45 protein-coding genes and 2 pseudogenes (2 of these 47 only partly in view) are annotated in these 57,671 nt (G+C 68.4%); 17 read left to right on the top strand and 30 right to left on the bottom strand.

Annotated features, from left to right (window positions below; translation table 11 throughout):
• From U5798_RS01830 to U5798_RS01795, 8 genes are all read right to left on the bottom strand, one after another.
• Positions 1-721, bottom strand: the 5' portion of a protein-coding gene (locus tag U5798_RS01830; RefSeq protein ID WP_322080989.1) for a cyclopropane-fatty-acyl-phospholipid synthase family protein. Its footprint begins 497 nt before the window's first position; 721 of the gene's 1,218 nt are visible here — the first part of the coding sequence; its start codon is at positions 719-721; its stop codon lies beyond the left edge, outside the window.
• The gene (locus U5798_RS01825) at positions 718-1,572 is read right to left on the bottom strand and encodes a DUF1365 domain-containing protein (RefSeq protein ID WP_322080988.1); all 855 of its coding nucleotides are present in this window, start codon (positions 1,570-1,572) and stop codon (positions 718-720) included. Before U5798_RS01825 ends, U5798_RS01830 begins: the two co-directional genes overlap by 4 nt.
• Entirely contained in the window at positions 1,569-2,876 is a 1,308-nt protein-coding gene (locus tag U5798_RS01820; protein ID WP_322080987.1) for an NAD(P)/FAD-dependent oxidoreductase, read from the bottom strand. The genes U5798_RS01825 and U5798_RS01820 overlap by 4 nt, the downstream gene beginning before the upstream one ends.
• A gap of 92 nt (positions 2,877-2,968) precedes the next feature.
• On the bottom strand, positions 2,969-3,580 hold the full coding sequence (locus U5798_RS01815; RefSeq protein ID WP_322080986.1) for a lipocalin family protein: 612 nt from the start codon (positions 3,578-3,580) through the stop codon (positions 2,969-2,971).
• Between the two features lie 8 nt (positions 3,581-3,588).
• Entirely contained in the window at positions 3,589-4,689 is a 1,101-nt protein-coding gene (locus U5798_RS01810) for a cyclopropane-fatty-acyl-phospholipid synthase family protein (RefSeq protein ID WP_322080985.1), read from the bottom strand.
• On the bottom strand, positions 4,686-5,519 hold the full coding sequence (locus U5798_RS01805; RefSeq protein WP_322080984.1) for a DUF1295 domain-containing protein: 834 nt from the start codon (positions 5,517-5,519) through the stop codon (positions 4,686-4,688). The genes U5798_RS01810 and U5798_RS01805 overlap by 4 nt, the downstream gene beginning before the upstream one ends.
• A gap of 152 nt (positions 5,520-5,671) precedes the next feature.
• Positions 5,672-6,406: an anti-sigma factor domain-containing protein gene (locus tag U5798_RS01800; RefSeq protein ID WP_322080983.1), complete on the bottom strand. Its 735-nt coding sequence runs from the start codon at positions 6,404-6,406 to the stop codon at positions 5,672-5,674.
• Entirely contained in the window at positions 6,403-7,014 is a 612-nt protein-coding gene (locus tag U5798_RS01795; RefSeq protein WP_322081200.1) for a sigma-70 family RNA polymerase sigma factor, read from the bottom strand. Before U5798_RS01795 ends, U5798_RS01800 begins: the two co-directional genes overlap by 4 nt.
• A 235-nt stretch (positions 7,015-7,249) precedes the next feature.
• Between U5798_RS01795 and U5798_RS01790 the strand changes: the two genes are divergently transcribed.
• The gene (locus tag U5798_RS01790) at positions 7,250-7,819 is read left to right on the top strand and encodes a lipocalin family protein (protein WP_322080982.1); all 570 of its coding nucleotides are present in this window, start codon (positions 7,250-7,252) and stop codon (positions 7,817-7,819) included.
• A 225-nt stretch (positions 7,820-8,044) separates the two neighbouring features.
• Here the strand turns inward: U5798_RS01790 and U5798_RS01785 are convergent, their stop codons facing one another.
• Positions 8,045-8,704 carry a carbonic anhydrase gene (locus tag U5798_RS01785; protein ID WP_322080981.1) on the bottom strand — a complete coding sequence of 220 codons (660 nt, stop codon included), beginning with the start codon at positions 8,702-8,704 and terminating at the stop codon, positions 8,045-8,047.
• A 230-nt stretch (positions 8,705-8,934) separates the two neighbouring features.
• Here U5798_RS01785 and U5798_RS01780 point away from each other — a divergent pair, with 230 nt between their 5' ends.
• Positions 8,935-9,690, top strand: a complete 756-nt coding sequence (locus U5798_RS01780) for a TetR/AcrR family transcriptional regulator (RefSeq protein WP_322080980.1) — start codon at positions 8,935-8,937, stop codon at positions 9,688-9,690.
• A 95-nt stretch (positions 9,691-9,785) separates the two neighbouring features.
• On the opposite strand, the gene U5798_RS01775 is transcribed toward U5798_RS01780, so the two are convergent.
• The 7 genes from U5798_RS01775 to U5798_RS01745 form a co-directional block, all read right to left on the bottom strand.
• The gene (locus U5798_RS01775) at positions 9,786-10,316 is read right to left on the bottom strand and encodes a helix-turn-helix domain-containing protein (RefSeq protein ID WP_322080979.1); all 531 of its coding nucleotides are present in this window, start codon (positions 10,314-10,316) and stop codon (positions 9,786-9,788) included.
• A gap of 197 nt (positions 10,317-10,513) precedes the next feature.
• Positions 10,514-11,212 carry a PqiC family protein gene (locus U5798_RS01770; protein WP_322080978.1) on the bottom strand — a complete coding sequence of 233 codons (699 nt, stop codon included), beginning with the start codon at positions 11,210-11,212 and terminating at the stop codon, positions 10,514-10,516.
• A complete protein-coding gene (locus tag U5798_RS01765; RefSeq protein WP_322080977.1) occupies positions 11,209-12,804 on the bottom strand; it encodes an intermembrane transport protein PqiB in 1,596 nt (531 codons plus the stop codon). The genes U5798_RS01770 and U5798_RS01765 overlap by 4 nt, the downstream gene beginning before the upstream one ends.
• Before the next feature lie 39 nt (positions 12,805-12,843).
• Positions 12,844-14,175 (bottom strand): PqiA/YebS family transporter subunit, encoded by a 1,332-nt coding sequence (locus tag U5798_RS01760; protein ID WP_322080976.1) that lies wholly within the window; start codon positions 14,173-14,175, stop codon positions 12,844-12,846.
• A 122-nt stretch (positions 14,176-14,297) separates the two neighbouring features.
• Positions 14,298-15,764 carry an efflux transporter outer membrane subunit gene (locus U5798_RS01755; RefSeq protein WP_322080975.1) on the bottom strand — a complete coding sequence of 489 codons (1,467 nt, stop codon included), beginning with the start codon at positions 15,762-15,764 and terminating at the stop codon, positions 14,298-14,300.
• Positions 15,761-18,919 carry an efflux RND transporter permease subunit gene (locus tag U5798_RS01750; RefSeq protein ID WP_322080974.1) on the bottom strand — a complete coding sequence of 1,053 codons (3,159 nt, stop codon included), beginning with the start codon at positions 18,917-18,919 and terminating at the stop codon, positions 15,761-15,763. Before U5798_RS01750 ends, U5798_RS01755 begins: the two co-directional genes overlap by 4 nt.
• On the bottom strand, positions 18,916-19,926 hold the full coding sequence (locus U5798_RS01745; protein ID WP_322080973.1) for an efflux RND transporter periplasmic adaptor subunit: 1,011 nt from the start codon (positions 19,924-19,926) through the stop codon (positions 18,916-18,918). Before U5798_RS01745 ends, U5798_RS01750 begins: the two co-directional genes overlap by 4 nt.
• 498 nt (positions 19,927-20,424) lie before the next feature.
• Between U5798_RS01745 and U5798_RS01740 the strand changes: the two genes are divergently transcribed.
• Positions 20,425-21,144 carry a TetR/AcrR family transcriptional regulator gene (locus tag U5798_RS01740; RefSeq protein ID WP_322080972.1) on the top strand — a complete coding sequence of 240 codons (720 nt, stop codon included), beginning with the start codon at positions 20,425-20,427 and terminating at the stop codon, positions 21,142-21,144.
• Between the two features lie 184 nt (positions 21,145-21,328).
• Here the strand turns inward: U5798_RS01740 and U5798_RS01735 are convergent, their stop codons facing one another.
• The 4 genes and pseudogenes from U5798_RS01735 to U5798_RS01720 form a co-directional block, all read right to left on the bottom strand.
• Positions 21,329-23,395 carry a hypothetical protein gene (locus U5798_RS01735; protein ID WP_322080971.1) on the bottom strand — a complete coding sequence of 689 codons (2,067 nt, stop codon included), beginning with the start codon at positions 23,393-23,395 and terminating at the stop codon, positions 21,329-21,331.
• A 372-nt stretch (positions 23,396-23,767) separates the two neighbouring features.
• Positions 23,768-24,910 carry an FAD binding domain-containing protein gene (locus tag U5798_RS01730; RefSeq protein ID WP_322080970.1) on the bottom strand — a complete coding sequence of 381 codons (1,143 nt, stop codon included), beginning with the start codon at positions 24,908-24,910 and terminating at the stop codon, positions 23,768-23,770.
• A gap of 60 nt (positions 24,911-24,970) precedes the next feature.
• A pseudogene (locus U5798_RS01725) lies at positions 24,971-25,081 on the bottom strand (alpha/beta hydrolase); the annotation flags it as partial.
• A gap of 111 nt (positions 25,082-25,192) precedes the next feature.
• Positions 25,193-25,912 carry a TetR/AcrR family transcriptional regulator gene (locus U5798_RS01720; protein WP_322080969.1) on the bottom strand — a complete coding sequence of 240 codons (720 nt, stop codon included), beginning with the start codon at positions 25,910-25,912 and terminating at the stop codon, positions 25,193-25,195.
• Between the two features lie 353 nt (positions 25,913-26,265).
• Here U5798_RS01720 and U5798_RS01715 point away from each other — a divergent pair, with 353 nt between their 5' ends.
• The 4 genes and pseudogenes from U5798_RS01715 to U5798_RS01700 form a co-directional block, all read left to right on the top strand.
• On the top strand, positions 26,266-27,000 hold the full coding sequence (locus U5798_RS01715) for a YoaK family protein (RefSeq protein ID WP_322080968.1): 735 nt from the start codon (positions 26,266-26,268) through the stop codon (positions 26,998-27,000).
• Between the two features lie 50 nt (positions 27,001-27,050).
• Positions 27,051-27,992 (top strand): glyoxalase, encoded by a 942-nt coding sequence (locus U5798_RS01710; RefSeq protein ID WP_322080967.1) that lies wholly within the window; start codon positions 27,051-27,053, stop codon positions 27,990-27,992.
• Positions 27,993-28,006: 14 nt separating this feature from the next.
• Positions 28,007-29,449 carry an alginate export family protein gene (locus tag U5798_RS01705; RefSeq protein WP_322080966.1) on the top strand — a complete coding sequence of 481 codons (1,443 nt, stop codon included), beginning with the start codon at positions 28,007-28,009 and terminating at the stop codon, positions 29,447-29,449.
• A pseudogene (locus tag U5798_RS01700) lies at positions 29,449-29,607 on the top strand (MBL fold metallo-hydrolase); the annotation flags it as partial. The gene U5798_RS01705 and the pseudogene U5798_RS01700, both read left to right, overlap by 1 nt.
• A gap of 40 nt (positions 29,608-29,647) precedes the next feature.
• Here U5798_RS01700 and U5798_RS01695 read toward each other — a convergent pair.
• Positions 29,648-30,556, bottom strand: coding sequence for a helix-turn-helix domain-containing protein (locus tag U5798_RS01695; protein ID WP_124448234.1), 909 nt, complete (start codon positions 30,554-30,556; stop codon positions 29,648-29,650).
• A 398-nt stretch (positions 30,557-30,954) separates the two neighbouring features.
• Here U5798_RS01695 and U5798_RS01690 point away from each other — a divergent pair, with 398 nt between their 5' ends.
• The 3 genes from U5798_RS01690 (at position 30,955) to U5798_RS01680 (ending at position 36,658) form a co-directional block, all read left to right on the top strand.
• Positions 30,955-33,846 carry an ATP-binding protein gene (locus tag U5798_RS01690; RefSeq protein WP_322080965.1) on the top strand — a complete coding sequence of 964 codons (2,892 nt, stop codon included), beginning with the start codon at positions 30,955-30,957 and terminating at the stop codon, positions 33,844-33,846.
• Positions 33,847-34,010: 164 nt separating this feature from the next.
• Entirely contained in the window at positions 34,011-35,891 is a 1,881-nt protein-coding gene (locus U5798_RS01685) for an amidohydrolase (protein WP_322080964.1), read from the top strand.
• Between the two features lie 95 nt (positions 35,892-35,986).
• The gene (locus U5798_RS01680) at positions 35,987-36,658 is read left to right on the top strand and encodes a phosphohydrolase (RefSeq protein ID WP_322080963.1); all 672 of its coding nucleotides are present in this window, start codon (positions 35,987-35,989) and stop codon (positions 36,656-36,658) included.
• Positions 36,659-36,842: 184 nt separating this feature from the next.
• Here the strand turns inward: U5798_RS01680 and U5798_RS01675 are convergent, their stop codons facing one another.
• From U5798_RS01675 to U5798_RS01655, 5 genes are all read right to left on the bottom strand, one after another.
• The gene (locus tag U5798_RS01675; protein WP_124448224.1) at positions 36,843-37,760 is read right to left on the bottom strand and encodes a LysR family transcriptional regulator; all 918 of its coding nucleotides are present in this window, start codon (positions 37,758-37,760) and stop codon (positions 36,843-36,845) included.
• A 76-nt stretch (positions 37,761-37,836) separates the two neighbouring features.
• Entirely contained in the window at positions 37,837-40,098 is a 2,262-nt protein-coding gene (locus U5798_RS01670) for a xanthine dehydrogenase family protein molybdopterin-binding subunit (protein ID WP_322080962.1), read from the bottom strand.
• On the bottom strand, positions 40,098-40,598 hold the full coding sequence (locus tag U5798_RS01665) for a (2Fe-2S)-binding protein (RefSeq protein WP_124448220.1): 501 nt from the start codon (positions 40,596-40,598) through the stop codon (positions 40,098-40,100). The genes U5798_RS01670 and U5798_RS01665 overlap by 1 nt, the downstream gene beginning before the upstream one ends.
• On the bottom strand, positions 40,595-41,875 hold the full coding sequence (locus U5798_RS01660; protein ID WP_322080961.1) for a cytochrome c: 1,281 nt from the start codon (positions 41,873-41,875) through the stop codon (positions 40,595-40,597). The genes U5798_RS01665 and U5798_RS01660 overlap by 4 nt, the downstream gene beginning before the upstream one ends.
• Before the next feature lie 168 nt (positions 41,876-42,043).
• Positions 42,044-47,128, bottom strand: a complete 5,085-nt coding sequence (locus U5798_RS01655; RefSeq protein ID WP_322080960.1) for an AAA family ATPase — start codon at positions 47,126-47,128, stop codon at positions 42,044-42,046.
• Between the two features lie 380 nt (positions 47,129-47,508).
• Between U5798_RS01655 and U5798_RS01650 the strand changes: the two genes are divergently transcribed.
• The 3 genes from U5798_RS01650 to U5798_RS01640 all read left to right on the top strand — a co-directional run bounded on the left by U5798_RS01650 (position 47,509) and on the right by U5798_RS01640 (position 50,193).
• Positions 47,509-48,969: a winged helix-turn-helix domain-containing protein gene (locus tag U5798_RS01650; protein ID WP_322080959.1), complete on the top strand. Its 1,461-nt coding sequence runs from the start codon at positions 47,509-47,511 to the stop codon at positions 48,967-48,969.
• Between the two features lie 103 nt (positions 48,970-49,072).
• Positions 49,073-49,444 carry a response regulator transcription factor gene (locus U5798_RS01645; RefSeq protein WP_322080958.1) on the top strand — a complete coding sequence of 124 codons (372 nt, stop codon included), beginning with the start codon at positions 49,073-49,075 and terminating at the stop codon, positions 49,442-49,444.
• A gap of 107 nt (positions 49,445-49,551) precedes the next feature.
• The gene (locus U5798_RS01640) at positions 49,552-50,193 is read left to right on the top strand and encodes a response regulator transcription factor (RefSeq protein WP_221623671.1); all 642 of its coding nucleotides are present in this window, start codon (positions 49,552-49,554) and stop codon (positions 50,191-50,193) included.
• A gap of 170 nt (positions 50,194-50,363) precedes the next feature.
• Here the strand turns inward: U5798_RS01640 and U5798_RS01635 are convergent, their stop codons facing one another.
• Together U5798_RS01635 and U5798_RS01630 are read right to left on the bottom strand one after the other, a co-directional pair.
• Positions 50,364-51,788: an efflux transporter outer membrane subunit gene (locus U5798_RS01635; protein WP_322080957.1), complete on the bottom strand. Its 1,425-nt coding sequence runs from the start codon at positions 51,786-51,788 to the stop codon at positions 50,364-50,366.
• Positions 51,785-52,813 carry an HlyD family secretion protein gene (locus tag U5798_RS01630; protein WP_124448207.1) on the bottom strand — a complete coding sequence of 343 codons (1,029 nt, stop codon included), beginning with the start codon at positions 52,811-52,813 and terminating at the stop codon, positions 51,785-51,787. The genes U5798_RS01635 and U5798_RS01630 overlap by 4 nt, the downstream gene beginning before the upstream one ends.
• 83 nt (positions 52,814-52,896) lie before the next feature.
• Here U5798_RS01630 and U5798_RS01625 point away from each other — a divergent pair, with 83 nt between their 5' ends.
• Complete coding sequence (locus tag U5798_RS01625) at positions 52,897-54,477, top strand: MFS transporter (protein WP_322080956.1); 1,581 nt, start codon at positions 52,897-52,899, stop codon at positions 54,475-54,477.
• Positions 54,478-54,622: 145 nt separating this feature from the next.
• Here U5798_RS01625 and U5798_RS01620 read toward each other — a convergent pair whose 3' ends face one another.
• Positions 54,623-55,444, bottom strand: coding sequence for an alpha/beta fold hydrolase (locus U5798_RS01620; RefSeq protein WP_124448203.1), 822 nt, complete (start codon positions 55,442-55,444; stop codon positions 54,623-54,625).
• 555 nt (positions 55,445-55,999) lie between these two features.
• Between U5798_RS01620 and U5798_RS01615 the strand changes: the two genes are divergently transcribed.
• Together U5798_RS01615 and U5798_RS01610 are read left to right on the top strand one after the other, a co-directional pair.
• Positions 56,000-56,425, top strand: a complete 426-nt coding sequence (locus U5798_RS01615) for a DUF3331 domain-containing protein (protein ID WP_124448830.1) — start codon at positions 56,000-56,002, stop codon at positions 56,423-56,425.
• 61 nt (positions 56,426-56,486) lie between these two features.
• Positions 56,487-56,648, top strand: a complete 162-nt coding sequence (locus U5798_RS01610) for a hypothetical protein (protein WP_322081214.1) — start codon at positions 56,487-56,489, stop codon at positions 56,646-56,648.
• A 24-nt stretch (positions 56,649-56,672) separates the two neighbouring features.
• Here U5798_RS01610 and U5798_RS01605 read toward each other — a convergent pair whose 3' ends face one another.
• Entirely contained in the window at positions 56,673-57,314 is a 642-nt protein-coding gene (locus U5798_RS01605) for an HD domain-containing protein (RefSeq protein WP_124448201.1), read from the bottom strand.
• A 265-nt stretch (positions 57,315-57,579) separates the two neighbouring features.
• On the opposite strand from U5798_RS01605, the gene U5798_RS01600 reads away from it, so the two are divergent.
• A protein-coding gene (locus U5798_RS01600; RefSeq protein WP_322080955.1) for a hypothetical protein crosses the window boundary here: on the top strand, positions 57,580-57,671 show its 5' portion. 43 nt of this gene lie beyond the right edge of the window; 92 of the gene's 135 nt are visible here — the first part of the coding sequence; the start codon lies at positions 57,580-57,582; the stop codon falls past the right edge of the window.

Raw genomic sequence — 57,671 nt, 5'->3', positions numbered from 1 at the left:
TCACGCGATCGGACAGCCCCGCGTGCGCGATGCGCTCGACCGCCAGCGCGTACTGCGCCTGCGAGATCGTCAGCGCATGCACGCGGATGCCCTGGCGTGCAGCATGCATCGCGAAGCCGCCCCATCCGCAGCCGATCTCGAGCACGTGCATGCCGGCGCGCAATCCGAGCGACTCGACGATCCGCTGGTACTTCGCCGCCTGCGCATCGGCGAGCGAACGTGTGTCGTCGTCGTCGAAGCAGGCGCTGGAATACGTCCACGTGTCGTCGAGCCACAGCCCGTAGAAGCGGTTGCCGAGATCGTAATGCGCGTGGATGTTGCGGCGGCTGCCGGCGCGCGTATTCATTCGCAGCCGGTGGCGCAGCGCGTACCAGAGACGGGCGAGCCGGCCGCCCGTCACCGTCTGCGCGATCGCCGGCTCGTTGCGGATCGCCAGACGCAGCAGCGCGACGAGGTCGGGGGTGTCGACCTGGCACGCGCGATACGCTTCCGCAAACCCGATGTCGCCTGCGCGCAGGATCGCGCGGCACGCGCGCCAGTCGCGGATCTGCAGCGTCGCGGCCGGCTGGCGATGCGGATCGCCGAATACGTGTTGCGCGCCATCGGGCGTCACGAGTGTCAGGTGCCCGTGACGCAGCCGCCGCAGCAACGCGACGAACAGCCGGGGCGCGAGCGACATCGCCGGTTGCGATGCGCCCGAGAGCAGACGCGGCAGGGTCATGGGCGGACCTCGTGATCGGACATCGCCGGACGACATGGCGATGCGGCCTGCGCCGGCGGGGGCAAGGTCGCATCGGCGGCGCGTGCCCGGGAGGGCGGCATCCTGCCGTGGAACGGCACGCGCTTGAGCCAGAGCCGCAGCGCCTGCCAATGGATGCGAACGACGACGTCGAGCGCGCCCAGCGGCTGCCGGGCGAGCGCGCGCCACGCGCCCGCCGCGGTCAGCGGCTGGGCCCGCATGCCGAGCGCGGTCCGCAGCAGCAGGCCGTCGTCGTCGCAGTAGTCGATCGCGACGAACAGGCGGTCGCCGCTCTGCTGCACGCGAAACATGTAATGTCCGACGACGTCGCAGAACGGCGATACGTGGAACGTCTTGCGGCACACGAGCACGGTGCCGCCGCCGATCGGCGCGTGGCGCGGCGCGCTCAGCAGATAGCCGTGGTGTGCGCCGAACGTGTTGCGCACGTCGGCGTACAGCGCACGCAGCCGGCACGCGCGGTCGTAGCAGTACCAGAAGCTCACGGGATTGAACGCGTGGCCGAACAGGCGCGGAATGGTCTGCAGCCAGATCGGGCCGTCGGCGGGAATGCCGGCTTCGGCGAGGCGGCCACGCATCCACGGCGCGAGCGGCTGGCCGTCGCGCGGGCCGTAGTCGCGCGAAACGAGCGCGAGCGGCCGCCAGCGATCGACGCCGAACCAGGCGCTGTCGATCTCGCCGAGCCGCTCGACGTCGCAACAGACCTGGAAGAGCGGATAGCTGAATGTGTGGTGCATGGGCCGCAGCCGTTCGTGCATCACGTGCCCGACGAGAAGCTGCGCGGCACCGCCGTCGTTCGCGAAAGGCGCGTTCATGGCTTGGCCCACGCCGGCTTCACGCCGAAGTCGACGGCTACGCGCAGTGCGGATTTCACGCCGTCCTCATGAAAGCCATAACCCGTCCACGCGCCCGCGAACCACGTGCGGCGCCGCCCCTGCAGCATCGGCAGGCGTTGCTGCGCATCGACGGCGGCGAGATCGAGCAGCGGATGCTCGTAGTCGTAGCGGCCGAGCTGCGTGCCGGGCGCAGGCGCGTCGACCGGATTCAGTGTGACGACGACCGGCGTGCGGAAAGGCAGCGGCTGCAGCTGGTTGATCAGATAACTGACGCATACGGGCGATGCGCAGCCGGCAGCAGGCGCCGCGCCGCTGCTCAGATAGTTCCACGCGGACCACACGCGTCGGCGGCGCGGCAGCAATGCCGTATCGGTATGCAGCACCGCGACATTGCGCTGATAGCGGACGGCGCCCAGCACGCCGCGCTCGGCGTCGCTGGCGTCCGCGAGCAGCCGCAGGCTCGTCGGCGCATGACACGCGAGCACGACGGCGTCGAACCGCTCATGGCCGGTCGCGTCGGTCGCTACCGTGACGTCGTGTTCGTCACGACGAATGGCACGCACCGGCGTGTTCACGCGCACGTCGTCGAGCGTCGCGGCGATGCGCTCGACGTACTGTCGCGCACCGCCTGCCACCGTGCGCCATGGCGGACGGTCGTTGACCTGCAACAGCGCGTGGTTCAGGCAGAAGCGCAGGAACGTCACGGCCGGAAACCGCAGGATGTCGCCGGCCGCGCTCGACCAGATCGCGGCTGCCATCGGCAGCAGGTAGTGCTCCTGGAACGATGTGCCGTAGCCGCCCGACGCAAGCAGCTCGCCGACCGACAGACGCTGGCGGTGCGCCGTTTCGAGGTGATGCTGCGCGCAGGCGTTGAAGCGCAGGATGTCGCGCAGCATGCCGAGAAACGTCGGCGAAAACAGGTTGCGGCGTTGCGCGAACACCGTATTGAGATTGCGGCCGGCCCATTCGAGCCGGCCGCCGTCGACCGACACCGAGAACGACATGTCGCTCGGATGTGCGGCCACGCCGAGTTCGTCGAACAGCGCGATCAGGTTCGGATAGGTCCGGTCGTTGAAGACGAGGAACCCGGTATCGACCGGATGGCTCGCGCCGTCGAGTTCGACGTCGACGGTGTGCGTGTGACCGCCGAGGTAGTCGGCGGCTTCGAACAGCGTCACGCGGTGCCGGCGCGCCAGCAGGTAGGCGCTTGCAAGGCCGGCGATGCCAGCGCCGACGACGGCGATCCGCTGGCCGGGCAGCGACACTGAAAGTTCCGGGTGCATCGCGAAGGGTCTCCGTCAGGCGGGTGAGCGGTTTCGGGAATGGTCCTCATGAGATACGGAGCAAAGCGGGCGGCGGATGCACCGGACGCCCGTCAGTCGCGCTCGCCCGGCGATGCGAAGCCCGGTTGACCGATCTGCCCGGGTGTTTGCGGCACGCGCCTGAAGCGCGACGTGTCGTAGCCCATCGCGTCGAGCCGCGCGAGCAGCGAGCGGTACGTCGCGTCGTCCATCATCGGCTCGCGGGAGAAGATCCAGCCGAGCGTCTTGCCCGGGTAGCCGAGGATCGTGTAGCGGTAGCCGGGATCGACGTAGAGCGTGAGCTGCGTGACATACACCGGCCAGAACAGCCGCACGCGCCATTCACCGCCGCCGCTGCCGGGCTTTGCCGTGTCGACGAAGTGATAGCGCTTCTCGGGCCGGTCGAACGCGCCCTTGCGGCCGACGAACACGTCGTCGATCCGGCCGTCCTCGCGCAGTGTCCACTCGGCGCGGCTACCTACGTAGTCCCGTTCCGCGAAATACGGGATGTTGGCGATCACATACCAGCGGCCCATGTAGCGGGGCAGGTCGACGGGCACGCTCGACAGCGGCACGGCGGCGCGCGGATTCGGGTTCGGCGCATTGCCCGAGCAGCCCGCGGCGGCGGCGAGCGCAAGGCCCGACGCGAGCGTGACGGCGAGTCGGCGCATGGCCTGGAGCGGCATGACGGGCGTCACGTGCGCACTGGCCGCTTGTCGAACAGGTAGTGTGCGACGCCCCATTCCTGCCCGCCGGCATAGCCGAACAGTTCGGCGACCGCCATGTAGAACATGCGCCAGCGCTGGAACCAGAGACGGGCGTCGGGGCCGTAGACGGTTTCGGCAATCGGCATGATCCGGCTGCGCGCCGCGTCGAGCGAAGCGAGCCAGTGGTTGGCCGTGCAGGCGTAGTGGGTGCCGTCGAGCCACCATTGGCGGTCGATGCGGAGGTCGTCCTGGAACCGCAGCAGCAGATCGGCCGACGGCATCGTGCCGCCGGTGAAGAAATGGCGCGACATCCAGTCGGTGTCGTCGCGTACGGAGAACTGATAGGCGATCAGCTTGTGCGCGAAGATGTGCACGAACAGCTTGCCGTCGTCGCGCATCCAGCGCGCGATTTTCGCGAGCAATTGCCCGTAGTTCTTCATGTGCTCGAACATCTCGATCGACAGCACGCGGTCGAATTCCGCTGCGCCGGGCGCGAAATCGAAGTCGACCACGTTGGCCGTGACGATTCGAAGATTGGTCAGCCCGCGCCGCGCCGCGCTTTGTTCGATGAAATCTCGCTGGCCGCGAGCATTCGACAGGCCGACGATCTGCGCGTGCGGATAGCGCTCGGCGAGCCACAGCGACAGCGAGCCCCAGCCGCAGCCGAGATCCAGGATGCGCTGGCCGTCCGCGAGGCCGGCCCGCTCCGCGTACAGCGACAGCATCGCGTCCTCGGCTTGCGCGAGCGTTTCGTCGCCGCGCGGGTAATGGGCGCACGAGTATTTCATTCGAGGCCCGAGATGGGCTTCGAAGAAGGCGCCTGGAACTTCGTAATGCTGAGTATTTGCCGCCTGTGTCTCGATCGCGATCGGGCTCGCGCCCAGTTCGTGTACCAGCCTCTCGAAGGCGGCCGCGCGCCGCTCGCCGTCGAGCAGGTGTTCGTCGCGCAGGCGCTGCCGCAGCAATGCGCGCATCCCGGCGCGGATCAGCGCGTCGGGCAGCCAGCCGCGTTCGCAGCAGCGGATCAGCCACGTGTCGCCTGGAGCCGGTAGCCGGGCGGGGGACGGTTGCGAGGCGGTGGCGGTCATGATCGCGTACTCCTGTCTTCTGGATGATCGGGGTGGGCAAGGGGCGCGCGTGCGGCGTGCCTGGGCGGCCATGGAACGAGGGCGCTGGTCGTCCGCATGTAGTCCCGGTAAGCCGGCCGCGTCCGCACGAGATGCGCTTCGAGCAGCGGCAGGCCGGATACCTTGAGCAGCAGCCACGCCATCAGGAACGGCGGCATCAGCGTGAGCCAGCCCCACGGCATGCCGATCGCCAGCGCCGCGTACGCGCACCAGTGCACGCATTCGAAGAAGTAGTTGGGATGCCGCGAATAGCGCCACCAGCCCACGCTGCAGACGTGGCCGCGGTGTGCCGGGGCGGCGACGAAACGCTTGAGCTGCCGGTCGGCGGCAGCCTCTCCGGCCACGGCGGCGAGCCAGATCGCGATGGCGGCGGCGGCCGTGAACCGGGACGGTGCTGCCGGACTGTAGGCCGGAACGAAGAACGCGACCGACAGCAGCATCGAGATCAGCGCTTGCAGCTGAAACAGCCAGAACATGTTGCGCGGTGCAGCATTGCCCCATTGCTGGCGGAATTGCCTGTAGCGTGCATCTTCCGGCTGCCCGTGATTGCGGCGCCACAGGTGCCGCGCGAGCCGCAGGCCCCAGAGGCCGCCGCCGAGCGCGACGAGCACGCGGTTCAAACCGGCTCCCGTGCCGAATCCGGCAGCGAGCACGGCCACGCCGCCGAGCGTCGCGGCCCAGACCGGGTCGATCATCCCGGCATTGTGCGAGCGCAGTTGCACCACCCATGCCGTCGTGAACACGACGATCAGTCCGACGAAGGCAAGAAGGGCGACGGCGGCGGCAGGCATGCGAGCGGCTCCGAGGACACGATATGCGTCATATACGGAGCCGAAGACCGAACGGATGCATCGGGATGCAATGCGGCCGGTCGCGGGAGAAAGGGACGCGCACCGCGCTCGCCGGCGCCGGGCGGCAGCCCCGCCCGGCGGCGCGGTGCCTGTTATGCCGCGTGCATCGCGCCGGTGGCGATTACCGGGCCGGTCGGTTGGCCGCTCGGCGAGCCGCCGTGCGGCTCGATCGACACGGCGAGCACCGCCCGTGCGCTGAGCTGCGCGACGATCGCGGGCGGCAGCGTCATCGTCGCCGACGTGTCGGGCGTGAACACGCCGAGCGAGATCGGTTTCGCATTCGGCGGAATCAGCCAGAGCTCGGTCGAGCGATTCGCGGCGATCGTCGGTTTGTCCGCCGGCACCACGACCATCCGCGCCCGGCGCAGGTCGACCGTGGCAGTCCAGTGTGCGACGCCGTCCGATCGTGCGATCGTGGCCACCATGTAGCTGCCCTCGACGGCGGCCACGCGTGGCGGCGCTTCGCTGACCCGGATCAGGTTGATCGCGAGCAGTCCCAGCGCGGCAGCACTCGTGCCGATGCCGACCCAGCGCCACAGCGACACGCTGTTCCACCATCCGCCCGATGGCGCGGCGCCGCGTGCGTGCGGCGAAGCGAAGAAGCCGAGGTCACGCTGGATTCTCGTCCAGACGCGGCCGGGCGGCGCGACGAGTGCGACGTCTTCCGCGAGGGGCGCGAAGCGGCGCTGCCAGCGTTCCAGCGTGGCTTGCAATTGCGGATCGCGCGAGGCGGACTGCTCGAGCGCGCGCCGCTCATCGGCGTCGAGCACGCCGAGCGCGTATTCCGCGCAGCGCAATTCGGGATCGTGATCGGCGGGGGTATTCATTGTTCCAGACACACCTTCAGCTGCATCAGGCTGCGCCGGATCCAGCTTTTCATGGTTCCGAGCGGCACACGCAGTCGCGCGGCCAGTTCGCTGTAGGTCGCGCCGCTGAAAAAGGCCTCGCGCACGGCCCGGCCCTGTGGCGGATCGAGCCGCTCGAGGCAGCGTTCGAGGCGTTGCCGCTCCTGGCTGGCCTCCGCCAGTGCGGCGGGCGTCGGATCCTCGTCGGGAAGCTCCAGTGCCTGTTCGTCGTCGAGTTGCGCGTCGCGATGCTGCCGCAACCGGTCGATCGTCCGGTTGCGCGCCAGCGTGGTCAGCCACGTCATCGCACCGCCGCGGGCCGGGTCGAACGCGTCGGCATGGCGCCATGCGGCGGTGTAGACCTCCTGGAGCAGGTCTTCGGCTTCCCCGCGGTCGTGAATCATGCGGAGAATGAGGCCGAACACCCGCGACGAGGTCAACCGGTACAACTCGGCGAAAGCAGCCTGGTCGCCGCTCGCGACCCGCGACATGACCTGATTCAGGTGTGCGCGACGCAGCGCATCCGCGTCGGCATCGCGCGAAGCGATTGACGGGTTGAAGGGCTCGGCACCATCCGGCGTGTCGTTCATGCTGAAGAAATGGCGAGCATCGCCATGGCGTGGATGTGGAGCGAAATATAGCACTGGCGGATGCATCTGATCGAGCGATCGACGGCTGATTCGTTGAATGTCGCGCATGGTGGCGAACCGTATGAATACGTTGCAGCGAGATACGAGCGAATCGAGCGCCGGGATGCAACCGGCCGCTGCCGCGGCGGAGTGGCGGCGTGCACAATGGTGCGATTTCGTGGCCGAGGGGGATTCGATGAAGCGAGCTGTTCTTTACGCGTCCATGCGGACGGCCTCCGTGGCGCTGGCTGGCGCGGCACTGTTGCTCGCGGGATGCGCGGGCCTCGCGGGAGGCCCGCGCGGCGACGCCCAGGTGCCGCAGCCGGCCAAGGCGGTCGATCTCGATCGCTATCTGGGTAGATGGTATGAGTTCGCGCGCTATGAAAACCGTTTCGAGCGCGGTTGCGACGGCGTGACGGCTGAGTACGCGAAACGGGAAGACGGCCTCGTCGGCGTGCGCAATACGTGTCGCGAAGGTGGGCCGGGCGGCCGCGCGCGCAGCTCGGACGGACGAGCGAAGATCGTCGCGAACAGCCGCGACGCGAAACTGAAAGTGTCGTTCTTCGGGCCGTTCTTTTTCGGCGACTACTGGATACTCGATCACGCCGACGACTATTCGTGGTCGATCGTCGGCGAACCGTCAGGCCGGTTCCTGTGGATCCTGACGCGCGACGCGAAGCCGTCCGCCGAGCAAGCTGAGGCGCTTGTCGAGCGAGTCCGGACGCTTGGTTACGACACGACGATGCTGCGGCGCATCACGCACTAGGCAGATTGCTGCGCCGTGCTGATGGCGATTGCGAAGGAGTCAAGCCGGATCACGCCGATGGCGGAGCGAGGTCGCGAGACGTTGCTCGATGCGCATCGCGCGGAACGGCGTCTGCCAGGTGTCCCAGGACGCGCGCGCGGGGCCGCGCACTGCGCATGAACGCCCCCGTTCGGTGCAGGAACGGGTGTGTTCGCGCCCGACGTCGGGCGCGAGCTGGTGGGGAGGCTAGACCTGCCCGCGATTGAGCGAGCTCACGGCGACGACCGTGGGCGACTCGGCAAGCGAGACAAAACGTCGGGTGGCGCCGTCCAGCGCATCGATGCCGCCTGTCTCGATGTCGTAGACCCACCCGTGCAGATTCATGCGCCCCTGCTCGAGCGCGAGCGCGACGGAAGGGTGAGTGCGCAGGTTGGCCAGTTGCGCGATCACGTTTTCACGCACGAGCCCGTCGAGCTTCGCGCGAGGCGTGTCGTATTCATGCGCGGCGTTGATGACTTTGGCGGCGTCCGCGTGACGCAGCCAGTTCGCGACGGCCGGCAGATGATCGAGGCAGGTGCAGCGCGAAATCGCGCCCATCGCGCCGCAATCGGAGTGACCGCAGATCACGATGTCGCGAACGCCGAGGACCGCGACCGCGTATTCGACGGTGGCGGACACACCGCCGGGCTCGGGGCCGTAGGACGGCACGATGTTGCCTGCGTTGCGGATCACGAACAGTTCGCCCGGCTCGCGCTGCGTGAGCAGTTCGGGCACGACGCGACTGTCCGAGCACGTGACAAACAACGCCTTGGGATTCTGTGATGTGGCGAGTTGTTTGAAGAGCTCGACACGTTGCGGATAGATGTCGCGTTGAAAACGAAGAAAACCGTCGATGACGTCGCGCATGTTTGCTCCCGGGCTTCAGATTCGGTTCAACCGCGCGGTAGCGACAGGAGCGCTCGCGCGGCGCGCGATATTATGCCGATATCTCGCGGACGCGGGTATCTATTCGTCGTTCGACCGGTTCTCGGGGGCATTGTTTTGTCGCCTTTGGTGACATTCAAGTCATGGGTGATGGTTTTGTCAATGTAGACGTTTAAATCTATACTTGGGCACGAACCAGGATCGAACACGTCATGACGAATACACCGAGTCGCCGCACGCCCAAGCGCCCCGCTCCGGAAGCATCCAGCCCGGTGGCCGCCGTCGCCGAGGAGCGCGAGCCCCGTGGCGCGCGCCGCAAGCGGGAGACCCGTGGCCGCCTGCTGGACGCCGCGCTCAGACTGATGGCCGCGAAAGGCATGGAAGGCGTCGCCATCAACGAAATCACCGAAGCCGCGGACGTCGGCTTTGGCTCGTTCTACAACCACTTCGAATCGAAGGAAGCGATCTACGCCACCCTGGTGGAATCGGTATTCGAGGAGTTCGCGGATTCACTGGATCGCCTGGCCAGCGGCCTGTCCGACCCGGCGGAGATCATTTCCGTCTCGGTGCGGCATACATTGATGCGCGCGCGGCGCGAGCCGGTCTGGGGACATTTCCTGATCCGCGAGGGTTTTTCGGCGCGCGTGCTGACGCTGGGCCTGGGGCAGCGGCTGCTGCGGGATATCGAGCGCGGCATCGCCGAGAAACGCTTCGTGGTCGCCGATCCGTTCGTCGGCTTCCTTTCGGTTGGCGGTACGGTGCTGACCGCCATCGCCGCCGAGCTCAACTTCGTCGCGCCGGGCGCAGCGGCGTCCGGTGTGCTCAAGGAACTCGGCTTCAGCGGCGAGCATTTTCCGGAACGCACGGCGGCGACGCTCCTGCATATGCTGGGGCTCAAGCGTGCGGAAGCGGAGAAGATCGCAAGCCGGCCGCTGCCGGTCGTGGAAACGGCCGAGCCGGCGCGGTGATGCAACGGGGGTGACGCGGGCGCCAGCCACGCCGCCCGCACGGGTCCGCTGGAGCGGCTGAAACGATCGCCGCCCCACGTGAGCCCCGCGGCAGCCTACGTTGGCTCGTCGTGCCGTGTGCACCGCCCGCCGGCACGCAGCAGCGCGATGCCGAGCAAAGCCACCCATTCGACCGACAATCGCATGCGGTCAGGGTTGCGCGCCGCACCGCTCACCGCATCAGGTGGTGCGGCCAGTTCGACGTGCATGGCGTCGATGATCTGCCGGAATCCGGCATCGCGCAGTGCGTACAGGTGCACCTCGATCCACAGCGGGAAACATTCCCAGCCGGCGGCGATGTCCCCGGAGTCGGCGCTGCTGCGGTCACCGCCGCCCGCCGGCGTCGCGAGCCGAAGCCTTTCGATCATTCGATCACGGTCGCGGCGCAGGATCTCCACCAACATTTCGCGCTTGTGTTCGAAGTGCGCATAGAACGCGCCGCGCGTATAACCGGCACCTTCCGCGATATGTTCGACACTCGTATCGGCGTAGCCTTTCGCGATGAATAGCGCGCGAGCGGCGGCGATGAGCCGTTCGCGCGTGTCAAGCGTGCGTTGCTCGCGGGTGAGGCGGGCGGGTTTCATCATGTGTTGTCCATGTTGTGGAAATGATCGAAGCGGCGCAACACCGCATCGCGCGAACGTCGGATCGACACGGGAAACGGCGGTACGCCGGTTCGCCGTTGCAACGATGTGACTCGATTGTGCGAAGGCACTGGGCCCAGGGCCGCGGCCGGAGGCAGGCGGATCGCCCGACCCGGCTGGCCATGTCTTTGCGACCCGATTCAATCGACGAGTGGGGCCGGCGCGTCGCGATCGGCGATCGGCGGCGCGCTCCGACGGTCGACTGTTCCCGTGCGACACCCGGCCAATTGCGCAGCCTGTGCCGCTTCTGCACGAATTCCCGTGACGATCTCGAGAGCGAGCCCATCGAGCGCGCGGCGATGCGCGTCGACGAGCGCGTCGTAACCCGCCGACGCGTCGGCACGAACGATGCTGCGGCACGTCAGCGCCGGGTGTCCGGCTCCGTCGCTCACACTCCACGTCGCATCGAGCAGCACGTGCGACGCTGGCCACGCCTCGATACGCTGGACGTCCACCGTGACCCGGTAGACGGGCGTGCCGTCGGGATGGGCGACGCGGTGAACATCGATCGTGCCGAGCCGAGACGCCACGCGCGTCGACAGGCCGTCGCGCATCTCGTCGCCGAGCGGCGCGGCCCAGCGCTCCTGCTCCAGGATGTCGGCCAGGCCGGTGCCGCTTTGCACGACGAACCGGTTGCCGTCCGCCGGCGCCGCGACGTGCACGGCCTGGATATCGATCAGCCATGCGGGATGCGCGGCAGTCTCGCCGCCCGCAGCCTCCGGCGCCGCGAGGGTATGAAAGCGTACGGGCGGCGACGCGCACGCGCTCAGTACGGCCAGCGCGACGCAAGTCGCGATGCGCGCCGCCATGCGGAGGCGGTGAAACGATCGCGCGTTCATTGCCGATCTCCCTTCTTGCCGAACAGCAACGCTTCGGGATGACGTTGCAGATAGTCGGCGAGCGCGTTCAGCGACTGGAGCGTATGCGTGAGCGACTGCATCGCGTCATGCACGTCGGACTGCATCGGCGAATCCTGCCGCAACGTGGACTCGGCCGCATCGAACGTGCGTTGCGCGGCGGCCAGCGTGTCGCGTGCCTGCGGCACGACCTGCTCGTCGAGGTGGCCGAACAACTGGTTCGCATGCGCCAGCGCGCCGTTCAGGTTGTTGCCGATCCGGTCGAACGGAACCTGGTCGAGCTTGTGTGCGATATCGGCGATCTGCACCTGAAGTTCATCGAGCGTGTTGGGGACGGTCGGGAGTTCCACCGGCGTGCGATGCACGTCCACGCTCGCGCGCGGCGCCTTCGGGAACATGTCGAGCGCCACGTAGAGCTGACCGGTCAGCAGGCTGCCGGTGCGCAACTGTCCGCGCAACCCCTGGACCACGAGGTGCTCGATCAGTTCGTGGCCGCCGGCCGAATCGGGCGCGGGAAGGGCGGTATCGCTGTGCCGGCTCAGTCGCGACGTATACAGCGCCATCGTGACCTTCATGCTGAAGTCGCGCGTGCGCTCGTTGTACTCGATGCCGATGTTCGTGACCTGGCCGAGCGCGATGCCGCGCAGGTCGACCGGCGCGCCGACGGATAGCCCGCGCAGCGATTGGTCGAAGCGCATGACGACCATCAGCGGCGTACCGTCCGGATCGCGCATCGCGTCGGCTTCGTCCGGCGCGAGCCGGAACGGCGCATTGTCGGCGGCCGGCGGCGCGGCCGGTTGCCCGGGCGGAGACTGGAACGCGAGACCGCCGACGACCACCGTCGCGAGCGATTGCGTGTTGAGTTTCAGGCCGCTCGAGTCAAGTCGCAAATCCACGCCGCTCGCGTGCCACCAGCGCGTATCGGTGCCGACGTACTTGTCATAGGGGGCGTTGACGAACACCTGCACGTCGACGCCGGTACCGTTCTGGTCGAGCGCGAAGCCGACGACCTGGCCGACCTGCAGATGCCGGTAGAACACCGGCGAGCCGATGTCGATCGAGCCGAGCGAGTCGCCGTGCAGCCGATAATGCCGGCCCTGCTGATCCGCGGTGACGGCGGGCGGCGCCTCGAGGCCGGTGAATGCGGTTTCCTTCTGGGCGGAGCGGCCGAGGTCCGCACCGATGTACGCGCCGGACAGCAGCGTGCCGAGTCCGGAAATCCCGGTGGCGCCGACACGTGGCCGAACGACCCAGAAGCGCGTACCGCTGTTCGCGAACCGCGCTGCGTCGCGTGTCAGTTGAATGGCGACGACCACGCGCTTGAAGTCGGGGGTGAGCGTGATGGTCTGGACGGAGCCGATATCGACGTCCTTGAAGCGGACCTTGGTCTTGCCGGCTTCGAGCCCTTCGGCGTTGGCGAACGTGACCGTGATCGTCGGGCCCGTCGCGGCGACGGTCCGGATCACGAGCGACAGCCCGATCAGCGCGCACACGAGCGGCACGATCCAGACGAGCGACGGAATCCAGCGGCTGCGCGGCCGGATCTCGGGTTGAGGTAAATCGAACGGATGCATCGGTTTGGACTTCGAAATATTTGGCGGGCTTGCGCCCGGTCAGGATGGACGATGGCCGGTATCGGGGCGCGACGTGCCGTCCCAGATGAGCCGCGGGTCGAACTGCATCGACGCGCACATGGTGAGCACGACTACGGCGCCGAACGCGAGCGCGCCGGGGCCGGGCGTGATGTCGGCGAACGTGCCGAAATGCACGAGCGCGATCGTCAGCGCGACGACGAAGACGTCGAGCATCGACCAGCGGCCCACGCGCTCGACCAGCCGATGGAGGCGCGCCCGTTCGAGCGGGCGCCATTGCGCGCCGCGATGCGCGGCCAGCGCCTGCAATGCGAGGATCGCGAGCTTGAGCATCGGCACGAGCACGCTGGCGACGAACACGACGACGGCGAGCGCCCAGTCGCCCGACGTCCAGAAGTAAGCGACGCCGCCGAGGATCGTGTCGTCCTCGGTCCGGCCGAGCGACGTCGCATGCATGACGGGCAACAGGTTTGCCGGGATGTAGAGCAGGGTGGCGGCGGCGGCCAGCGCACCGGTGCGGGCGGCGCTGCCCGGGCGCCGTGCGTGAAGCGGCGACCCGCAACGCATGCAGCGCGGGTTGCACACCTGTGCCGGCTGCACGCGCGCGCAGTGGTGACAGGCGAGCAATCCCGCGGTGCGGGCCGTCATGGCCGACGAGCTGCCGCCGGTAGCCGGATGCGCGGCGGGTTGCGTCATGCGCGCTCCGGATGACCTCGGGAGTTCCGCGCCGGCCGGCTGCAGCGCGGCGAGTTCGTCGTGCGCGTCCCACAGGCCGGCCGGCTCGATCGACGACAGGAAGGCGAGCATCACGGCAAGGCCGGCGAACGCGAACAGCGCAGGCCCGGCGATCACGTGCGCCAGGCTCGTCATCTTGACGATCGTGACCAGCACGCCGAGCATCAGCACTTCCACCATGCTCCACGGCCGCAATCGCTGAACGCCATGCACGATCGGCGCGAAATGCCGCGGCACGCGCCCCGCGCGCAACGGCACGAGCAGGTACAGCCATGCAGCCAGCTCCAGCAGCGGGAACAGCATCGTCGTGCAGAACACGAGCACCGCCACGACCGGCTGGCCGCTCGACCACAGCGCGCGCACGGCGTCGCCGAGCGTCGCATGCGACGCGATGCCGGCCGCGTCGAGCGCGACGATCGGAAAGACCTGCGCGATGCAATACGTCAGCAGCGCGGCGAGCGTCATGGCGCACATCCGGTCGAGCGTCGGGCGGCCGTGCGCCGCGCCGTTCACGCGCGCGCCGCAGCGCGGGCAGTGCGCGGCCAGCGCGCGCAGGCGCGGCGGACGCCGAAGCAGCAGATCGCATTCGTGGCACGCGATCAAGTCGTCGGGTTTCATCGGAATCCATCGTGCGGGGTCACGGAAGCTCGACGGCGCGGCGCGACACGCCGTGCATCGGGCTTCGAAACTCGCCCGGGGCGGCCCGCAGGCACGCGACCGGGCGTCTGAACACGCATCGCCTATTGCCGGGTGGCGATCGTCGCGTGGGTGTCGGGCGGCAGTTCGCCCATGGCCTGCAGCAGCGCGGCCGTATCCGTCATCCGGCGGCTCGCGGCACGCACCGCATCGAGTTCTGCGCCCAGATAGCGCTGCTCGCTCGCCTGTTGCGCGGACATCGGCACCGCACCCAGTGTGCGACGTTGCACCGTTTCGTCGAAAGCCGCGCCCGCCGCGCGTGCCGCGAGCTCGTTCGCCTCCAGCGCCTGTGCATCGTTGTCCAGCGCCGCAAGCGAATCGGCGACGTCGCCGAACGCGGACAGCACCGCGGCCTTGTACTGCAGCACCGCCGCGTCGTACGAGTCGCGCGTCGCCCGTCGGTGAGCCAGCAGTGCGCCGCCGTGGAACAGCGGCTGCGACAGCCCCGCGCCGACCGCCCACAGCCCGCCCGCGCCCGACAGCAGCGCGGGCCAGCTGAAGCCGCCGCGCCCCATCGTCGCGGTGAGCGACAGGCTCGGGAACAACTGCGCGGTCGCCTCGCCGACGTCCGCCGCCGCGGCTCTGACGGCAGCGTCGGCCGCGCGGATGTCGGGGCGCGCCTTCAGCAGGTCGGATGGCACGGCGACCGGCACGTGCTCCGGCAACGACAGCTCGTTGAAAGCGGGGATCGGCGGCGGCGCATCGGGCGTGCGGCCGAGCAGGATCGCGAGCGCGTGCACGGCGCTCGCGCGTTGCTGGCGCAGCGGCGGCAGCGTCGCGGCCAGCGACGCCGCATCCTGTGTCGACGCCAGCGCCTGCACGTCGGACACCGCGCCGAGCGCATGGCGCTGCCGATCGTCGAGCGCGGTCGCCTGGGCGACCGCGACCCGGCGTTCGGTCAGCAGGATCTGGCGGTCGAGCGCCGCCGCACCGATCGCGGTGCCGACGATGTTGGCCGCCAGCGCGCGCCGCGCCGCCTCGAGTTCGCAGCCGCGCACGTCGACGCGCGCGGCGCTGGCCTCGTTCGCATACCGCGTGGCGCCGAACAGGTCGAAGGTGTAATGCGCCTGCAACTGTCCGACGAATACGTTGTAGCGCAGGTTTTGCGTGCCGGTGCCGGAGATGTCCGGCGTCCGCGTGCGGGCAACCTGCGCGTTCGCGTCGAGCGACGGCAGCGTCGATGCGCCGATCTGCGCACGCAGTTCCTGCTGCGCGGCGGCGAGCGTCTTCTCCGTCGCGGCCAGCGTCGGGTTCGCGCGCAGGCCCTCGTCGACCAGCGCGTCGAGCGCGCTGGAGCGGTACAGGCGCCACCATTGCGGAACGGGCGCGGCGCCGACGTCGAATTGCTGTGCGACGCCTTGCGCGGCCACGGTCTGCTGCACTTGCGGCGAGGCGCCGTAGTGCACCGGCGACGGCATCGCGGGCGGCGTGCTGCTCGGCGCCATGGCACAGCCGCTCAGGCCCAGCGCCGTGCTCACGGCGAGCACCGATGCGAGAAAGGGGAATTTCATCGGGATGTCTCCGAGGATGCGACGTCCATTGCGCGCGACTCGCGTTCGTCGCTGCGCACCTTGAAGCAGGTCGCATAGAGGGCCGGCAGGAAGAAGATGGTCAGTACCGTCGCGATCGTGATGCCGCCCATCAGCGCGGTCGCCATCGGGCCGAAGAAGCCGGAGCGCAGCAGCGGAATCAGCGCGAGCACGGCGGCGGCGGCGGTCAGCATGATCGGCCGGAAGCGGCGCACGGTCGCGCCGACGATCGCGGCGAAGCGCGGATGCCCGGCCGCGATGTCCTGGTCGATCTGGTCGACCAGGATCACGGAGTTGCGCATGATGATCCCGAACATCGCGATCACGCCCAGCAGCGCGACGAAGCCGAACGGCTTGCCGAACAGCAGCAGCGCGGCGACCACGCCGATCAGGCCGAGCGGCGCCGTCAGCACGACGATGAAGGTGCGCGAGAAGCGCTTGAGCTGGATCATCAGCAGCGTCAGCACGGCGATGATCATGAGCGGCATCTGTGCATTGATCGACGTCTGGCCCTTCACGCTTTCCTCGGCGGCACCGCCGATCTCGATCCGGTAACCGGCCGGCAACGTCGCGCGCACCGTCGCGAGCGCGGCGTCGATGTCGCGCGTCACGCCGATGCTCGGCGCTTCGCCGCGCACGTCGGCCTGCACCGTGACGGTCGGCTGACGGTCGCGTTCCCAGATCACGCCGTATTCGAGCGTGTCGCGCACGTGGCCGATCGCGCCGAGCGGCACCGGGCCGTGCGGCGTCGGGATCGCCAGGCCGGCGAGCCTGGACGGATCGATGCGTTCGCTCTTCGGCGCGCGCAGGTCGACGTCGATGAGCTTGTCGCGCTCGCGATACTGCGTCACGGTGTAGCCGGACAGCGTCATCGCGAGAAAACCCGCCACGTCTTCCGACGTCACGCCGAGCTGGCGCGCCTTCAGTTGATCGATGTCGAACGACACGGAGCGCTCCGCGGGCTCGTCCCAGTCGAATTGCACGTTGCGCGTGCGGGCGTCGGCGCGGACCTTGTCCGCCACTTTTTCGGCGATGCCGCGAACGGTGGCAATGTCGTCGCCGCTCACGCGGAACTTGATCGGGAAGCCGACGGGCGGCCCGTTTTCCAGGCGCGCGACGCGAGTGCGCACGGTCGGGAAGCGGCTGGCGAGCGTCGCCTCGAGCCAGTGCGACAGCCGGTCGCGCGTCTCGACGTCCTTGGCCGTGATCACGAACTGCGCGAAGTTCGGCTGCTGAAGCTGTTGATCGAGCGGCAGATAGAAGCGCGGCGCACCGGTGCCGACGAAATCGACGACATGCTCGATTTCGGGACGGCCGTCGAGCACCTTTTCGAGCCGCTTCGCCTCGCGAAGCGTCGCGTCGAACGACGCGCCTTCCGGCAAGCGCATGTCGACGAGCAGCTCGGGCCGCTCGGAATTCGGGAAGAACTGCTGCGGCACGCGCGTAAACGCCGCCATCGCGATCGCGAACAGCACGGCCGTGACGCCGAGCACCACCCAGCGGCGCTCGATGCATGCCGAGATCCACCCGGACAGCCGGCGGTAGAAGCCCGTGTCGTACACCTCGTCGCCATGTGCATGGCCATCGCGATGCGCGTGCTCGGGCAGCATGTGGTAGCCGAGCAGCGGCACCAGCACGACGGCCGCGAACCACGACACGACCAGCGCGATCGCTGACACCTCGAAGATCGACCGCGTGTATTCGCCGGTGCTCGATTTCGCGAGCGCGATCGGCAGGAAGCCGGATACGGTGACCAGCGTGCCCGTCAGCATCGGGAACGCGGTGCTCGTGTACGCGAATGCGGCGGCGCTCGTCCGGCTCCACCCTTGCTCGAGCTTCACCGCCATCATCTCGACGGCGATAATCGCATCGTCCACCAGCAGCCCGAGCGCGAGCACCAGCGTGCCGAGCGACACCTTGTCGAGGCCGATGCCGAACACGTGCATGCACAGCGCCGTCACGGCGAGCACGATCGGAATCGTGATGACGACGACCATGCCGGTGCGCAGGCCGAGCGACACGAGGCTGACGACGAGCACGATCGCGACGGCTTCGCCGACCGCTTCGACGAAGTCGTCCACCGAGTGCTTCACCGCATGCGGCATGCTGGACATCGCGGCCAGTTTCAGGCCGGCCGGCAAGCCGCGCTGCAGCTCGGCCGTCTTCGCGTCGAGCGCCTTGCCGAGGTCGATCACGTCACCGCCTTTTTGCATCGTGACGCCGATGCCGAGCACCGCGTGGCCGTTGGTCCGCATCTGCGTGGCCGGCGGATCGTCATAGCCGCGCGTGACCTTCGCGACGTCGCCGAGCCGGAACGTCCGGCCGTTCACCGAAATCAGCATGTCGGCGAGCGCCTGCGCGTCCTTGAACGCGCCGCTCGGGCGCACGAACACGCGATCGTCCGCCGTCGTGATCGTGCCGACCGGCGCGACGGCGTTTTGCGCATCGATGGCCTGCGCGAGCTGCTGCGGCGTGATCGCGAGCCGCGTCAGCTGCGCGTTCGAGATCTCGACGAATACATGCTGGGCGGGATCGCCGAAGTAGTCGACTTTCGCGACACCCGGCACGCGCAACAGCGCGGCGCGCAGCTTGTCCGCGTAATCGTGCAGTTGCGCGGGCGAGTAGCCGTCGCCTTCCAGCGCATAGAGGTTGGTGTAGACGTCGCCGAACTCGTCGTTGAAGAACGGCCCGGCGATTCCCTTCGGCAGTGCCGCGCGGATGTCGCCGACTTTCTTGCGCACCTGGTACCAGGTTTCCGGCACCTGGTCGACCGGCGCCGAATCCTTCATCGCGAAGAAGATCATCGATTCGCCGGGCCGCGAATAGCTCTTGATGTTGTCGACGTACGGCGCGGCCTGGAGCTGGCGGCCGATGCGGTCCGTGACCTGTTCCTGCACCTCGCGCGCCGTGGCGCCGGGCCAGTAGGTCTGGATCACCATGGTCCGGAACGTGAACGGCGGGTCCTCCGATTGTGCGAGGCGCGTGTAGCCGATCACGCCGAAGATCGTCGCGAGGCCGATCAGGAAGATCACCAGTTGCTGATGCTTCAGCGCCCATGCGGAGAGGTTGAAACGGCCGTCGCCGGCTCGCGCGTCGAGCGCGCCGTCGGCCGGCGAGCGGTGTTCGGGAGCATTCATGACGCGAAGTCCTCCGCATGGAGCGGCGGCACGACGTGCACGTGCTGGCCGGCGTTGACCGTATGAACGCCTTGCATCACGACGCGTTCGTCGTTCGCGAGACCCGACGTGACGGTGATCGTGCGTTCGTCGTAGCGTCCGACCGATACCGGTCGCAGCTCCAGCGTGTCGCTGCCCTTGCGAACGACCCAGACTGCCGGCGCTTCGCCGCGATGGAAGAGTGCGGTGGCCGGCAGGGTGATCGCACGGTCCGCCGCGGGGCCGGTGGCGCCATCGAACGAGACGCTGGCGGTCATTCCGGAGCGGACGTCCGGCCCCGGCGCGAGCAGCGTCAGCTTCACGCGCCAGGTGCGGCTCTGCGGATCCGCGGCCGCCGCGACCTCGCGCACGCGTGCGTCGAGCACCTTGCCCGGCAGGGCCGTCAGGCTGACGTGCGCAGTGCGGCCGACCGCGAGATCGCGCAGATCGCGCTCCGCGACGTCGCAGACGATGTCGAGGTCGCCGCTCCAGTCCAGATGGAACACGGCCTGGCCGGACTGGACGTTCTGCCCGGTATCGGCATCCTCCGACGTGATGACGCCGTCGTGATCCGCGACCAGCGTCGCGTAGCGCAGTTGATCGCCGGCGAGCGCCATTTGCGCGAGCGCGGAATCGCGCTGCGCGACCGCCGATGCGTACGCATCCTGCGTCGTCTCGAGCTGCGCGGGCGCGATCAGGTTGGCCTGAGCCTGCGCGCGGTCGCGATCCAGCTGCTGCCTGGCATACGCGACGCGATGCTCGGCGGCGTCGAGCTGGGCGCGCGCGTTCAGCAGCGTGTTGTGCAGGTCCGCCGGATCGAGCATCGCGACGGTCTGGCCGGCCTTGACGGTGTCGCCGATCCGCACGCGCCGCTCGACGATCTTGCCGCCGACCCGGAACGACAGCGGCGTCGAATAGCGCGCCTGAACCTGCGCGGGCAGCACACGCTGCGCTTCGCCGTTGTCCGGATGAACCGGCAGCGCGACCACTGGTTGCAGTTCGGGTGCCGGGGCCTCATGCGAGTGGCAGCCCGCGAGAAGAATCGCACAGCAGGCGAATGCGATCGGTGCTCGCCGAACCGGCGGCGCGATGCGTGTCAGAAACGGGCGCGTCGATGTCCGCGCGTCAAGACCGGGAGATTTCACGATGTTTCCAAGACAAGTGAGGGTCAAACTAAAAAAGGTTCGGCGACCACGCCGGGTCATCTCGGTTCATGCAGGCGCACGCGAGCGTCTCCGCCGACGGTGTACGTGACGATCAATCAGTACTCCGACATTTAATGTGAAGATTGATCCAATCGTCGACATGACACGGCTTGCGCACGGCGATGGCCGCCGGGTGCGCCGACGAGGCTGCCTGCGCGTCACCGATGCTCGCCGGCGTGGAGCCGAAACAGTGTCTGGACGAGAACCGGTTCCGCGATTTTCGAGATTAGACTCATAACTGATAACATTGTCAAGTATGAGTGAAATATCTAAAATGGCGCCATGGACAAAATTTCTTTGGAACCAGAAGGCGCGCTCGCGGACGACAAACCGGTCCGGCCGCGTGGTGCCCGGCGCAAGCAGGCGACCCGCATGCGTCTGCTGCGGGCGGCGTTCAGCCTGATGGCGGAAAAGGGCCGGGACAATGTGGCGATCAGCGAGATCACCGAGGCGGCGGATGTGGGGTTCGGTTCGTTTTACTACCACTTCGAATCGAAGGAAGACATCTTCGCCGCGCTGACGGAATGGGTCTTCGACGACTTCGCGGACGGGCTCGAACGTCTGGCGAGCGGATTGTCGGATCCGGCCGAGGTCGTGTCGGTTTGCGTGCGTCACACGCTGATGCGCGCGCGCCGCGAGCAGCGCTGGGGACGGTTTCTGGTGCGGGAGGGCTTTTCCGCGCGCGTGCTCGACCACGGGCTGGGCCGGCGCTTGTGGCGGGACAGCAAGCGCGGCATCGCGGCACGCCGCTTCGTCGTCGGCGATCCGTTCATGAGCGTGCTCGCGATGACGGGGACGATCCTGGCTGCGGTCGCGGCGGAGTGCTACACGGCCGACACGGCTGCGGGCGACGCGAGGAAGCCGGCGAGAGACGAGGGCCGGCTTGCCGAGCGAGCCGCGGCGATGGTATTGCAGACGCTCGGCCTGACCCGCGCCGAAGCACGGGACGTGGCGAACCGGCCTTTGCCGCCCGGCGATTTCACCGCTGCGGAGTGCGGTTGACGGCGGGTTTCCGCTGAAGCAGGACCGGCCGATTCAGTCGGACGACGAAGGCGGGACCACTTTCATGTCCGGGAGCGGGCATGCCGTGAGTTATCCGCGCAATCGCCATGCCGTGGCGTAGGCCCGGACGGCGCAACCTGTTCAGGCTTCCGCGCCGGGGTCCCCGATAACGCGCATTGCCGGGTCATGTTCGCATCGGCACGACGAGCAAGCTCGCGAAGCGAAAGGCGTTTTCGCCGAGATCCGCGCCGCGCGCGATTTGCACATGGTTCACGCCGGGCGCGAACGGGAAGACGTCGTTCGTTTCGTAATGGAAGAACTCCCGGCCGTCCTCGCCAAGCAGCGCGGGGCCGCTTCCATGCGCGGCGAGCGTGACCGAGGCGAGCGTGCGCTGCGTGTCGGGCGTCACGAGCGTCAGGTTGACGAACGTGTCCGAGCTCGTCCGGACGTCTGCCAGAAGTGGGACAAGGCGGCAGGCGACAGGTGCCGCGGTCCGGTTCGTCACGACGAAGGTCAGGTGCTTGCCGACCAGGATCGACTTGCCGATCATCACGTCCGGATAGCCGGTCGGCGCGCCGAGCGTCGACGAATCGGCAAGGCTGAAGCCGCAGGTCAGGTCGAGTTCGAGGCCGACGTCGGTGCCGTGCAATTCCGCGAGCTGCGAGGCGGACGAGTAGTGTCGCAGTGCCATGCCGGCATACGGAACGCTGCTGCCCGAATCTTCGCGACACGTCTTGCCGGAATAGGTGCCCGGTGCGGTCAGGAACGCCGAGACGAAGTAACCCGGTTCGAGCTTCGCCGCGCTGCCGGGCGTATACGACTGTAGGTAATCCGGATTGTCGACCAGATCGAGGACGTTGCCGTATCCGTCGACTGCCGCCGAATAGCGTGTGCCGGTGCCGTCCTGCACCTGCAGCGCATAGAGATACTGGTTTTCGTTGCGGCTGAAGATCGCTCCCCGCACGGACGCTTTCCAGATGCAGCCGAGACCATCCGTCAACTCGCCCGCCGACTGATTCGCGGCAAACGAGTGCTGAATCGCGAGCAGGCTGCCCGACACGCCGTCGAAGTCGCCGGTGCAACCTTGCGAGTCGATGTGGGTCGATCGGCCTGCGCCGTCGACGAACGTCTGATTCATGCGGACGACGCACGGATCGCCGCCGTAACCGCAATGGCAGATGGCGAGCAGGTCCGTCACGTACGACGTGCGAGACGGGAGCGTGGCGTCGGCCGTGCTGCGCAAGACGTCGTGCGTGTAGATCTCCATCGAGTTGCGGAAGTCGATCTTCGTCTGGTGCAATGCCGTGAAGTAGCTCTTCGCCGAATCGAGAAACTTCGCATAACCAAGGGTATAGAAGTTGCGGACGTACTTGTTCTTCTTGTCCGGATCGGACAGCGAGTTCAAGTGTGCGGCAAGCACTTTCTGCATGGCATTCTGGTACCGGTAGATCTTCTCGCGCATCTCGCTCAGCGTCGCGGCGACCGTGTCGGGTGCGAGAGCGAGTTCGTCGCGCATCGACAGGTATGCGCCATACATCGACAACTGCGCGCCGCAGGCGAGCGCATGCATCGTCAGCCCCTGATATTCGGAGCCCTTGATCAGGAACAGCGGCGTGAGCATCGTGCAACCGCTCCAGAACGCCACGAACTTCGCGACGATGGTGTCGGACATCGACGCCGAGTAGGGCGGTGCGTTGTTTCGCACGAACTCGACGAGGAAGTGCAGGTCGTCGTTGATGCCCGCCAGCGTCTGACGCATGATCTCGACGTTGTTTTTCGAAATCTCGTCCGTCGCAATGCGACGGATCACCGATTCTTCGTCCGGCCCGCGCTCGAACAGCGTATTCAGGTGGTTGAACAGCAGGTTCAGTACTTCGCCGACCAGCGGTCCGGCGCCCGGAATGAACGACGCGAGTGCCTTGATCGTGACTTCGCCGAAGGCGATGAGCCCCGGCAGCGTATTGGCCGACAACGCTGCATTGACGACATCCGCAATCGCGATGGCCGCCGGCTGGTATTGCTCGATTTGCGTCCTGATGTCGCCGAGCTTCATTTTGAAACCGGGAACCAGCAAGTCGTTTTCGTCGAACGCATGGAGGGGCGGAGCGGCTTTTTCCCCGAGACCCGATGCGATGGCGCGCGATCGGGGCAGTGGCGTGCCGTCGTCGCCGCCGCACGCGGCGAGAAGCGGCAGTACCGCGCTGCAGGCGCCGTACATCAGGAAGGCTCGTCGGTCGATTCGAGTTGTCATCGCGTCTCCGTAGGAAAGTGACGGTGCAACGTACGGCCGGCGCAATCGGTGGTGAATCGGCTGGCTGACGTGCGAATACCCGGCTTGCCGGGCAACGGAACGGATGTGGGGAGGGGCGGTTCGGGTGCCGCGAGTGTGTTGGACGAGGTGGCGTTTTGCTTGCTCGCCTTCTGCCTCATGGTCGAAAGGATAGCATTTCAAGATATCCGGCGAGAAATGCCTGATCGTCAGGCCGGCGTTGGAGCGGCCATCGATTCGCACGCGCGCCGCCCGCGAATGCGACACGCGTTGCGCTGCATCGAACGGGAATTTAACGCCTCGTCGGCGCCACGGCGGGCATGAGTCACGGATCGGCGCGTGGCCGCCGGCCGGTCACGTGCGCCCCATGATCCGGGTGCCGAGCGAGATGCCGAGTTCGGACAGCGACGCGTTGGTCGCGAGCTGAAGGGCTTCCCAGCGCGACAGCGCGGCGTCGAAAGCGGGGCCGTGCGCGACGCCGCGCAGCGCCTCGGCGAGCCCGACCGCATTCTCCGCCGCTTTCGCGACGCCGGCGGCCGTGTGCGGCCGGACGAGGCAGGCTGCATCGCCGAGCAATACCGCGCGGCCGAACACCATGCGGTCGACCGCGAGATCGCGGATCGCCTGCGCGAACGGCGCGTGCGTCGCATCGACGAGCGCGGCGAGCGTCGGCGCCAGCATGCGGCAACCGGCGTCCACGAGTTCGAGCCGGTTGTCGTCCCGCATGGCGCCGGGCGGCAGCGAGCCGTCGCGCTGCGTGCCGTCCCGCGCGAGGAACAGCGACGGCATGCGGTCCTGCGCGAGCCGCCGGTACCAGACCCAGTTCACGCGCCGTTTGCCCGGTTCGATCGCACCGTCGCGGCCGGGTACCAGATAAGTCAGGAACAGATGCGCGTCGCCTTGCTGAAACGTGAAGCGATTGCGCAGTACCCGCAGCACCGTGTCGGGAAGCAGGTACTCGTCGACGAGCCCGCGCCATGCGACATAGCCCGCATAAGCGGGCTGCGCGTCGGGAAGCAGTTGCGCGCGGACGGTCGAGCGGCCGCCGTCGGCGCCGACCAGCAAGTCGGCACGCTCGACGCGACCGTCCGCGAAATGCGCGATCACGCCGTCGCCTTCCTGCTCGAACCGCTCGAACGACACGCCGGCGTGCACGACACCGGCGGGCAGCGCGCGTTTCAGGTCCCTGTAGATCACGTTCCACGCGGTCTGCGTTTGCGGCCTGTGGAGACGTTGCACGATCCGGTCGTGCTCGTCGAGATAGATCCGGTCGATGGAATCGACGCGCGCATCGCGCGGCACGGGCACGCCGCCGAACGTGAATGCGCGTTCGATCGGCGCTTGCAGCACGATGCCGCCGCCGCGGCTGTCGAGGTCGCTCGGCGATTGTTCGAACACCTTGACGCGCCATCCGGCCGCCCGCAGTGCGGTGGCCGTGAAAAGCCCGCCCACCGATCCGCCGACCACGACCGCCAGCGGGCCTGAAACGTCGCTCATGATTGCTTCCTCCCGATGATCCTTCGCGTGCGTGGCGATTCAGCCTTCCCAGTGCTTCAGGAAGCCGTGCAGCAGGACGACGACGGGCCCGCTGCCGGCATCGATGCAGTGCTGGCGGATGCCGTTCGCGGTGCCGGTGTGATGGGTGATCGAAGGCGTGGTGTCGGTCATGCGGCGGTCCCGGTTCGGTTCGGCCTGCGCGCAACGGGCGCGGCTGCGAATGCCTGTCGAGGATAGGTGAAGCGGGCCGCGCGCCGGATAAATTGTTCTGAATTCGTCTGGTTACGCGCGCCGGCGGCGCCGGGCGGTCGCACCCGACCTGAGCTGCTGCAGCGCGGCGGGCGTGCCGTTCAGGAACGCGTCGACCAGCCGCTCGATTTCGGTGTCGAGATCGTCGGGCACCGTCAGGCCGTAGACCCATTTGCGGACGCCGAGATAGAAGATGCTCGCGTGCAGGCTCCAGACCAGTTCGATTTCCGCATTGCGCTGCGCCTCGGTCGCCGGCGTGGCGATCTCGTATTCGTGCCGCAGCTGGCGCAGCACCGGCAGGAATACGCGTTCGCGCAGCCGCGACAGGTAGCGCGTGTTGAAACCCTCGCGGCTGAGCCCCGCGAAGATGAAGGTACGGATCCATTCGCGCCGCAGGATGGTTTGCGCGTAGTCGCGGTAGAACGCGACGAGCCGTTCCTGCAGCGGGACCTTGCGATCGGCGATCATCTTTTCCCAGTCGGGATTCCATGTGTAGATCTCGTCGTAGACGCGATCGATCAGCGCTTCCTTGCTCGGAAAGTACCGGTACAGCAGCGGCTGGGTGACGCCGATCTGCCGCGCGAGCTCGCGCGTGCTGCCGGAAAAGCCGTGCGTCGCGAAGTGCTCGATCGCCTTCTCGACGATCTGCCGCTCGCGCGCTTCCGGCGTGAGCCGACGGCCTCGCGTGACGGCGTTGCCGTCGGCGTCGGCCGCGGGCTCGCGGGTCGGCGTGCTGCGTTTTCTTTCGGTCATTCATCGGCTCCTGACGGCGCGCGTGCATAAACTATCGATCGAAAAATAACACGATCGCGGCCAGCGAATCCGGCTGGCGGTGCGGTTTGGGTGGCCGCGCGGGACGTCCTGCGTCGAATCGGGCCGGCCGCACCGTCCCGCGCGCGAGCGGCGCATTCAGAAAAATTCAGGCCGCCGCCATGACATTAAGGCTGCCCTTGTCTAGTCTGGCTGACGAGCCGTTGCATGGGCCGGACGCCAGTCGGCAAGCCGGACCGGCCGGCGAAACCGGAGCGGAACATGCGTTATCTGATCTCGCCGGGCGCACGCATTGCGGTCGCCGGCGCAATCGACACCTTCAAGGAAGCCGCGTCATGCCGTCGCAGCCAGTAACCGCCGGCACCGCAGCGCCCGATCGCGTGCGCGGCGAGGACGTGTTTCTCGCGTCGATCGCGGGTTACGTCGACACGCTCGGCTTCGTCGCGCTGTTCGGCCTGTTCACCGCGCACGTCACGGGCAACTTCATCCTGATCGGCTCCGGGCTGGCCGGCGTCGGGCAAGGGCTCATGATCAAGTGGCTCGCGTTTCCGGCCTTCATCGCCGGCATCGTCGGCGCGCGCGTGCTCGATCATCGGATGCGTTCGCTGGGCCATGGCGTGCGCGCACGTTCGCTGTATGCGCTGCAGGCCGTGCTGCTGGCCGGGTTCATGCTGGCGGGCGTGATGGCGTCGCCGATCGCCGACGCCGATGCGCCGAGGACGATCCTGTGCGGCCTGCTCGGCGCCGCGGCGATGGGCGTCCAGAACGCGCATGGCCGGCTGACGGCCCGCTCGGTCGTCGCCAACACGGTGATGACGGGCAACGTCACGCAGGCGGTGATCGATGCGTTCGACTGGCTCGTGCCGCTCGCGGCGCCTGCCGAACGGGAGGCCGCGCGTGTGCGGCTGCGGCGCATGCTGCCGCCGATCGTCGGCTTTGCGCTCGGGGCCGGCGCGGGGGCCGCGGCCTATGTGTTCGCCGCCTTCTGGGCGCTGGCGCTGCCGCTCGCGGCGCTGGGCTTCCTCACCTACCAATCCGGTCGGCCCGACGTGCGGCCGACATCACGCTGAATGCGCGCGCGCAGCGGGCTGCTGCGCTTGCCACTATCAAGGAGAACACGATGATTGCACTCAAATTGCGGCAGGTATTGGGGATGACGGCCGCGTCGACGGTCGTGCTCGGCGCGTTGCTGGCGACCGCGCCTGTCCTCGCCGACGAGACGCGCCTGCTCGAGACCTCGTCCGCGCGTGTGCCGGCCGTCGCGGTCGGCCCACAATACGACACGACGCACGTGTGCGTCGCACCCGAAGACTTCGACCGCTTCACCGACAGCTTCGTCGCGACCTTCGGCGGCAAGAAGTCGCAGCAGGGCGTGTTCCAGGTCACGCCGACGCCGAGCCAGACGATGTCGCAGCTCGTGCTGACGCCGGTCGGCACGATCTCGGTGTTCGGCTTCAAGACGCCGATTCCGTATCCGTTCTGCGAGGAGCGCACCGGCTATCTCGTCACCGACATGGACGTCGCGGTGAAGTCGGCGCGCGCGCACGGCGCCGATGTGATCGTCGACACGTTCCCGGACCCGATCGGCCGCGACGCGATCGTCCGCTGGCCGGGCGGCGTGAACATGCAGCTTTACTGGCACACCCAGGCGCCGCACTACGATCCGCTGCAGACGGTGCCGGAAAACCGCGTGTACGTGTCGCCGGAAAGCGCGAGCAAGCTGGTGCGCAACTTCGTCGCGTTCTCGCGCGGCAAGGTCGTGTCCGACGTGCGCAAGGCGCCGGGCATCGAGATCGGCCGGCCGAACGACACGTACCGCCGTATCCGCATCGAGTCGGGTTTCGGCAAGATGACGGTGCTCGCCACCGACGGCCACCTGCCTTACCCGTTCGGCCGCGAGATGACCGGCTACGAAGTGCCGGACCTGGCCGCGACGCTGAAGCAGGCTCAGGCCGCGGGCGTGACCGTGCTGGTGCCGACGTTCACGTCGGACGGGCGCGACGCCGCGCTCGTGCAGTTCCCGGGCGGCTACGTCGCCGAGATCCACTCGCGGTCGAAATGATGGGCCGCCGGCCGATGAAACAGGCGTGGCGGCGCGTGCTGCCCGCCGCCGTGCTGGCGGGCGGCGTCGCGACGTACGCCGGTACGGCGGCCGGCGCCGAGGAATCCGCGGCGCCGGCATCGACCGCCGGCGCCGCGTGCACCGCGAAGCGCCCCGCGGTGCTGTTCAACCGCTGGCAGGAAGACTGGTCGGTGCTCGCGAATCCATGCGTGCCGCGCAAGCCGCTCGATTCGCTGAAGTACATCCCGCTGGGCGCCGACCCGTCGACCTATCTGTCGCTCGGCGCGAACCTGCGCGAGCGCTTCGAGTTGAACAACGCGCCGCTGTTCGGGCTCGGTGCCGCGCATGACGACAATTACGTGATCCAGCGTGCGACGGTGCATGCGGACCTGCGTTATGCCGGGCATTTTCAGGCGTTCGTCCAGTTCGTCGATGCGCGGCCGTTCGGCAAGGACACGGTCGGCACGGTGGACAAGGACCAGCTCGATCTCGAGCAGGCGTTCGTCGCGTACGTCGACCAGATCGGCGGCGGCACGTTCAAGGCCCGCATCGGCCGGCAGGAGATGGCCTACGACTTGCAGCGCTTCGTGTCGGTGCGGGACGGCCCGAACGTGCGCCAGGCGTTCGACGCGCTGTGGGCGGATTACGAGATCGGCAAATGGCGGCTGATCGGCTATATGACGCGCCCGGTGCAGTATCGCAACGACGCGGCGTTCGACGACGTGTCGAACCGGCACCTGAGATTCGACGGCGTGCGTATCGAGCGCAACGGCACGGGCCCCGGCGACCTGTCGGGCTACTGGTCGCGCTATACGCGCGACAACGCACGCTATCTCGCCGGGGCCGGGAACGAGCGGCGCGACGTATTCGACATGCGCTACGCGGGCAAATCCGGCCGGCTCGACTGGGACGTCGAGGCGATGCTCCAGACGGGGCACATCGGGCAGGACACGATCGGTGCGTGGGCGTTCGGCGCGCTGGGCGGCTACACGTTCACGAAGACGGCCGGCACGCCGCGCATCGGCCTCCAGGTCGACGGCGCGTCGGGCGACCGGCATCCCGGCGACGGGCGCATGGGCACCTTCAACCCGCTGTTCCCGAACGGCTATTACTTCACGCTCGCCGGCTACACCGGCTACAGCAACCTGATTCACGTGAAGCCTTCGCTGACGTTCAAGCCGGCGAGCAACGTGACGGTGCTGACCGCGGTCGGTTTCCAGTGGCGCGAGACGACGGCCGACGCGATCTACGGGCAAGGGATGTCGGCGGTGCCCGGCACGGCCGGCAAGGGCGGTTCGTGGACGGGCATGTATGCGCAGGCGCGCGTGGACTGGCTCGTCAATGCGAACGTGGCGCTGGCCGTCGAGGCCGTGCACTTCCAGATCGCCGACTCGATTCGCGCGCTCGGTGCGCGCAATGCCGACTATGTCGGCATGGAAGCGAAGTTCGGCTGGTAGCGCGGCGCACCCGGCGCGATACGCTGAAGCGCGTGGCGGACAAGCGTTATCTGGTCGGTGCCGCGCACATCGCGTTTCACGGGCGTGGGCATTTGCGCCGGGACGGGGCGCAGTACGACTGGGTGCCGGTCGACTACGACACGACGCCGCTTCGATAGCGAGCATGGCGCGCGGGAGCCGTCGCCGCGCGTGACGGAATCAGCGCGACAGTTCGCGCCGCCATGCGCCGGGCGGATGGCCGACGATGCGTGCGAACACGCGGTTCAGATGGCTCTGGTCCGCGAAGCCGCAGACGGCCGCGATTTCCGCGAGCGTCATGTCGGTCGTTTCGATCAGTTGCCGGGCGCGGATCACGCGCTGCTCGAGCAGCCATTGATGCGGCGTGCGTCCCGTCGTGCGCGAGAACGCACGGATGAAATAGCCGCGCGACAGGTCGCATTCGCTCGCGACCTCCTCGATCGACACGCCGAGATCCGCCTTTTCCATCAGCAGTTCCTTGGCGCGCGCGGCCTTGGCCGGCGACAGCACGCCCTTGCGTTGCAGGTCGCGCGCGCGCGTATTGCCGTATTGGCGCGCCAGATGCGTGCCGATCGCCAGCCCCATCTGCTCGACGAACAGCGTGTTCAGCGCGCCGGGCCCGTCGAGGCTGTCGGCGACCGCGTGCGCGAGATGGCCGAGCACCGCGTCCTGCGCGTCGGGCGCGCAGGTCAGGCCGCCGATTTCCGTTCCGTCGTGCTCGCGACTCAAGTCGTCGAGGTAGCCGTGCGACAACTCGATGAGCACGAAGTCGAACTTGCCGTGCAGGTCCGCGCGGAAATTCCGGGAAAAGTCGCGGATGTAGATCGAGTTGTGCTGAAACCACCGCTCGGACTTGCCGGCCCCGCCGTAGATCGTGCGCCGGTGCCCGCCATTGAGCGACACGCCGATCAGGAAGCCGCGATCGCTGGGCGCCATTTCGATGCGCTCGAATTGCTCGTCACGCATGCATTTGCGATGGAGCTTCAGACCGCCGACCGACCTTTCAATATCCTTCGACAGCAGGCTCGACAGGCATCCGAGCGTGTCTTTCGGTTTCGCGACAGGTGGCGCGGCGAGGGGATCTGGCATGGCGGAACTATCCTTCGATGGGGTGCGGCGCGCGAGCATTTTTACGTGCAGTTTATATAGCACGTCTGACAGGCCCAAGATAACTTGAATAAATGTCCACTGGCTGACGGCATGCCGGATTCGGCTCGATCCATGCCGCGCCAGGCCCGGACGGCAAGCGAAGGCGCCATTCTGATCGATATCGCCCCATTTGCAATCGCGCGACGCGGGTACGGCGGCGTGCCCGCGCGGTGGTCGCCAGCGCATTTTCCTTCAAGATTTTTGTATTTCCGGCGTTTACACTCGGCCCACTTTTTTGAGATTTGCACCCGGCCTGCAGGGCTGGCCGGGTGCGCACTCCCGCCCCGGTGAACGGCCGTGTTCACATGGCGGTCATCGTGGGGAACCTGGAGGCGGCCATGATCCAGATCGGGACGTTGTCGGTGGATTTCGAGCAGCGGGACATTCGCTGCCGCGGCGCGTCGCTGCGTATCGGCGCACGCGCGCTTGACATACTGGAAGTACTGCATCGCGCCAACGGTTCCGTCGTGTCGAAGGACGACATCATGGATGCCGTCTGGCCGGGCCTGATCGTCGAGGAGAACCGGCTGCAGGTCCATGTCGCGACATTGCGCAAGGCACTGGGCGCGAGCCGCGACCTGATCAAGACGGTGCCGGGCCGCGGCTACGTGCTGATCGCGAATCCCGCGGTCGCGCACGAGCCGGCGCCGCGCGCGACCGCGTTGCCGCCCGACGCCGTCGCGGCTGCCAGCCCGGTGCCGCTCGTCGGGCGCCAGGCCGAGATCGAGCAGATCGTCGACATGATCGAACGTGCGCCGGTCGTCACGCTGGTCGGTGCGGGCGGGATCGGCAAGACGAGCCTGGCCGAACGGGTCGCGCACGAACTGCGCAGCCGCTCCGGCGAGCGCGTCCGGTTCGTGGCGCTGGCGAGTGCCGCGACGCGCGACGACGTGCTGCTCGCGATGGCCGCGGAACTCGGGCTCGAGGTGGATGGCTTGCCGGACATCGACCGGATCGGCGATGCGTTCGCCGCGTCACGCGGCCTGATCGTGCTCGACAACGCGGAGCACGTCGTCGACCTGGTTGCCGACCTCGTCGACACGCTGACGTCGCGCGCCGCATCGCTGCGCGTGCTCGTGACGAGTCGCGAACCGTTGCATATCTCGGTCGAGGCCGTGTTTCGCGTGAGTCCGCTGGCGGTGCCGGACGGCAGTGCATCCGTCGACGAGATGGTGCGCCATTCGGCCGTCGAACTGTTCCTGGCGCGGATCCGCGCCGCCACGCCCGACTGCGCGATCGATGCGGCCGGCATCAGGCTCATCGGCGACATCTGCCGTCGTCTCGACGGGCTCCCGCTTGCCATCGAACTGGCTGCCGCGCGCGTCGCGACGCTCGGGCTCGAGATCGTCGCGTCACGTCTCGACGACCGGTTGAACCTCCTGACGGGCGGGCTGCGCTCGGCGCTGCCGCGGCACCAGACGTTGCGGGCGACGTTCGACTGGAGCTACGTGCTGCTGGATGCGGCCGCGCGCGCGCTGTTTCGTCGGATGGCGTGCTTCATCGGCCCGTTTACGTTCGATGCCGCCCGCGAGGTTGCGATGGAACCCGGCATGTCGGCCGCCGAGATGATCGCGGTGCTCGGCGAACTGGTCGCGAAGTCGCTGGTAACCGTCGAGTTCGACGGCGCGCAGGCGCGCTACCGGTTGACGGAGTCGACGCGCGCGTATGCGCTGGAGAAGCTGCGCAACGAGGGCGAATTCGACGCCGTCGCCGAGCGTCATGCGTGCTACGAACGCGGGCAGGAGGAAGCGCGGATGCAGACGCAGGCACCCGCGCCGGATCTCGCGAGCCTGCGTCTCGCCGCGCATGCGCAGGCGCCGCACGCGCCCGTGGCGGCCGGGCCGCAGGCGCTGGACGCGGACGCGCTGGCGCGCGCATTGCTGGAGCCGGCGCGAATGCGCGAATGTTCGATACTGGCGAGACGGGCGCTCGACGCGATCGAGGCCGAGGGCGTCGCGCCTGTCGAAGCGGCGCGCGAGATGCGCTTGCGCGCGGCCTATGCGGCGGCGCTGCTGCATACCGACGGCGATTCGCATACGGCCGCCGCGATGTGGGACAGGACGCTCGGTCTTGCGGGCCGGATCGGCGACGAGGCGTTCGATGCGCGCGCGCTGGTCGGGCTGTGGAACACAATGCTGACGCGCTCCGACATCCACGAATCGCTGCGCTACGCGACGCGCTTCGAGCGTGCCGCCGAGCGGCGGGGCGACCGGTCGCAGCGACTGCTGGCGAACGCGATGGTCGCGACCTCGCTGCATTACTTCGGCGAGCATGCGCAGGCGCGCGAGCGGCTGGAGGCGGCGACGGACGAGCTGGCCGAGGTCGGCGAACCGTCGTGCGCGGCGGCGGCGCTGGGCATCGACGTCGCGACGCTCGGCAGCACGATGCTGACGCGGCTCGTGTGGATGCAGGGCGACCCGGAACATGCGATGCGACTGGCTGCACAGGCGGTCGAATGCGCGCGCCGTGCCGGAGCGGGGCTGGCGTTGTGCGTCGTGCTCGGCGCCGCGGCCGTGCCGATTGCATTGCGCTATGGCGACCACGACGTGATTTCCGACTATCTCGGCACGCTGCGCTCGACCGCCGAGGCGAACGGGTTCGACATCTGGCTCAGCCATGCGGAATGCCTGGCCGGGCAGTTCGACATGCAGAGCGGGCACCCCGGTGCCGGTCTCGCGCGGCTCGAGCCTGCGCTGCGGCGCATCGAAGCGAGCGGATTCCGCCGCGTGCTCGCGCCGTTGATCGTCGCGTACGCGGAAGGGCTGACGCGTACGGGCCGCGCGGCCGAGGCATGCGGCAAGCTCGATGCGACGCTCGTGCGCTGCCGCGCGCACGGCGAGCACCTGTTCGTGCCCGAACTGTTGCGCGCCCGCGGGCTGGCGATGCTCGAACAGGCGCGCACCGCCGATGCGGACCTTGCGATCGCCTGCGAAGCCGACGGGCACCGTCATCTCCTGATGGGGATCCATGCCGCGAACGGGCAAGGAGCCGCGATGTGGGCACTGCGCGGCACGCTCGATCTCGCCGATCACCTGATCGAGCGCGGGCGGACCGGGCAGGCCTCGTCGCTGGTGGCCGGTCTGTCGGGGCATTTCGATCCGCAATCGCGTGCGTTCGACGTTCGCCGGCTGGCGCGCTTGCAGAACTTCGTGCGGCCGGAGACGGCGCCGTCGACGGGCCGTACCCGCATGCGGCACGAGGCGGCGGATGCGATGCAGCAGATGGCGTAGCGGCGCGCCCGGCCCGCGCAGGACGCAGCCGCGCCATCGCGCCGCGGCCCGTCGGTCCGATCGATCAATGTTCAAGGGGAAGTGGATGGTCCGTGTATCGTCAATCCGGGTGCGTGCCGTGTGCGGCCGCATGCCGGCGTTCGGCGCAAGCGGGAGGCACGACGGTGCTTAAGGCGACGGAATCCGCCGAAGCGGCGGACCTCATCGTATGCAACGGCAAGATCGCGACGCAGGACGACCGGCAGTCGTTTGTGACCGCGCTCGCGGTGAAGAACGGCCGGATCCTCGCGACCGGCAGCGGGCACGAAGTGATGCGCCACGCGCGCGCCGACACGCTTCGCATCGACCTGAGGGGCCGCACCGTGATCCCGGGGCTGAACGATTCGCATCTGCACATGATCCGCGGCGGCCTGAATTTCAACCTGGAACTGCGCTGGGACGGCGTGCCGACGCTGGCCGATGCGCTGGCCATGCTGCGTCGCCAGGTGCTGCGCACGCCCGCGCAGCAGTGGGTGCGCGTCGTCGGCGGCTGGACCGAATTCCAGTTCGCGGAAAAGCGCGGGCCGACGGTGGCCGAACTCAACGCGATCGCGCCCGACACGCCGGTCTTCATCATGCATCTGGGCGACAGCGCACTCTTGAACGCGGCCGCGCTGCGCGCGATCGGCTATGGCCGCGACACGTCCGATCCGCCCGGCGGCGAGATCCAGCGCGATCGTCTCGGCAGGCCGACCGGCATGCTGATCGCCCGCCCGGACATGGCCGTCCTGCACGCGGCGCTCGAGAAGGGCCCGAAGCTCGGCCACGACGACCAGATGAATTCGATGCGGCACTTCATGCGCGAACTGAACCGCCTCGGCGTGACGAGCGCGATCGACGCAGGCGGAGATTTCCAGTCCTATCCGGACGACTATCGCGTGATCCTGTCGCTCGCGCAGCGCGCCGAGATGACGGTGCGCGTCGCGTACAGCCTGTTCGTGCAGCATGCCGGACGGGAACTCGACGACTACGCGCGATGGGCGACGCTGGCGAAGCCCGGCGACGGCGACGCGTTCCTGCGGATGAACGGCGCCGGCGAACTGCTGGTGGTTTCGGCCGCCGACTTCGGGAATTTTCTCGAACCGCGCCCCGATCTGCCCGAAGCGCTCGAGGCCGAACTGGCCGCGGTGGTCCGGCTGCTGGTGCGGCACCGCTGGCCGTTCCGGCTGCACGCGACGTACGACGAATCGATCGGCCGCTTCCTGAACGTGCTCGAGGCCGTCAACCGCGACATGCCGTTCGACGGGCTGCGCTGGTTCTTCGATCATTGCGAGACGATTTCGGATGCGAACATCGCGCGCATCGCCGCGCTCGGCGGCGGCGTGACGGTCCAGCACCGGATGGCGTTCCAGGGCGAGTACTTCATTGCGCGCTACGGCGCCGAAGCGGCCACGCGCACGCCGCCGATCCGCGCGATGCTGGCGGCCGGGCTGCCGGTCGGCGCGGGCACCGATGCGACGCGCGTCGCGAGCTACAACCCGTTCGTGTCGCTGTACTGGATGGTGTCCGGGCGCACGGTCGGCGGCACGGCGCTCTATCCCGAACGCAACCGGCTCAGCCGGATGGAAGCGCTGCGCCGCTACACGGTCGGCAGTGCATGGTTCTCGAACGAGGACGACCGCAAGGGCGCGCTGGTGCCCGGCCAGTATGCGGATTTCGCGGTACTGACGGACGATTACTTCACGATCGACGAAGCGCGGATCAAGTCGCTGTCGTCGGTGCTGACAGTCGTCGGCGGCAAGGTCGTGCATGCGGACGACGAGTTCGCGCCGCTTGCGCCGCCGCCGCTGCCGGTCAGCCCCGCGTGGTCGCCGGTGGCCGAATTCGGCGGTGCCGTCCTGCGTCGTCCGGCCGTGTCGGCGCAGCCGTGCTCGGCGGCCGACGCCGGCCCGGATGGCGGTTCCGCGCGCGCGCGCGGCCGTCGTTTCGCGCAGCGCCTTCGCGCGGCCGCGACGGAGGTTGTCGAGCAGTGCGAAGCATTCGGCCAACCCGGCGTCGTCTTGTAGGATGGCGTCGATCAGCGGGCAGGCCGGCTACCCCGGCGCGTGCCGCGCGAAGAACGAACGATTTTTCGCCCCGGTGCGGGGCAGAAGGAGACGAGATGAGTTCTGCGCACCCCTGCGCATCGGCCGATGACGAAGTCGCCGGCGTCCGCATTCCCCGGACACCGATGGCGATCGAAGCCGCCGAAGCGGCACGCGCGTCGCTGCCGCGGGTGATCACCGATCACGCGTGCCGGGTGTTCGTCCTCGCGTCGCTTGCCGCGCGCCGTGCGGGCGAGCGCTGCGATGCCGAGGCGCTGTACGTGGCCGCGATGTACGCGAACATGGGATTGAGCCCCGCGTATGGCCGCTCGACCGAGCGCTACGAGCTCGACAGCGCCGACGCCGCGCAGGCGTTCCTGCTGCGCCATCAGACGCCGCAGCACGTGCGCGACGACGTGTGGCGCGCGATCGCGCTGCATACGACGCCCGGCGTGGCCGCCCGCATGTCGCCGCTCGCACGTGCGCTGGCGTCCGCCGTAGCGACGGACCTGATGGCAACCGACATCGACGCGTATTCGGCCGACGAGCGCCTCGCGCTGCTCGCCGCGTACCCGCGCGGCGACGGGTTCGGCAACGCGTTCCTCGACGCGATCGCGCGCGGGGTCGCGCATCGGTCGGCGTCGACGTTCGGCACGTGGAGTGCCGACGTACTCGAGCGCGCCGATCCGGATTTTCACCGGCCGAATTTCTGTGGGCGCGTGCTGGGCGCACGCTGGAGAGACGCCTGAAGGCGTCGTTTCGGAGGATCCGGGCGGCTTCGCCGGCAATCGCCGGTGCGGCGTTCAGACAGTCCGGCCCGTCGCTTCGCGACGCGCAGGGTCGACCTAGCCCGCGCGGTCGCCGCTCTACCAGCCGACCGCCTTCGGTGAGGCGAGCGGCATCAGGCCGCCGCCCCCGCATCACCTGCGGACATCAACCGCGTTTGCCCTGCAGCGTCGGAATCTGCGCGAACAGCCCCGCGAGCCAGTCGACGAAGACCTTGAGTTTGACAGGCGTATGCCGGTTGGGCGGATACAGGATCGAGATCGGCCGGGGCGGCGTGTTGAAATCGGTCAGCACCTCGCGCAGGCGCCCGGACTTGAGATACGGCTCGACCAGGTACAGCGAGGTCTTGATCAGGCCGATCCCCGCGACGCCGCACTCGATGTAGGTATCGGCGTCGTTGACCGCGACCGTGCCGCACATCTGCACGATGCGCGTTTCGCCGTCGACGACGTAGTCCCAGGGCCGCGGCCGGCCCGTATCGGCCGACATGTGGCTGACCGCGACGTGCTGGGCGAGGTCGTCCACCGTTTCGGGCGCGCCGCATCTGTCGAGATACGTGGGCGACGCGCAAGTGCAGGTCGTCAGGCTGCCGATCCGTTTCGCGACCATCCCCGAATCGTCGAGCGCGCCGATCCGCACCACGCAGTCGACGCCTTCGCCGACGAGGTCGATCTGGCGATCGGTCACGCCGAGCTCGACCATGATGCCCGGATGGGCGGCGAGAAATTCGGGCAGGGCGGGCACCATGATCTGTTTCGCCATCGCCGGCGGCAGGTTCACTTTCAGACGGCCGCGCGGCACATTGCGTGCCTGCGAGACGGCCGCTTCCATGTCGTCGATTTCGCGCAGCACGCCGACACAGCGTTCGTAATAGGCCTGCCCGTCCTCGGTCAGCGAGATCCGGCGCGTCGTCCGGTTCAGCAGCCGGCAGCCGAGATGCTGCTCGAGCGTGCTCAGCAGCGCGGACACGCGCGGCGTCGTGAGCCCGGTCGTGTCCGACGCGCGCGTGAAGCTGCCCGTCTCGACGATGCGCGTAAACACGCGCATCGAAAGCAAGGTATCCATCGTTGAGAAATCTCCAGCCTGTATGTTGCCCGCGCCGGTTCGTGCCGGCGCGATTTGTCGTGGTCGTGTCGTACCGCTATGCGTCGATGCGCTTCCTGAGCGTGTCGCCCGCAAACGGCATTTCGCGCAGGCGCTGGCCGGTCGCGTCGAAGATCGCGTTGGCGAGCGCACCGGCGGTCGGTCCCATCGACGCCTCGGCCGCACCGAGGAACGGCGCGCCGGGACGATTGACCAGATGCACTTTCACGGTTTGCGGCGCAGCGTCGAAGCGGAGAATCGGATAGCTGCTCCAGTCGAAGCTGCGGATGCGCTGCGTGTCGTATTTCAGCGCCTCGTACAGCGTCCAGCTCGCGGCCTGCACGATGCCGCCTTCGATCTGGTTGCGAATGCCGTCCGGCGACACGATCTGGCCCGCGTCGACGGCCGCTTCCGCATGTTCGAGCGTCACCTGGCCGGTTTCCGGAACGACCGACACCTCCACCGCGATCGCGACGTAGGCCATCAGGTTCTTGTATTTGCCGAAGGCGAAGCCGACGCCGCGGTTGCGTGCGCGCGGCGGTCGCGGCCAGCCGAATTTCGTCGCGACGAGCTTGATCACCTGGCTCGCGCGGTGATCCTGCATGTGACGCAGCCTGAATTCGACCGGGTCGATACCGGCGGCGTGCGCCAGTTCGTCCATGAAGCTTTCGATCGCCCAGACGTTGGTGTGCGCGCCGAGCGAGCGCATCGCCGACGTCTGCAGCGGCATCGTCGGCGAGAAGTTGTTGACGATGTGCATGTTCGGCAGTGCGTACAGCGGGATCGCGTTGCGATCGCCGCCGCCCTCGGGCTGCAACATCGGCGTCGACGGCGCGGGGACGAACGGCGGCTCGAGCATCCGCGCGGGCAGCAGCCGGCCGGCATTGACGATGCGCTCGTTGTGCGAGCTGCTCCACAGCGCGTAGTTCCAGTCGACGATGCGGCCGCTCGCGTCGAGCGATGCGCTGAGCTCGGTGACCATCGCCGGCGTGAAATGGTCCCACGTATGCTCCTGTTCGCGCATCCACTGGACGCGGATCGGCTTGCCGGGCATCGCGGCCGCGATCAGCGCCGCATGCGCGGCCGCGTCGTCCGCGCCGTTGTGTCCGTAGCAGCCGGAACCCTCGGTGTGAATGCAGCGGACGCTCGGCTTCGGCATCGACAGCATCTCGGCGAGCGCATCGCGCAGCGGGTACACGCCCTGCGAGTGGGTCCACACGGTCAGCGTGCCGTTCTCGAGATGCGCGACCGAGCAGGACGGCCCGATCGAGCCGTGCATCAGGTAGTTCTTCAGGAACGTGGCGCTCAGCGTCTTCGCGGCCGGCAGGGTTTGCGCATGCGTATTGGCGATCTCGATGCGCTGCGTCGCGATCCGCTTCAGGTCCTGATGCACCGTATCGCGATCGGGCAGCGTACGGCCGGGCGACCAGCGGCAGCCGGCGGACAGCGCGCGCTGCGCAACGACCGCCTGCCATTCGCCCTGCGCGACGACCGCGATCATGCTGCCGTTGCGCACGATCCGCACGACACCCGGCATCTTCAGGATCGCGGCTTCGTCGAACGACAGCAGTTTCGCGTCGTACACGGGCGGCATCACGACGCGCGCATGCAGCATGCCGGGCAGTTCCAGGTCCTGCACGTAGCTGACGCCGCCCGTGACCTTGTTCGGAATGTCGACGCGCGGCAGCGACGTGCCGATCACGGCGAACGTGGCCGGACTCTTCAACGGGGACGTCGGTGCCGCGTTGCGATGCAGGTCGACGGTCCGGACCGCGTCCCCGTAGCGCATCGTGCGGCCGTCCGGCGCCTTGATGACCGCGTCGGCGACGGTGAGCAGGCGCGGATCGACGCCGAACTGCTTCGCCGCGCCGTCGACCAGCAGCCCGCGCACCTGCGCGGCGGCGTTCAGCAACGCGGAGCCGCTGTCCGCCATCGTGTGGCTGCCGGCCGTCAGTCCCTCGTCCGGCGACGCGTGGGTGTCGGCGGTCAGGAACGTGATCAGCGAGGGCTTCATGTCCAGCTCCTCGGCGGCCACCTGCAGCAACGCGGTGCGCACGCCGGTGCCGAGCTCGACCTTGCCCGTGAACACGGTGACCTTGCCCTCGGGCGTGATCTTGATCCACGCGTCCAGCAGCGGATTGGTCTTCAGGCTGCCGGCCAGCGTCTCGGTGGCCTTGGCCACGTGGACGGCGGCGCCTTCGTCCGCGATCACGACCTCGGCGGCGGCGCGCGCGGCCGGTGCGAGGCTGAACGCGACGAACAGCGCGCCGGAAACCATGAAGTGCCGGCGGCCTTCGTCGATGTCGTCGGGTGGGTTCATCAGAGCCCCTTTCTGATCATGACCGGAGCGGCTGCCGGTTCCGGTTCCGGCAAGCCCGCGACCTGGCGCACGGCCGCCAGGATCCGCATGTGCGTGCCGCAGCGGCACAGATTCGGTTCCATGTGCGTGCGCAGTTCGCGTTCGGTGGGTTTCGGGTTGCGTTCGAGCAGCGCCTGCGCGCGCATGATCATGCCGGCGATGCAATAACCGCACTGCGCCGCCTGGTGATCGATGAACGCTTGCTGAAGCTTGCCCGGGTGCTCGGCGGTGCCGAGGCTCTCGAGGGTCCTGACGCGGCGCTCGCCGATCGCGGCGACCGGGATCAGGCACGAGAACATCGGCTTGTCGTCGACGATCACGGTGCACGCGCCGCATTGTCCGAGGCCGCAGCCGAACTTCGCGCCGTGCAGGTGCAGGTCGTTGCGCAGCGCATAAAGGAGCGGCGTGGACGGATCGATGTCGAGCGTGTGCCGCACGCCATTCACGGTGAGGGTGATCATCGCGCGCTGTCCTCCTTTCTGAGCTTCGCGGCCAGGGTGTCGATGCCGCTCCATGCGGGGCGATCGGAGTACGTTTCGCGGAGGTAGGCGGCGAGGTCCGCGATCTGCGCGTCGTCGTACTGGTCGAGATAGGACGGCATGTAGTTCAGCGTGTCCTCGCCATGCCAGCCGATCCCGTTGAACATCATCTGGATCGCGTTGCGCGGCGTGTCGGCGGCGACCGCGGTGCTGAACGCGAGCGTCGGACGCTCGCCGATCGACTGCATCGGCGCTGCCGGCCCGTGGCACTGCGCGCACGACGCCTGGAACAGCACCGCGCCGCGCCGGCCGGCAGGCGTCGTCGCTTCGCGTCCGGCGGCGGCCGTCGCGGGCCGTGGCGCGGCCGGCTTCTGGATCGACAGGAGATAGGCCGCGATGGCCTCGACATCCTCCACCGGCACCGTCGCGAGATCGCGCGTGACGGGGAGCATCGGCCCGGCGGCCGCGCCATGCTCGCTCGCGCGGCCGGTGCGCAGGTACGTGACCAGCTGCGCTTGCGTCCACGGGTGGACGGCGTTGCCGAGCGCGTTGAGCGGCGGTGCTTCCCAGCCGTCGACGATGCCGCCGTCGAACATCTTGCCGGCCTGTTCGCCGCCGATTGCATTCAGCGGCGAGTGGCAGGACGCACAGTGTCCGAGTCCGTCGACGAGCAGCTTGCCGCGATTCCATTGCGCGGATTGCGACGGGTCCGGCTGGTAGGCGCCCTCGCGCAGGAACAGCACGTTCCAGAACGCGACCAGCGGACGGAAGTTGAGCGGGAAGATCAGGTCGTTCGCGGGCGTCTTCGTCTGGACCGGTTCGCGGGTCATCAGGTACGCGTACGCGGCTGCGATGTCGTCGTCGGACATCCGCGTGAAGTGAATGTACGGAAAGGCCGGGTAGAGCGGATGGCCGTCGCGGGCGATGCCGCTGCGCAGCGCGCGCGCGAACGCGTCACGCGACCAGCGGCCGATGCCGGTGTCGGCATCCGGCGTGATGTTGGTCGCGTAGATCGTGCCGAACGGCGTCGCGAGCGGCAGCCCGCCGGCGAACGGCTTGCCGTCCTGTGCGGTGTGGCAGACGACGCAGTCGCCCAGTGCAACCACGCGTGCGCCGGCCTTGATCAGTTGCGGATCGAACGACGCACGGGCAGGCGGATCGATCGGCGCGATCGACGGTCGAACCATGATGCCGATCGCGACCGCCAGGCCGGCGATCGCGACGCCTGCCGCGCCGAACCAGAGTCGTTTGTGCTTCATGCGCGCTCCACGCGAACCGGTTTGGCCGGTATGGGGGCCCGCGTGCGAGCCGTGGCCTGCGCGCGAGTGGATGGAAGCAGTCTACGCGCGCGCCGGCGTCATTTCCTGAAGCTGCGCTGAAACGTTCTGAACGGGCGCACGGCCCGTTCCAGCGCGGGCGTTCATGCGTCAGCGTGTCGTCGACACCGGCAGCCGGAACGTCAGCACGGTGCCGTTCCCGTCGCGCGGCGCGGCGTCGAGCGTGCCGCCATGCGCTTCGACGATCGAGCGGCAGATCGCCAGGCCCATCCCCATGCCGTGCGATTTCGTCGTGAAGAACGGATCGAAGATCCGGTTCGCGATGTCGGCATCGATGCCGGCGCCGCGGTCGGCGACGGAGACGACTGCATGACCGTCGCCGACGTGCGAAGCGATCTCGAGCTCGCGCGACGTGGCCAGTCCGTCGGTCGCGTCGAGCGCGTTGGTGACCAGGTTCAGGATCACCTGCTGGAGCTGGGTGCGATCCGCCATCACGGCGATATCGCCGCATTGCAGGTCGACGCGTAGCGCGACCTGCTTCGCGTCGATTTCGGTCGCGGTGAGATGCAGCATGTCGCGAATCAGGTCGTCGATCGCGAGGGGGGCCAGCGCGGGCGGTGCCTGGCGTGCGAGCGATCGCAACGCGCGGACGATGTCGGCCGCACGCACGCCGGAGGCACGGATGTCTTCGAGGCTCGCGAGCGCTTCGCCGAGATCGGGTTGCGTGCCGCGCAGCCAGCGCATGCACGCGCCGACGCTCGACACGATGCTCGTCAGCGGCTGATTGATCTCGTGCGCGATCGACGCAGCCAGCTCGCCCATCACCGTCATGTGCGCGGTGCGTGCGAGCTCGGTCCGTGCATGCCGCAGCGCGGCCTCGGTCTCGAGCCGGCGCGCATTCTCGTCGATCAGTTCCGCATAGAGCCGGGCGGATTCGAGCGCATTGGCCGCTTGCGGCGCGAGCACTTCCAGCATCGCGATGCGTCGCGGCGAAAACACGCCGTTGGTCAATGCATTCTCGAGATACAGCATGCCGATCAGCGCACCCTGCTTCAACAACGGCAGGCAGAACAGCGAGCGCGTCGGGTGGGCGCGCAGGCTGTCGGCGTGGTCGGGCACGCCTTCGCGCTGTGCATTTGCGAGCACGACCTGCTTGCGGGTCCGGGCGACGGTATTCAGGATCGACAGCGGGACATCCTGCTCGGTGGGTTCGCTGCGGGCGATATCGACGATCACGTCGCTGCCGACGACGCGCGCGGTCGCCTCGATCGTCAACCGGTCGTGCCGGGCGAGCAGCAGCAGGCCGTAGCGAGCGCCGGCGTATTCGATCATGTTGCGCATCAGCGTCTGGATCAGGCGCTCCAGCACGATTTCTTCGGACAGCAGATGGGCCGCGCGCATCGCGAGCGCGAAATCGAGATCTTCGCGCGCGGGCATGGCCGTGCGGCCCGGCGACGGGTCCATCACGAGGAACGGATGCTGCACTTCCATCGCCTGCGCCTTGCCGGTCGCGCCCCAGCGCCGGTAGCACGCATGGGCGAACCGCAACTGGTGGCGTGCGGGGCCGGCGAGCCCGAGCGAGGTGGCGTGATGCGCGGCCAGTTCGTGCGCGAGCGCCTGTTCGTGCACGAAACCGTGTTCCGCCGCGAGGCTGGCTGAGGACTCGTACTGCTGCATCGCGACGACATGATCGCCGCGCACGCGCGCGAATTCGGCGTCGATCAGCGCGAGCTTGTTGCGGAACGTGGCCGGATTGTGCTCGCTCCACGCGGCGAAGCGGGCGCGTTGCGGCGCATGCCGTTCGAGCAGCCGCTCGGGCGGCGTGGCGCCGCGATCGCTCGCGATTCCGGCCAGCACGCCGAACAGGTGGAAGTCGGACAGCATGATGTGCGCGGGCGTCGACCACGCGCTCGATGCGGCGGCATCGAGCGACGCACGCGCCGCGTCCGCGTCGCCGTAGATGAAGGCCGCCTGCCCGGCGAGCACGTCGGTCCAGAACTGCAGGACCGTCATCGGCGTCTTCGTCGACGCACGGGCACGCCAGGTGCCGATCGGCAGGTGGTAACCGAGTTGCAGCGCGTCGACGAATTCGGACTGGGTGGACACGAGGTCGACGATGTCGTCGTATCGTGCGCCGCGCGCGATCTGCAGCAGCGGATCGATTTCGTCGCGGATCGCCGGCAGCGCTTCGCCCATCGAGAGCAGATCGCTGACGATGTGGTTGCAGCTGTAGCACATCCAGCGCAGCTCGGCGCTCGCATTGCCCGCCGCTTTCGCATCGCGCGCTCGGTCGAGTGCGTACGACAGCGGCTGGGTCCAGACGCTCACCTGGTCGAGCGCGATCAGCGTCGCCGAGCGGTAGCGCTCGAAGCCGTGGCGATCGACCAGCGCGAGCGCGACCTTCGCGAATTCGAAGCCGTCTTCAAACGCGTCGTGATGCTCGGCGATGCCGACGCCGTACCACGCGAGCCCCTGCACCGACGCGGCGGTGACGCCGTGGCGCAGGGTCAGCCGGACCATCGTCGCGAAATGCAGCAGCATCAGCCCGCCGCTCGGATAGAACATCGCGGCTTCGAGTGCAGTCAGCAGCGCCATCGTCGCTTCGACGCGCGTATCGGTCATCACCGGCAGGTCGACGAGGTCGCGGATGGCGCGGCCGTCGAGTGCTTCCCGCACGGCGTCGCAGGCCGCCGCGAGATCGGCCTCGGCCGGCTCGGCCGGCAGTTCCACGCCGAGCTGCGCCAGCCCGGCCAGCGCGACGTCGACGGCTTGCCGGTAGCACGATTCCACGGTGAGCTGCGCGGCCTTCAGCCGGTGTGCCTCGGCGCGATCGGCCGGCGTGCGCGTACGTGCCATGAGCTCGTCGATCGCGTCCGATGCCCGCGCGGTTTCGCCGATCGCGAGCAGCAGGCGGCTGCGCAGGATGCCGATCCGGCTCGCGAGGCCGTCGTGTTGCAACCATGCGTGCGGACCGAGCAGCGCTTGTGCGGACGCGAGAAACGACAATGCGCGCTCGCGCGCGGCGGCCGTAGCCGCCGCCTCCGCGGCCGCGACCAGCGCCTCCGTGAAAGCGAGCGCGAGCGAGTCGTCGAGCGGCGCGGCTTTCGCCTGCTCGATCTGGGCGGCGAGTTCCAGCAGCGATTCGGTCGACTGCGCGTGCGTGCGGCCGAGCATCGCGGCGGCGATCCGGGCGTGGCACTGCGCCCGCTCCGCGCGCCCGGCGAGCGCATGGACGGCCTCGACGACGCGGTCGTGAACGCAGCGCCAGCGGTTTTCCGAAAGCGACACGAAGCCCGCCTGGCGCACGGGGTCCAGCCAGAAGCGGAGTTCGGCAAACGTCTTGCCGGCGGCCGCGCACAACAGGGCGTCGTCGGCATCGGTGCCGATACAGGCCAGCAGCGACAGCAGCATTCTCGATTCGGCCGGCAGCCGCTGCATTCGGATCGCGAGCAGGCTCACGACGTTCTCGGTCAGGTGGCGCGCGTCGATGTCGGCCGAATGCCATTGCCACGTTTGCGTCGCCGGGTCGTAGCCGAGGAGCCGCTCGTCGATCAGCGTGCGCAGCAGTTGCTGGATGTAGAACGGATTGCCGCCCGTCCTGCGGTGAACGATGTCGCCGAGGCCGGACAGCCGGGCCGGCGCCTCCCCGAGCATGCCGGCCAGCATGTGCGTGACGTCGGGCATGTCGAGCGGCGCCAGCGTCAGCGCCGACAGGCGGGTGGGGTCGAGCTGTTGCAGGAAGCGGCGGAAGGCCGGCCGGTGGTCGTGTTGCGAGCCGCTTCGATAACCGGCGACGATGCAGAAGTTGGCCGGCGGGTCGACCGCGATCGACGCGAGAAACGCGAGGGTCGCGTCGTCTGCCCACTGAATGTCGTCCAGTGCCATGACGAGCGGTTCGGCCGGCGCCGCGAACGCACGGAAGGCATTCACGACGATCTGGCACAGATGAAATTCCGGAATCGTATCGCTAGGGTCGAACGCGACGGGCTCGACATCGAGCAGCCACGCAATCTCCGGGAAGATGCCGGACAGCGGGCCGGCCTGACGGCCCATGCAGTCGCGCAGCCGCGCGGCGATCGCCGCGATCTCGTCCTCGGGCCTGGCCAGCGCGCTGCCGAGCAGCGTGCGCAATGCCTGCAGCACGGGCGCGTAGGGCCGTGCGGGCTGGAACTGATCGACTTTCGCCGACGTGCACCAGGGCGGGCGCGATGCCGCTCGCGCATGGCGCATGAAGTCCTCCGCGAGCGCGGTCTTGCCGATGCCGGCCGGCCCGTCGATCAGCACGATGGCCGTCTCGCCGGTTCGCGACACGGCCGCCAGCACCGCCTCGAGCCGGCGGGATTCGGCTTCGCGGCCGACCAGCAGGTCCGGCGCGTGCAAACGGGCGAGCGGATCGTTGCCGCCGAGCGCGAACGGCTCGACGCGACCTGCCGCCAGCCAGTCGCGCAGGACACGTTCGAGATCGTGCTGCACCGTTTCGCAGGACGGGTAGCGATCGGCGGGCTCCTTGGCGATCAGTTTCAGGATCAGGTCGTTCAGGACGGCCGGCACGTCGTCGCGAAAGGTCGTGGCGGGCGCCGGCTGCATGGCGACGTGCGCGTGCATCCATTCGGACGTCGACGCCGCCTTGTAAGGCATCGCGCCCGTCAGCAGGCGGAACAGCGTGATGCCGAACGCGTACAGGTCGGAGCGTTCGTCGACCCATGAGCCTTCCGAGACTTCGGGCGCCGCGTAGGCAGCGAAATCGGCGCGCATCGTGCTCGCCGCGGCGTGTTCCGTCCGGCGGTCCCACGCATGGGCGAACGAGCGGAGCATGACCGTGCCGTCCGGTGCGATGACGAAACTGGCCGGTTGCAGATCGCCATGCAGCCAGCCGCGCCGGTGAAGCTCGCCGAGCGCGCGCACGGCCTGGATCGCCGCATCGAGCAAGACGTCGAGCGGCAGCCGCCCGTCCGCCAGCGCGTCGAACACGCGCACGTTCGGGCGGGGATAGACGAGCACCGGGCCATCCGCGGCGCGGATCAGCGCAACCGGCGTGAGCGCCCACGCCGGGTCCAGCGCTTCGTTCAATGCGTATTCGTGCTCGAACTGCCGGCAGCGCTGGTCGGATTCCCACCCGGTCTGGCACGCGGACCACACGCGCCCCGTTCCGGCGTCGGCCAGGTCGAACCGCAGCACGTCGCCCGAGCGGACGGCATTCGACAGGCGGGCGCGCGCCAGCCAGTCGGCATCCATTGGCTTCGTGTCGTCCGGGGTGCGCAAGGGTTGGTTCACTGTGGGGGCAGGCTGGGTGGAACAGGGCGTAACCGGCTCGTCATACGGAATCGGCCGGGCTGGATTGCGCAGGGTCGTGCGGCGGCCCGTGCATTGTCCACCAGCCGGACGAATTCCGCAGTACCTGCCTGCACACATCGTGTCCGACGGCCGGCCCGGCCGGTACCCGACTAAACCTATGGATAATGGCCGGCAGCGCCTGCTGCGCCATACGATAGGGTCAAGCCTCCCGGCACGCAGCGATGCGGGTCCGGCGGGCGAACCAGGGGGTGTCGCTTCGCGAGGCGGCGCAAGGTGCGGAGCAGCATAAGCGAGTGCGGATCATGTACACGTTCGGGCGAGTGACGGTTTCCCTTGAATGCCGCGAAGTTCGCGTCGATGGGCAGCCCCGGTATATCGGCGCCCGGGCATTCGAGATTCTCGAGCTGCTGGTGAAGGCGGCCGGCAGGCTCGTGTCGAAGGACGAGATCATGCAGGCGGTGTGGCCGAACACGATCGTGGTCGAGAACAACATCCAGGTGCATATCTCGGCGCTGCGCAAGCTGTTCGGCAGCAAGCACGGGTGGATACGGACCGAATCGGGTCGCGGCTATCGGCTCGCGCCGCCGGTCGACCTGGCGCATGTCGACCGTCAGCCGGACGGGATCGAGCCGGCACGCGGCGTCCGCCTGGGTACCGCACCGCGTAAATGTCCGCTGATCGGCCGCGAGCAGGAAGCAGCCGAGCTGCACGCGCTGCTCGAGCACGAGGCGCTCGTCACGCTGGTCGGTCCCGGCGGCGTCGGCAAGACGCATCTCGCGCTGGAGGTCGCCACGGCCTGGTCGGCGATGCGCGGCATCGAGATGGCCCGGATCGATCTCGCCGGCTGGCAGGGCGGCGCGACGCTGGAGTCCGCGGTGCTGGACGCGCTCGATCTGCCGGGCGGCCCGCACGCCGGCCCGGCCGATGTCGTGCGCGCGATCGCCGGGCGGCGCGTGACGCTGGTGCTCGATAACGCCGAGCAGCATGTCGACGAACTGGCGGACCTCTGCGAAGCGATCGCGGACGCGAATGCCGGCGCGATACTTGTCGTGACCAGCCGCGAACCGCTGCGTGTCGCCGGCGAGCGCGTCTATCGCGTCGGGCCGCTGCCCGTGCCGCTGGCCGGCGCAGGCGACGACGAGATCGTCGCGTGCGGCGCCGTCCGCATGTTTCTGGCACGGGCTCGCGCGATGGGCACCGACATTCCCGCGGATGCGAATACGCTGGACGCGATCGCGTCCATCTGCCGCCGCCTGAGCGGCCTGCCGCTCGCGCTCGAACTCGGCGCGGCCCGCGTCGCGTTGCTCGGGATCCAGGGGCTGGCAGCCGATCTCGACAAGTCCGTGCTGTCGTTGTCCGGCGGTCTGCGTACGGCGCATCCGCGCCAGCAGACCCTCAGGGCCACCATCGAGTGGAGCTATCGGTTGCTCGACGATGCGGAGCGCACCGTGCTGTGCCGCCTCGCGGCGTTTCCGGATGCATTCCGGCTGGACGCGGCGTGCGCGCTGGCGGCCTGCGACGAACTGGGCGCCACCCGCGTGCTCGACTGCCTGGTCGGCCTTGCATCGAAATCGCTGCTGGTCGTCCATTCGGTCGGACTCTCGAAGCGTTATTCGCTGCTCGAGGTCGTGCGCGCGTTCGCGCTCGAGAAGCTGATGGAGTCGGGCGAAGCCGGCCGCGTCCATGCGCGGTGTGCGTCCGTCGTCGGCGAGGAACGCGCTGCCGCGCCGCCGCCGGCAGCGCCCGTGCAACCGCTGCTGGCGGCAGGGGCATACGCATGACATCCGGGACGGGCGGGCGTGGCGCGCGGCGGTAACGCCTGTCGGCGCGGCGCACGCGGCGTCGCGCTGTGCCGGATTGGCAAAATTTTCAGGTTCCCATTCAATGGCGATTGTTTGCATCATCGATGACGATGCGTCGGTCCGTAAGAGTCTTGCCAGCCTGCTGAAATCGGCTGGCCATACCGCATTGCCGTTCGAGTCGGGCGAGGCATTCCTCGCGGCCGGCCTGCTGGACGGCGTGGCTTGCGTGCTGGTCGATCTGAAGCTGAAGGGGATGAGCGGTTTCGACGTCCAGCGCCTGCTGGTCGAGCGCAAGGTGACGCTTCCGGTCATCTTCATGTCCGCGCACGGCGACGACGAGTCGGTCCGTCGCGCGCTTGCGCAAGGCGCGTTCGCGTTCCTGCGCAAGCCGTTTCCATCGGACGACGTGCTCAACCTGATCGAGCAGGCCGCATCCGGCGCGCCGCCGGCGTGAGCGGCGGCCCGTCGGCCGGCCGCGCCGCGTCCGGTGCGGCGGTTCCGGTCGGCCCGTTCTTCGTTTATCATTCGATAATGAAGCGGATGCCTTACACGGGGAATGCAATGGCGAGCACGCCGGACATGACGTCGATCGTCTATGTGGTCGACGACGACGAAACGCTGCGGCGCGCGTTGAGTTCGCTGTTGCGTTCGGCGGGATGGCGCGTCGAGACGTTCGCGTCGTCGCAGGCGTTTCTCGCATTCGAGCGGCCCGCCGTGCCGAGCTGCCTGATCCTCGACGTGCGCCTTGCCGACGAGAGCGGGCTGGCGCTTCAGGAGGAAGTGGTGCGGGCGGGCCTGAACGTGCCGATCCTGTTCATGACGGGTTACGGCGACGTAGCCACGACGGTCAAGGCGATGAAGGGCGGCGCGCTCGACTTCCTGACGAAGCCGTTCGACGACGAAACGATGCTCGATGCCGTCGGCCGCGCACTGGCCCGCGACGGCGAGCGCCTCGCGCGCGATCGTGCGCTGGACGCGGTGCGCGGCGCCTATGCCTCGTTGACGCCACGCGAGCGCGAAGTGATGAGCCAGGTGGTCGCGGGCCTGATGAACAAGCAGATCGCAGCGAATCTCGGCCTGCAGGAAATCACGGTGAAGGTGCATCGGGCCCAGGTCATGAAGAAGATGCAGGTCCGCACGCTGCCGGATCTCGTGCGGCAAGCCGAAGCGCTGGGCGTGGGCCCGGCCGGCGCACGCGACTGAGCGGGCGCGCCGGATCGTTCGACGCAACGGTGCAGGCTTCGACGGGGCCGGGCGTGACGATCGTCTTCCGGCAACCGTCTTGAGTATTCCGAACGTTTTCGCGCGATCCGCGACAGGTCTTGCTTCGGCGGATGCGGCGCGATCGATTCACGCGGCGCGTCGACGTTCTTTCAGAACCGCGCTTCGCGATTCGCGACCTTCGCCGGTTCCGCAGCAGGCGGCGTCCACCCGCCGCCCAGCGCACGCACGAGATTGACCGTTGCGATGGCGAGTGCCTGCCGGCTATGGATCAGCTGGCGTTGCGCAGCCAGCGCGTCGCGGTCCGCGTCGATGACCTCGAGATAGCTGACGTAGCCGTGCCCGTAGCGGCTCAGCGACAACCGCGCCGCTGCTTCGGTGGCGCGTGCCGCGCTGTCGTAGCGCACGATCCGCTCTTTCTGCGCGGCGATGTCGTTGAGCGCGTCCTGAACTTCGCGCAGCGCACCCAGCGCGGTCGCGCGATAGTTCGCGTCGGCGAGCGTCGCGCCGGCCGTCGCGGCGGCCACCGCGGCGTTGCGCTTGCCGCCGTCGAATACCGTTTCGGCCACGCTCGCGCCGAGGCCCCACAGCGAACTGTTGCGGTCGAGAAACGAGCCGAGATCGCGGCTGGCGAACCCGCCCTGGGCGGTCAGCGTCAAGGTCGGAAGCCAAGCGGTGCGGGCGACGCCGATTTCGAGCGACGCCGCGTCGACGCGGCGCGCCGCTGCATGGACGTCCGGCCGTTGCGCGAGCAGCACGGACGGCAGGCCGGGCGGCACCTCCGGCACGCGGATGACGGAGGCCGTCGGCGCGACCGTGAATGCGGTCGGCGAGACACCGGTCAGCACGGCGAGCGCGTCGACGAGGTTTTCGCGCAGCCGCCGGCTGTCCGCGAGATCGGCACGCGCCGTATCGAGATCGGCCGCCGCACGCAGCGCGTCGAGGTCGCTTGCCGCGCCGGCCCGCACGCGCGCGGCGATCACGTCGAGCGCGGTGCGTCGCAGCTCGATCGCGCGGGCGAGCGTCGCGAGATCCTGCTCGACGAAATGGAGCGTCAGGTAGTCGCTCGCGACATCGGTCGCGACGCGCAGGCGAACGGCCGCACGATCCGCGTCTGCCTGCAGCACGTTCTGCCTGCCGATCTCCGCATCGCCGCGCAGGCGTCCCCACAGATCGACTTCATAGCCGGCATTGAACGGCACCGACCAGTTGTGCATCGTGCGTTTCGGCAACGCGTTGTCGACCGTGCCGGATACGCGCGAGCGGCTGAACGACGGATCGACGCCGACGGTGGGCGCGAGTGCGGCTTCGCGCACACCGAGCAGCGCCTGCGCCTGGTCGACGCGCGCCGCGGCGGCGCGGATGTCGTGGTTGCCGGCGAGTGCGGCATCGACGAGCGCGACGAGCGGCGGATCGCCGAACGATGCGGGCCATTCGGCAAGCGACGGGGCCGGTTCGCCGCGCGCATCCGCATGGCGGAACCGGTCGGATCCGACCGCGACGGGGGCGAGCGGCTGCGGCGCGATCGTGCACGCGCTCAGCAGGCCGGCAGCGAGCAGGGCGGCGATGCGGGTCATGGCTGCGTGCGGCCGCGTTGCAGCGAGACGATGACCGACAGGCCGGGCCGAATGCGCGGTTCGGTCGAGGCCGGGCCGTCCAGCAGGATCTTGACGGGCACCCGCTGCGTGACCTTCGTGAAATTGCCGGTCGCGTTGTCGGGCGGCAGCAGTGCAAATTGCCCGCCCGTCGCGGGCGACAGGCTGTCGACGTGTCCGCTGTAGGTCCGGTCCGGCAGCGCGTCGAAGCGCAGTTGCACGACGTCGCCGGTGCGGACGTGCCGGAGCTGGGTTTCGCGGAAGTTCGCCACCACCCACGGGTGCGGTTCGACGACCGTGAGCAGCGCCTGACCGGGCGCGACGTGCTCGCCGGTCTCGACGGTCTTCTTGCCGACGGCGCCGTCCGACGGCGCCACGACGGTCGTGTACTGGCGCTGGAGCTCCGCATCGCGCAACTCGGCGTCGTTCTGGTTCGACACGGCATCGGCAGCCTGCCGCGCGGCCTGCGCGCTGCGCTGCTGCGCTTCGGCCGCCTCGATGCGCGCGCGGGCGGACTTGCGTGCCGCGTTGGCGGCATCGAATTCCTGCTGCGACAGCCCGCGCGGCGTTTCGCGGGTCAGCTCGCGTGCCCGTGCGTAGTCGAGCTCGGCCTTTTCGGCGTCCGCGTGCGCCGACACGAGCGCTGCGTCGGCCTGTTCGACCAGCGCCTTCGCGCGGCTCGCATCGGAGTGCGCCTGTGCAACGCGGGCTCGCTGCAGCGCGACGCGCACGTCGAAATCGCGCGGGTCGAGCTGCACGAGCGGGTCGCCCGCGTGCACGAACTGGTTGTCGTTCACCAGCACGCGCTCGACCGTGCCGGCCACGCGCGGCGAGATCACGTGCAGGTGGCCCGTCACGTACGCGTCGTCGGTGCCGCGGTCATGCGCGTCGAATTCGTAGACCAGCAGCGCGACGAGCGACAGCGCGCATCCGGCGATCAGTACGACTGGCCACCTGCGCGACCGTGCGGCGGCAGTGGGCGGCGTGTCCGGCGAGTTCGGGGTCACGATCGGGATACTCCATGGAACAGACGGGATTCGTCACATCGCGCTATGCTTGCGCGAGCCTTTTGTGCGGGAGCCGCTCGACGATGAATACCACGTTCGCCCCCGGTGGCGCCACACCGAAGCCGGCCGCCGCGCCGGCCGCCGACATACCGACGTTTCGTTCGATCGCCGCGATCGCGGCCGTGCTGCTCGGCGCGATCATCTCGACGCTGACGTCGCGCATCACGTCGCTCGGGCTCGCCGACGTACGTGGCGCGCTCGGCGTCGGGTTCGACGAGGGCGCATGGATCAACACCGCGTTCACCGCGTCGCAGATGTTCGTCGGGCCGCTCGCGATCGCGGCGGCCTTCGTGTTCGGGACGCGCCGCGTGCTGCTGGCGGGTGCCGCAATATTCCTGGTCGTCGAAAGCGTGCTGCCGCTGTGTACGAACTTCGGCACGTTCATCGTGTTCCAGTGCGTGGCCGGCCTCGCGTCCGGCGTGTTCGTGCCGCTGACGGTCGGGTTCGTCGTCCGCACGCTGCCGTCGCGGCTGATCCCGTTCGGCATCGCCGCGTATGCGATGAACCTCGAGATGTCGCTCAACCTGTCGGCGACGCTCGAAGGCTGGTACAGCGAACACCTGAGCTGGCGCTGGCTGTTCTGGCAGAACGCACTGCTGACCGTGCCGTTCATCGTCTGCCTGATGCTGTCGCTGTCCACCGAGCCCATCAAGCGCTTCGCGTCCGGCATCGACACGCGCGGCATGCTGCTTGGCGCCGGCGGGTTCGCCTGCCTGTGCGTCGCGCTCGACCAGGGCGAACGGCTGTTCTGGTTCCAGTCGCCGCTGATCGTCGCGCTGCTGGGCACCGGCATCGTGATGGTGGCCGCGTTCCTGATCCACGAACTGGCGTCGCGACGGGCCGGGCTCGATCTCGGCTACCTCGCGCTGCCCAACGTCGCGTTGCTGATCCTGCTCGTCGGCCTCGTGCGCTTTACCGTGCTCAACACGAGCTTCATTCCGTCTGCGTTTCTCGCGAGCACCTACGGGCTGCGTCCGCTGCAGATCGGCGATACGCTGCGCTGGATCGCGATTCCTCAACTGCTGTTCGCGCCGTGCGTGGCCTGGCTGCTGCAACGCGTCGATCCGCGCCGGCTCATCGTGGCGGGCTTCGCGATGGTGGCGGTCGCGTTCGCGCTCGGCGCACGCCTCACGCCCGTCTGGGCCGAACCCGACTTCATCCCGTCGCAATTGATCCAGGCATTGGGGCAGACGATGGCGCTCACGTCGGTCATCTTCTTTTTCGGCAAGCATGTAACGGCCGAGCACGCGCTGACGTTCGGCGCCGTCGTGCAGACGACGCGCCTGCTGAGCGGGCAGCTCGGCACGACGTCGATCGCGGTGATCCAGCGCATCATGGAGGCTACCCATTCGAATCTCGTCGGTCTGCATGTCACGCTGTCGGATCCGCAAACGCTGGAGCGACTGCGGGCCGGCGCCGCGTCGCTCGTGTCGCACGGCGCGACCTTCGCGACGGGCGACCAGGCGACTTACCTGTTGCTCGATCGGGCCGTCCGCGTCCAGGCGACGACGCTCGCGCTCGCCGACAATTTTCGTGTCGCGACGGCTTTCGCGGTCGCGGGCGTGTTGATCGGCATGCTGCTCAGGCCGGCGCGTGCGCCGTGAGCGCCCGACGCCGGATCGACCGACATGTCGCGTCGACGATCTTGGCGATCGCGCACGCCGCACCGGAATGGCGACGACCTGAAAAATCCTTAAACGTCCTGAAAGGCGCGCCGGCCTGAGGGCCGGGCGCGCCTTGCCACGTTGCTTACGCCTTCAGGAAGGCGAGCAGTTCGGCATTGATCCGGTCGGCGTCGACGACGCACATCCCGTGCGATCCGCCGGGGATCACCTTGAGCTCCGCGTGCTTCACGATCTTCGCGGACAGGCGGGCCGAATCGTCGATCGGCACAATCTGGTCGTCGTCGCCGTGCAGGATCAGCGTCGGGACGTCGATCTTCTTCAGGTCGTCGGTGTAGTCGACCTCGGAGAATTCCTTGACGCACAGATACTGGCCATGGATGCCGCCCATCATGCCCTGTGCCCAGAACGCGTCGATCGTGCCCTGCGACACCTTGGCGCCCGGACGGTTGTAGCCGAAGAACGGCACGGCGAGATCCTTGTAGAACTGCGAACGGTTCTCGGCGACGTTCTTGCGGATCCCGTCGAATACGTCCATCGGCAGGCCGCCGGGATTGGATGCCGATTTCACCATCTGCGGCGGCACGGCGCCGATCAGCACGGCCTTCGACACGCGCTTCGTGCCATGGCGCCCGATGTAGTGCGCGACTTCGCCGCCGCCGGTGGAATGGCCGACGAGCGTGGCTTCGCGCAGGTCGAGCGCATTCATCAGCGCCGCGAGATCGTCGGCATACGTGTCCATGTCGTTGCCTTGCGACGGCTGGCTCGAACGGCCGTGACCGCGACGGTCGTGCGCGATCACGCGGTAGCCGTGCTGCACGAGGAACAGCATCTGCGCGTCCCACGCGTCGGCGCACAGCGGCCAGCCGTGCGAGAAGACGACCGGGCGGCCGCTGCCCCAGTCCTTGAAGTAAATCTGCGTACCGTCTTTGGTGGTGATCGTATTCATCGCATGGGCTCCTTGATGGGCGGAAGCGGCGTGTTTGGGGGCGGCGGCAGCGGCAGCAGCCGGCAGCGCGGCGGCAGCAACGGCGGTCGCGCCGGCAAGCAGCATGTCTCGGCGACGCGCCGAGGGAATGGCGTCGATGTCTGCTGGACGCATTGGGACTCCTTGAACGTGCGGTGGAACGATGCCGCGTTGGATGAATGGTTCGGAACTGCCCGCGCGAGGCACTTGCGCGGGCAGCCGGCGTGCGTTCGCGGTCGCGTGCCGGCAGGCGCGAGAAGGGTGCGAACGAACGCCGACAGGAGGCTATCGCGCGGCCATGCGCGGTGTACTGAAATTCCGCTGAATTTTCGTGAACGCGATTGCGGTGCACGCGGTGCGGCCGAACCGGCCAGAAAAATTAAGCGCGGAATCAAGACTCTTCAGCGGCGGCCCGTTATCGTCAGCATCAGGTCATCCCGTCGCGGGTCGCTGCCGGTGCGCGCCGGAGGATGACGATCGAGACGCGGGTGGGTGAACGACATCCGAACCGCTCGCCACTTGCCTGGGTACGCCGCCATGGACGCATTCAATCGCTGGGAGCACGTGATGACGCTGCTCCACCCGTCGCCGGCCCTGAGCCGCTGTGCGCCGTCGCATCTTCGCGACCCTGACTCCGCGCGCCGTCGCCATCGCGACGACGCGCCGCCCGCGTCGAGCGGTGGCGTGCGCCGCCGGTGCGCGATCGTCGCCGCCGAGCGGCAGACCGATTCGTCGGTATTGATCTCGTGGAGCGATCCGACGCGCTGCCGGTACGACGAGCAGCGCTGGATCAGCGCAAAGTCCCGCGCCCTTGGGCGCTGCGCATTGACCGGCATCGCGATTCGCTACGGCGATGCGATCTACAAGCCGCAATGGCGCGGAGCGAAGCGCCCCGCGAACTTCCGGGAGGTGATCCTCGCGTCCGAACTGGACCGGTTCATCGTCAGGCTGTCCCATTCATGATGCGGGACGGCGCGCCCTGGTCGTCGGCCGCTGCTTGTTCACCACAGGGGAAGGCATTCGCATGAGCACGTTCACGACACGCGACGGCGTTTCGATTCACTGCAAGGACTGGGGCGCAGGGCGCCCGGATGCGTTGAATCTGACGCACGCGCAACGATTGAGCGACGAACTGCTGGCGTTCGCCCGCGCGCATGACCGGGCGGCGGTTGCTGCGACGTGGTGAGCGGCGCCCGGTCCACCGGCCGGCTCACTCCGGCCATTTCGACCCGAGCACCAGGCCGCAGAAATTCGTCCGACGATAGTCCGGGTCGCACCGCTCGAGCACGTCGGCGCAGACGTTGCCGAACGCAGTCGCAGGGCGATGGACGGTGCCCGCGGCGAGCGCCTCGAGATACAGTTCCTTGAAACACGGACCGCGTGGCCACGCGTCGACGATCTCGTCGCGTTCGGGCCGGCTCACTTCGTCGAAATGACGTGCAAAGAGATCCGTCTCGATGGCTGCGCCGAGCAACGTCGTCAACGGCGTCATGTACGGGTGAAGGCCAAAGGCCGTGTGCAGCGCGATCGCACGCCACACCTCCGCCGCATCGTCGTCGGCGATGCCGTATCCGCCGAGGAAGGCGTGCGCGGCATTCGCGCCGTCGATCTCGAAGCGCTGGCGCGAATGCCGGTAGCGCTCCGTCAGTCCGAAATCATGGAACAGCGCGGCGACGTAAAGCAGCTCGGCGTCGAATGCGATGCCGCGCCGCAGCCCGATGATCGACCCGAACGCGAACACGCGCATCGCGTGCCGAAACAGGAGTTCCGGTTCGTCGGCGCGCACGGTCGCGGCGGCCTCCCGTGCGATCGGGCCGTCAGGAATCCTGATGCCGGCGATACGATTACCCATGTTCTGTTCCTTGCGGCATGACGCCGGTCGCTCGACGCTGGCGCCGGGGAATCATCGTCGCGCGCCGCGCCGCTGAATGTCCTGAGCGGCGCCTGAATCATTCTGAACGGGAAATCCGGCCGGCCGTCACGACCGGATTCGGTTTCGTAGTCCTTGGCTCGTCGTTTTATCGTTTTATTTGCCGCAAGCGACGCGGACTGCCATTTTAATTAACGAGACCGAGAAAAAATCGGCAAATCGGCCGTTGATCCTGTGAAAATGGTTCATGGGTGAACGACTGTTTCGTACATTGAAAATGCAGGGTGCCGCGGGCGCGCCGGGCGGGCGTGGCAGCCACGCGGGAAACGTCGCGGCGAT

The organism is Burkholderia sp. BCC1972 (genome assembly GCF_905339605.1).
In the GTDB taxonomy this organism is placed as follows: Bacteria; Pseudomonadota; Gammaproteobacteria; order Burkholderiales; family Burkholderiaceae; genus Burkholderia.
Note: the sequence above shows the minus strand (reverse complement) of the source record. Positions and strands in the feature narration are given on the sequence as shown.

Bases quoted from the DNA above. Each gene is read 5' to 3' on its own strand.
- U5798_RS01825 (WP_322080988.1), bottom strand. From the start codon at position 1,572: ATGAACGCGCCTTTCGCGAACGACGGCGGTGCCGCGCAGCTTCTCGTC.
- U5798_RS01820 (WP_322080987.1), bottom strand. From the start codon at position 2,876: ATGCACCCGGAACTTTCAGTGTCGCTGCCCGGCCAGCGGATCGCCGTC.
- U5798_RS01815 (WP_322080986.1), bottom strand. From the start codon at position 3,580: ATGCCGCTCCAGGCCATGCGCCGACTCGCCGTCACGCTCGCGTCGGGC.
- U5798_RS01810 (WP_322080985.1), bottom strand. From the start codon at position 4,689: ATGACCGCCACCGCCTCGCAACCGTCCCCCGCCCGGCTACCGGCTCCA.
- U5798_RS01805 (WP_322080984.1), bottom strand. From the start codon at position 5,519: ATGCCTGCCGCCGCCGTCGCCCTTCTTGCCTTCGTCGGACTGATCGTC.
- U5798_RS01800 (WP_322080983.1), bottom strand. From the start codon at position 6,406: ATGAATACCCCCGCCGATCACGATCCCGAATTGCGCTGCGCGGAATAC.
- U5798_RS01795 (WP_322081200.1), bottom strand. From the start codon at position 7,014: ATGAACGACACGCCGGATGGTGCCGAGCCCTTCAACCCGTCAATCGCT.
- U5798_RS01790 (WP_322080982.1), top strand. From the start codon at position 7,250: ATGAAGCGAGCTGTTCTTTACGCGTCCATGCGGACGGCCTCCGTGGCG.
- U5798_RS01785 (WP_322080981.1), bottom strand. From the start codon at position 8,704: ATGCGCGACGTCATCGACGGTTTTCTTCGTTTTCAACGCGACATCTAT.
- U5798_RS01780 (WP_322080980.1), top strand. From the start codon at position 8,935: ATGACGAATACACCGAGTCGCCGCACGCCCAAGCGCCCCGCTCCGGAA.
- U5798_RS01775 (WP_322080979.1), bottom strand. From the start codon at position 10,316: ATGATGAAACCCGCCCGCCTCACCCGCGAGCAACGCACGCTTGACACG.
- U5798_RS01770 (WP_322080978.1), bottom strand. From the start codon at position 11,212: ATGAACGCGCGATCGTTTCACCGCCTCCGCATGGCGGCGCGCATCGCG.
- U5798_RS01765 (WP_322080977.1), bottom strand. From the start codon at position 12,804: ATGCATCCGTTCGATTTACCTCAACCCGAGATCCGGCCGCGCAGCCGC.
- U5798_RS01760 (WP_322080976.1), bottom strand. From the start codon at position 14,175: ATGAAACCCGACGACTTGATCGCGTGCCACGAATGCGATCTGCTGCTT.
- U5798_RS01755 (WP_322080975.1), bottom strand. From the start codon at position 15,764: ATGAAATTCCCCTTTCTCGCATCGGTGCTCGCCGTGAGCACGGCGCTG.
- U5798_RS01750 (WP_322080974.1), bottom strand. From the start codon at position 18,919: ATGAATGCTCCCGAACACCGCTCGCCGGCCGACGGCGCGCTCGACGCG.
- U5798_RS01740 (WP_322080972.1), top strand. From the start codon at position 20,425: ATGGACAAAATTTCTTTGGAACCAGAAGGCGCGCTCGCGGACGACAAA.
- U5798_RS01735 (WP_322080971.1), bottom strand. From the start codon at position 23,395: ATGACAACTCGAATCGACCGACGAGCCTTCCTGATGTACGGCGCCTGC.
- U5798_RS01730 (WP_322080970.1), bottom strand. From the start codon at position 24,910: ATGAGCGACGTTTCAGGCCCGCTGGCGGTCGTGGTCGGCGGATCGGTG.
- U5798_RS01720 (WP_322080969.1), bottom strand. From the start codon at position 25,912: ATGACCGAAAGAAAACGCAGCACGCCGACCCGCGAGCCCGCGGCCGAC.
- U5798_RS01715 (WP_322080968.1), top strand. From the start codon at position 26,266: ATGCCGTCGCAGCCAGTAACCGCCGGCACCGCAGCGCCCGATCGCGTG.
- U5798_RS01710 (WP_322080967.1), top strand. From the start codon at position 27,051: ATGATTGCACTCAAATTGCGGCAGGTATTGGGGATGACGGCCGCGTCG.
- U5798_RS01705 (WP_322080966.1), top strand. From the start codon at position 28,007: ATGAAACAGGCGTGGCGGCGCGTGCTGCCCGCCGCCGTGCTGGCGGGC.
- U5798_RS01695 (WP_124448234.1), bottom strand. From the start codon at position 30,556: ATGCCAGATCCCCTCGCCGCGCCACCTGTCGCGAAACCGAAAGACACG.
- U5798_RS01690 (WP_322080965.1), top strand. From the start codon at position 30,955: ATGATCCAGATCGGGACGTTGTCGGTGGATTTCGAGCAGCGGGACATT.
- U5798_RS01680 (WP_322080963.1), top strand. From the start codon at position 35,987: ATGAGTTCTGCGCACCCCTGCGCATCGGCCGATGACGAAGTCGCCGGC.
- U5798_RS01675 (WP_124448224.1), bottom strand. From the start codon at position 37,760: ATGGATACCTTGCTTTCGATGCGCGTGTTTACGCGCATCGTCGAGACG.
- U5798_RS01670 (WP_322080962.1), bottom strand. From the start codon at position 40,098: ATGAACCCACCCGACGACATCGACGAAGGCCGCCGGCACTTCATGGTT.
- U5798_RS01665 (WP_124448220.1), bottom strand. From the start codon at position 40,598: ATGATCACCCTCACCGTGAATGGCGTGCGGCACACGCTCGACATCGAT.
- U5798_RS01660 (WP_322080961.1), bottom strand. From the start codon at position 41,875: ATGAAGCACAAACGACTCTGGTTCGGCGCGGCAGGCGTCGCGATCGCC.
- U5798_RS01655 (WP_322080960.1), bottom strand. From the start codon at position 47,128: ATGGATGCCGACTGGCTGGCGCGCGCCCGCCTGTCGAATGCCGTCCGC.
- U5798_RS01645 (WP_322080958.1), top strand. From the start codon at position 49,073: ATGGCGATTGTTTGCATCATCGATGACGATGCGTCGGTCCGTAAGAGT.
- U5798_RS01640 (WP_221623671.1), top strand. From the start codon at position 49,552: ATGGCGAGCACGCCGGACATGACGTCGATCGTCTATGTGGTCGACGAC.
- U5798_RS01635 (WP_322080957.1), bottom strand. From the start codon at position 51,788: ATGACCCGCATCGCCGCCCTGCTCGCTGCCGGCCTGCTGAGCGCGTGC.
- U5798_RS01625 (WP_322080956.1), top strand. From the start codon at position 52,897: ATGAATACCACGTTCGCCCCCGGTGGCGCCACACCGAAGCCGGCCGCC.
- U5798_RS01620 (WP_124448203.1), bottom strand. From the start codon at position 55,444: ATGAATACGATCACCACCAAAGACGGTACGCAGATTTACTTCAAGGAC.
- U5798_RS01615 (WP_124448830.1), top strand. From the start codon at position 56,000: ATGGACGCATTCAATCGCTGGGAGCACGTGATGACGCTGCTCCACCCG.
- U5798_RS01610 (WP_322081214.1), top strand. From the start codon at position 56,487: ATGAGCACGTTCACGACACGCGACGGCGTTTCGATTCACTGCAAGGAC.
- U5798_RS01605 (WP_124448201.1), bottom strand. From the start codon at position 57,314: ATGGGTAATCGTATCGCCGGCATCAGGATTCCTGACGGCCCGATCGCA.